Annotated in this window: 53 protein-coding genes, 3 pseudogenes and 1 riboswitch (1 of these 57 running past the window's edge); of the genes and pseudogenes, 7 read left to right on the forward strand and 49 right to left on the reverse strand. The window is 37.9% G+C overall.

All coding sequences use genetic code 11. The features are described from left to right. Positions 1-47: 47 nt before the first annotated feature. The 4 genes from HMPREF2963_RS09595 to HMPREF2963_RS06245 form a co-directional block, all read right to left on the reverse strand. Entirely contained in the window at positions 48-176 is a 129-nt protein-coding gene (locus HMPREF2963_RS09595) for a hypothetical protein (RefSeq protein WP_006269833.1), read from the reverse strand. Positions 177-282: 106 nt separating this feature from the next. Next, positions 283-1,041 (reverse strand): TraX family protein, encoded by a 759-nt coding sequence (locus HMPREF2963_RS06235; protein ID WP_070669225.1) that lies wholly within the window; start codon positions 1,039-1,041, stop codon positions 283-285. Between the two features lie 122 nt (positions 1,042-1,163). Beyond that, on the reverse strand, positions 1,164-2,144 hold the full coding sequence (locus HMPREF2963_RS06240; RefSeq protein WP_070669226.1) for a sensor histidine kinase: 981 nt from the start codon (positions 2,142-2,144) through the stop codon (positions 1,164-1,166). Then, the gene (locus tag HMPREF2963_RS06245) at positions 2,128-2,814 is read right to left on the reverse strand and encodes a response regulator transcription factor (RefSeq protein ID WP_039676764.1); all 687 of its coding nucleotides are present in this window, start codon (positions 2,812-2,814) and stop codon (positions 2,128-2,130) included. The genes HMPREF2963_RS06240 and HMPREF2963_RS06245 overlap by 17 nt, the downstream gene beginning before the upstream one ends. A 91-nt stretch (positions 2,815-2,905) precedes the next feature. On the opposite strand from HMPREF2963_RS06245, the gene HMPREF2963_RS06250 reads away from it, so the two are divergent. Further along, entirely contained in the window at positions 2,906-4,087 is a 1,182-nt protein-coding gene (locus HMPREF2963_RS06250; RefSeq protein ID WP_070669227.1) for a DUF2974 domain-containing protein, read from the forward strand. Positions 4,088-4,176: 89 nt separating this feature from the next. Here HMPREF2963_RS06250 and metG read toward each other — a convergent pair whose 3' ends face one another. Continuing rightward, entirely contained in the window at positions 4,177-6,174 is a 1,998-nt protein-coding gene (gene metG / locus HMPREF2963_RS06255; RefSeq protein ID WP_070669228.1) for a methionine--tRNA ligase, read from the reverse strand. 436 nt (positions 6,175-6,610) lie between these two features. Here metG and HMPREF2963_RS06260 point away from each other — a divergent pair, with 436 nt between their 5' ends. Then, a complete protein-coding gene (locus tag HMPREF2963_RS06260; RefSeq protein WP_070669229.1) occupies positions 6,611-7,282 on the forward strand; it encodes a methyltransferase family protein in 672 nt (223 codons plus the stop codon). A gap of 84 nt (positions 7,283-7,366) precedes the next feature. Then, positions 7,367-8,194: an exodeoxyribonuclease III gene (locus HMPREF2963_RS06265; protein WP_070669230.1), complete on the forward strand. Its 828-nt coding sequence runs from the start codon at positions 7,367-7,369 to the stop codon at positions 8,192-8,194. Between the two features lie 25 nt (positions 8,195-8,219). On the opposite strand, the gene nth is transcribed toward HMPREF2963_RS06265, so the two are convergent. The 7 genes from nth to tmk all read right to left on the reverse strand — a co-directional run bounded on the left by nth (position 8,220) and on the right by tmk (position 12,617). Next, the gene (nth, locus tag HMPREF2963_RS06270; RefSeq protein WP_070669231.1) at positions 8,220-8,843 is read right to left on the reverse strand and encodes an endonuclease III; all 624 of its coding nucleotides are present in this window, start codon (positions 8,841-8,843) and stop codon (positions 8,220-8,222) included. Between the two features lie 135 nt (positions 8,844-8,978). Further along, positions 8,979-9,332, reverse strand: a complete 354-nt coding sequence (locus tag HMPREF2963_RS06275; RefSeq protein ID WP_003034329.1) for an arsenate reductase family protein — start codon at positions 9,330-9,332, stop codon at positions 8,979-8,981. Between the two features lie 17 nt (positions 9,333-9,349). Beyond that, positions 9,350-9,859 carry a methylated-DNA--[protein]-cysteine S-methyltransferase gene (locus HMPREF2963_RS06280; RefSeq protein ID WP_006269848.1) on the reverse strand — a complete coding sequence of 170 codons (510 nt, stop codon included), beginning with the start codon at positions 9,857-9,859 and terminating at the stop codon, positions 9,350-9,352. An 11-nt stretch (positions 9,860-9,870) separates the two neighbouring features. After that, positions 9,871-10,734 (reverse strand): 16S rRNA (cytidine(1402)-2'-O)-methyltransferase, encoded by an 864-nt coding sequence (rsmI, locus tag HMPREF2963_RS06285; RefSeq protein ID WP_006269835.1) that lies wholly within the window; start codon positions 10,732-10,734, stop codon positions 9,871-9,873. A gap of 2 nt (positions 10,735-10,736) precedes the next feature. Beyond that, a complete protein-coding gene (gene yabA / locus HMPREF2963_RS06290) occupies positions 10,737-11,054 on the reverse strand; it encodes a DNA replication initiation control protein YabA (protein WP_003025601.1) in 318 nt (105 codons plus the stop codon). A gap of 34 nt (positions 11,055-11,088) precedes the next feature. Next, positions 11,089-11,982 carry a DNA polymerase III subunit delta' gene (locus HMPREF2963_RS06295; RefSeq protein ID WP_006269834.1) on the reverse strand — a complete coding sequence of 298 codons (894 nt, stop codon included), beginning with the start codon at positions 11,980-11,982 and terminating at the stop codon, positions 11,089-11,091. After that, the gene (gene tmk / locus HMPREF2963_RS06300; protein ID WP_006269846.1) at positions 11,979-12,617 is read right to left on the reverse strand and encodes a dTMP kinase; all 639 of its coding nucleotides are present in this window, start codon (positions 12,615-12,617) and stop codon (positions 11,979-11,981) included. The genes HMPREF2963_RS06295 and tmk overlap by 4 nt, the downstream gene beginning before the upstream one ends. Before the next feature lie 152 nt (positions 12,618-12,769). Between tmk and HMPREF2963_RS06305 the strand changes: the two genes are divergently transcribed. Then, complete coding sequence (locus HMPREF2963_RS06305) at positions 12,770-13,633, forward strand: YitT family protein (RefSeq protein ID WP_048800515.1); 864 nt, start codon at positions 12,770-12,772, stop codon at positions 13,631-13,633. Between the two features lie 57 nt (positions 13,634-13,690). On the opposite strand, the gene HMPREF2963_RS06310 is transcribed toward HMPREF2963_RS06305, so the two are convergent. The 13 genes and pseudogenes from HMPREF2963_RS06310 to HMPREF2963_RS06365 form a co-directional block, all read right to left on the reverse strand. Beyond that, entirely contained in the window at positions 13,691-14,347 is a 657-nt protein-coding gene (locus tag HMPREF2963_RS06310; protein ID WP_006269836.1) for a CBS domain-containing protein, read from the reverse strand. A 147-nt stretch (positions 14,348-14,494) separates the two neighbouring features. After that, positions 14,495-15,205 carry an ABC transporter ATP-binding protein gene (locus HMPREF2963_RS06315; protein WP_003070044.1) on the reverse strand — a complete coding sequence of 237 codons (711 nt, stop codon included), beginning with the start codon at positions 15,203-15,205 and terminating at the stop codon, positions 14,495-14,497. Then, positions 15,205-15,969, reverse strand: a complete 765-nt coding sequence (locus tag HMPREF2963_RS06320) for an ABC transporter ATP-binding protein (protein WP_070669232.1) — start codon at positions 15,967-15,969, stop codon at positions 15,205-15,207. The genes HMPREF2963_RS06315 and HMPREF2963_RS06320 overlap by 1 nt, the downstream gene beginning before the upstream one ends. Then, positions 15,969-16,919: a branched-chain amino acid ABC transporter permease gene (locus HMPREF2963_RS06325; protein WP_003078202.1), complete on the reverse strand. Its 951-nt coding sequence runs from the start codon at positions 16,917-16,919 to the stop codon at positions 15,969-15,971. Before HMPREF2963_RS06325 ends, HMPREF2963_RS06320 begins: the two co-directional genes overlap by 1 nt. A 3-nt stretch (positions 16,920-16,922) precedes the next feature. After that, entirely contained in the window at positions 16,923-17,792 is an 870-nt protein-coding gene (locus tag HMPREF2963_RS06330) for a branched-chain amino acid ABC transporter permease (RefSeq protein WP_070669233.1), read from the reverse strand. Between the two features lie 382 nt (positions 17,793-18,174). Then, the gene (locus HMPREF2963_RS06335) at positions 18,175-19,338 is read right to left on the reverse strand and encodes an ABC transporter substrate-binding protein (protein WP_006269829.1); all 1,164 of its coding nucleotides are present in this window, start codon (positions 19,336-19,338) and stop codon (positions 18,175-18,177) included. Between the two features lie 82 nt (positions 19,339-19,420). Continuing rightward, a complete protein-coding gene (locus HMPREF2963_RS06340) occupies positions 19,421-19,690 on the reverse strand; it encodes a DUF2129 domain-containing protein (RefSeq protein WP_037591113.1) in 270 nt (89 codons plus the stop codon). Positions 19,691-19,780: 90 nt separating this feature from the next. Continuing rightward, positions 19,781-20,395, reverse strand: a complete 615-nt coding sequence (locus HMPREF2963_RS06345; protein ID WP_225791046.1) for an ATP-dependent Clp protease proteolytic subunit — start codon at positions 20,393-20,395, stop codon at positions 19,781-19,783. An 88-nt stretch (positions 20,396-20,483) separates the two neighbouring features. Beyond that, positions 20,484-21,113: a uracil phosphoribosyltransferase gene (upp, locus tag HMPREF2963_RS06350; protein ID WP_003025639.1), complete on the reverse strand. Its 630-nt coding sequence runs from the start codon at positions 21,111-21,113 to the stop codon at positions 20,484-20,486. A 97-nt stretch (positions 21,114-21,210) separates the two neighbouring features. Beyond that, the gene (mgtA, locus tag HMPREF2963_RS06355; RefSeq protein WP_070669234.1) at positions 21,211-23,865 is read right to left on the reverse strand and encodes a magnesium-translocating P-type ATPase; all 2,655 of its coding nucleotides are present in this window, start codon (positions 23,863-23,865) and stop codon (positions 21,211-21,213) included. Positions 23,866-24,125: 260 nt separating this feature from the next. After that, a riboswitch (M-box (ykoK) riboswitch) is annotated at positions 24,126-24,278 on the reverse strand. 68 nt (positions 24,279-24,346) lie between these two features. Beyond that, entirely contained in the window at positions 24,347-25,513 is a 1,167-nt protein-coding gene (locus HMPREF2963_RS06360; RefSeq protein WP_070669235.1) for a MalY/PatB family protein, read from the reverse strand. Position 25,514: 1 nt separating this feature from the next. Then, positions 25,515-25,610, reverse strand: a pseudogene (locus HMPREF2963_RS09075) (PLP-dependent transferase); the annotation flags it as partial. Positions 25,611-25,781: 171 nt separating this feature from the next. Next, positions 25,782-27,410: a putative polysaccharide biosynthesis protein gene (locus HMPREF2963_RS06365; RefSeq protein WP_006269843.1), complete on the reverse strand. Its 1,629-nt coding sequence runs from the start codon at positions 27,408-27,410 to the stop codon at positions 25,782-25,784. 85 nt (positions 27,411-27,495) lie between these two features. On the opposite strand from HMPREF2963_RS06365, the gene HMPREF2963_RS06370 reads away from it, so the two are divergent. After that, positions 27,496-28,941 (forward strand): UDP-N-acetylmuramoyl-L-alanyl-D-glutamate--L-lysine ligase, encoded by a 1,446-nt coding sequence (locus tag HMPREF2963_RS06370; protein ID WP_070669236.1) that lies wholly within the window; start codon positions 27,496-27,498, stop codon positions 28,939-28,941. Positions 28,942-29,060: 119 nt separating this feature from the next. Here the strand turns inward: HMPREF2963_RS06370 and HMPREF2963_RS06375 are convergent, their stop codons facing one another. The 9 genes from HMPREF2963_RS06375 to HMPREF2963_RS06415 form a co-directional block, all read right to left on the reverse strand. Continuing rightward, complete coding sequence (locus HMPREF2963_RS06375) at positions 29,061-29,819, reverse strand: CPBP family intramembrane glutamic endopeptidase (RefSeq protein ID WP_070669237.1); 759 nt, start codon at positions 29,817-29,819, stop codon at positions 29,061-29,063. A 396-nt stretch (positions 29,820-30,215) separates the two neighbouring features. Further along, complete coding sequence (locus HMPREF2963_RS06380) at positions 30,216-30,914, reverse strand: DUF1803 domain-containing protein (RefSeq protein ID WP_058670232.1); 699 nt, start codon at positions 30,912-30,914, stop codon at positions 30,216-30,218. Next, positions 30,907-31,419, reverse strand: a complete 513-nt coding sequence (locus tag HMPREF2963_RS06385) for a YiiX/YebB-like N1pC/P60 family cysteine hydrolase (protein ID WP_070669238.1) — start codon at positions 31,417-31,419, stop codon at positions 30,907-30,909. The genes HMPREF2963_RS06380 and HMPREF2963_RS06385 overlap by 8 nt, the downstream gene beginning before the upstream one ends. A gap of 50 nt (positions 31,420-31,469) precedes the next feature. Continuing rightward, on the reverse strand, positions 31,470-32,405 hold the full coding sequence (locus HMPREF2963_RS06390) for a manganese-dependent inorganic pyrophosphatase (RefSeq protein ID WP_037597626.1): 936 nt from the start codon (positions 32,403-32,405) through the stop codon (positions 31,470-31,472). 143 nt (positions 32,406-32,548) lie between these two features. After that, positions 32,549-33,346, reverse strand: coding sequence for a pyruvate formate-lyase-activating protein (gene pflA, locus HMPREF2963_RS06395; RefSeq protein WP_037597629.1), 798 nt, complete (start codon positions 33,344-33,346; stop codon positions 32,549-32,551). A gap of 154 nt (positions 33,347-33,500) precedes the next feature. Next, positions 33,501-34,163 (reverse strand): ABC transporter ATP-binding protein, encoded by a 663-nt coding sequence (locus HMPREF2963_RS06400; protein ID WP_006269884.1) that lies wholly within the window; start codon positions 34,161-34,163, stop codon positions 33,501-33,503. Next, positions 34,150-35,025 carry a hypothetical protein gene (locus tag HMPREF2963_RS06405; RefSeq protein ID WP_006269867.1) on the reverse strand — a complete coding sequence of 292 codons (876 nt, stop codon included), beginning with the start codon at positions 35,023-35,025 and terminating at the stop codon, positions 34,150-34,152. Before HMPREF2963_RS06405 ends, HMPREF2963_RS06400 begins: the two co-directional genes overlap by 14 nt. Further along, positions 35,022-35,423: a hypothetical protein gene (locus tag HMPREF2963_RS06410; protein ID WP_070669239.1), complete on the reverse strand. Its 402-nt coding sequence runs from the start codon at positions 35,421-35,423 to the stop codon at positions 35,022-35,024. Before HMPREF2963_RS06410 ends, HMPREF2963_RS06405 begins: the two co-directional genes overlap by 4 nt. Positions 35,424-35,460: 37 nt before the next feature. Then, positions 35,461-35,796: a hypothetical protein gene (locus HMPREF2963_RS06415; RefSeq protein ID WP_070669240.1), complete on the reverse strand. Its 336-nt coding sequence runs from the start codon at positions 35,794-35,796 to the stop codon at positions 35,461-35,463. 365 nt (positions 35,797-36,161) lie between these two features. Between HMPREF2963_RS06415 and HMPREF2963_RS06420 the strand changes: the two genes are divergently transcribed. Continuing rightward, entirely contained in the window at positions 36,162-37,004 is an 843-nt protein-coding gene (locus HMPREF2963_RS06420) for a helix-turn-helix domain-containing protein (protein ID WP_070669241.1), read from the forward strand. Positions 37,005-37,153: 149 nt separating this feature from the next. Here the strand turns inward: HMPREF2963_RS06420 and HMPREF2963_RS06425 are convergent, their stop codons facing one another. The 3 genes from HMPREF2963_RS06425 to treP form a co-directional block, all read right to left on the reverse strand. Beyond that, positions 37,154-39,352, reverse strand: a complete 2,199-nt coding sequence (locus HMPREF2963_RS06425) for an endonuclease/exonuclease/phosphatase family protein (RefSeq protein WP_070669242.1) — start codon at positions 39,350-39,352, stop codon at positions 37,154-37,156. Between the two features lie 158 nt (positions 39,353-39,510). Next, the gene (treC, locus tag HMPREF2963_RS06430; RefSeq protein WP_070669243.1) at positions 39,511-41,142 is read right to left on the reverse strand and encodes an alpha,alpha-phosphotrehalase; all 1,632 of its coding nucleotides are present in this window, start codon (positions 41,140-41,142) and stop codon (positions 39,511-39,513) included. Positions 41,143-41,322: 180 nt separating this feature from the next. Next, positions 41,323-43,335, reverse strand: a complete 2,013-nt coding sequence (gene treP, locus HMPREF2963_RS06435) for a PTS system trehalose-specific EIIBC component (RefSeq protein WP_070669260.1) — start codon at positions 43,333-43,335, stop codon at positions 41,323-41,325. A gap of 175 nt (positions 43,336-43,510) precedes the next feature. On the opposite strand from treP, the gene treR reads away from it, so the two are divergent. Further along, positions 43,511-44,224, forward strand: coding sequence for a trehalose operon repressor (treR, locus tag HMPREF2963_RS06440; RefSeq protein WP_070669244.1), 714 nt, complete (start codon positions 43,511-43,513; stop codon positions 44,222-44,224). A 54-nt stretch (positions 44,225-44,278) separates the two neighbouring features. Here the strand turns inward: treR and HMPREF2963_RS06445 are convergent, their stop codons facing one another. The 12 genes and pseudogenes from HMPREF2963_RS06445 to ftsA all read right to left on the reverse strand — a co-directional run. Beyond that, complete coding sequence (locus HMPREF2963_RS06445; protein ID WP_070669245.1) at positions 44,279-45,616, reverse strand: hemolysin family protein; 1,338 nt, start codon at positions 45,614-45,616, stop codon at positions 44,279-44,281. A 113-nt stretch (positions 45,617-45,729) separates the two neighbouring features. Next, positions 45,730-47,376: a phosphoenolpyruvate carboxykinase (ATP) gene (locus HMPREF2963_RS06450; RefSeq protein ID WP_070669246.1), complete on the reverse strand. Its 1,647-nt coding sequence runs from the start codon at positions 47,374-47,376 to the stop codon at positions 45,730-45,732. Between the two features lie 246 nt (positions 47,377-47,622). Beyond that, complete coding sequence (locus HMPREF2963_RS06455; RefSeq protein WP_070669247.1) at positions 47,623-48,747, reverse strand: AI-2E family transporter; 1,125 nt, start codon at positions 48,745-48,747, stop codon at positions 47,623-47,625. Between the two features lie 481 nt (positions 48,748-49,228). Continuing rightward, positions 49,229-52,021 carry an isoleucine--tRNA ligase gene (ileS, locus tag HMPREF2963_RS06460; protein ID WP_070669248.1) on the reverse strand — a complete coding sequence of 931 codons (2,793 nt, stop codon included), beginning with the start codon at positions 52,019-52,021 and terminating at the stop codon, positions 49,229-49,231. A gap of 263 nt (positions 52,022-52,284) precedes the next feature. Then, a complete protein-coding gene (locus HMPREF2963_RS06465; RefSeq protein ID WP_070669249.1) occupies positions 52,285-53,070 on the reverse strand; it encodes a DivIVA domain-containing protein in 786 nt (261 codons plus the stop codon). 9 nt (positions 53,071-53,079) lie between these two features. Beyond that, positions 53,080-53,871 (reverse strand): YlmH family RNA-binding protein, encoded by a 792-nt coding sequence (locus tag HMPREF2963_RS06470; protein WP_003070141.1) that lies wholly within the window; start codon positions 53,869-53,871, stop codon positions 53,080-53,082. Positions 53,872-53,875: 4 nt separating this feature from the next. Then, on the reverse strand, positions 53,876-54,139 hold the full coding sequence (locus HMPREF2963_RS06475; protein WP_003070143.1) for a YggT family protein: 264 nt from the start codon (positions 54,137-54,139) through the stop codon (positions 53,876-53,878). A gap of 4 nt (positions 54,140-54,143) precedes the next feature. Further along, a pseudogene (locus tag HMPREF2963_RS06480) lies at positions 54,144-54,509 on the reverse strand (cell division protein SepF); the annotation flags it as partial. Positions 54,510-54,595: 86 nt separating this feature from the next. Then, positions 54,596-54,686, reverse strand: a pseudogene (locus tag HMPREF2963_RS09725) (cell division protein SepF); the annotation flags it as partial. A 9-nt stretch (positions 54,687-54,695) separates the two neighbouring features. Further along, on the reverse strand, positions 54,696-55,367 hold the full coding sequence (locus tag HMPREF2963_RS06485; protein ID WP_003070145.1) for a YggS family pyridoxal phosphate-dependent enzyme: 672 nt from the start codon (positions 55,365-55,367) through the stop codon (positions 54,696-54,698). A gap of 1 nt (position 55,368) precedes the next feature. Further along, positions 55,369-56,643 (reverse strand): cell division protein FtsZ, encoded by a 1,275-nt coding sequence (ftsZ, locus tag HMPREF2963_RS06490; RefSeq protein ID WP_003070147.1) that lies wholly within the window; start codon positions 56,641-56,643, stop codon positions 55,369-55,371. A gap of 18 nt (positions 56,644-56,661) precedes the next feature. Then, on the reverse strand, positions 56,662-57,671 hold the 3' portion of the coding sequence (ftsA, locus tag HMPREF2963_RS06495; RefSeq protein ID WP_003032354.1) for a cell division protein FtsA. The gene runs 376 nt beyond the window's last position; only the last 1,010 of its 1,386 coding nucleotides appear in the window; the start codon falls outside the window, past its right edge — the gene reads right to left on this strand; the stop codon is at positions 56,662-56,664.

The following is a 57,671-nucleotide window of genomic DNA, read 5'->3' on the forward strand; positions in this document are numbered from 1 at the left end:
TAACATGTTGAACATCTAATAATGTCATCGTTTTTCTCCTATCTATTTTAAAATCCTAAGTAGAGAGTTTGAACAGATTGACGAACTGCATAGCCAAATTCTGCTCGTTCAATTTCTTTCAAACTAGGTTGACCTTGTGAAGTTTTGCTTTTGAATTGTTTTTTCAATCGTCTCATCTTCTGCTCCTTCTTCTTTCTGACAAGTTTATTGTAAGATATCTTGTGGTGTTCATCCATAACTTAATCTTTCATTTATTGCTTTTATCTTACATTTTTGTAAGATTCATTTTTGCACTAGATAAGCAATCAGAGCAATCAACCAGAGATGAGCAGGGTAAAATACATAAAAGAAATATTTACTCCACTTAGTCACAGGACCGCGCTCACCATTATAGAGCGAAATGAATGGCAGCACTGTAATAAAGAGCCAATCCGAATTATAAAGCATCATTGAGAGGGTTGTAACCCATGTCGGATAAATCTGAATGCTCATACAAAATAGGGCAAGCGCTAAAATACCATACAGCAGATTTCGTAAGTTTTTCTTTTCTCGACAGATATACGTAATCAGCATAAATGGAATCAAGGGCAGGCCACCTTCCGTTATGAAACTAGCTGCCAGCAAAACAAGAGTCCCCAGAAGAAAACGAATAGGATTTTCTTTCATTCGATAAGTATGATTACTCTTGGAAATGCCGAAAAAAAGATTGAGCACAAGCACGCCACATGCCAAGGTTAAGAAAATATTATTGTTGAGCTGAACGCTTTTTGCCTGGAAAAGAAAATTGATAACTGTATTTCCTATAAACATAATAGCAGCCCAAGAAAAGAGACGGAAATTGTAAAGCAAACGGCTGCGAGTATAGATAAAACCTTCCGCTGCTGCAAAAGCAAACCAAGCCGCAACACAGCGTGTCAAAGCATGAAAAATACCAGCCCATCCCCCCGATAACAAACCTGGTATTTTATCCAGATGATCAAAGACCATGAGAAAAGCCATTAACAATTTTAGCTGAAAAGCATTTAAACCTTTTGTTTTCATTTTAGTTTCTCCTAAATATGAACTTATTTTCTAACTCTATGATACAAAAAAAGAAAGGTTACCACCATAACATAACCTTTCATTTGTATCGGTTTTTCTTACAGTTTTGTAAGATTGTTTGCTTATTCAAACAGCAGTTTCTGCTCTTTAAACGTAACCATGACGGTTGTCCCTTCACCTACAACCGACTGCAAGTGCAGTTCATGTCCTAACTCGTCCGCAATCTTCTTAGACAGGTAAAGACCTAAGCCAGATGATTGTTGAGTCAAACGACCATTGTAGCCAGAAAAACCACGTTCAAACACGCGCAAAATATCACTGTTTTGAATGCCCAGACCTGTATCTTTCAGATAAAGCGTATCATCTTTAAAATAAATCTCAATGCCACCTTGACTGGTATATTTCAGACTATTTGAGAGAATTTGCTCCAAAATCACCACAAACCATTTTTTGTCCGTAATAATCGTTTGTTTCAAATCATGCAAGTCCAAACTTAAGCCTTGCTGAATAAAGAAAATGGCATATTTTTTGACAACTTCCTTGACCATTTCCTCTATGTTTTCTTTCTGGACACTCAAATCATCATGGAAACTCTCCAAGCGCAAATATTGCAATACCAGATTGGTATAAGAATCGATTTTAAAAATTTCTTGCTCCAGCTGCTTTTTCAGTGTTTGCTCACCCAAATCCTGCACCAAAAGCTTACTAGCAGCAATCGGTGTTTTTATCTGATGCACCCAAAGTGTATAATAATCCAGCAAATCATTCTGCCTAACTCGCTCCTGCGCTTTCAGCTCCTTTTTTTCATCCTCTAATTTTTCTATTTTGGAAAATAGCAGAGCTTCTAAAGGTGTATCTGCTTGTCCCTCGCCATATAAAGCAGCTCGTCGAAAGTTTTGATAGTGCTTAACAATATCAAACACAAGACCAATCATGCTAAGCAAACACAGCATCAACATGACATAGTACAATACAGCTCGCGCATCATCATACAGTAGACTAAAAACAAATAATATCATATAAAATATCAGCAGAATAATAAAAGAAAATTGACGCGAACGCAGATAATATCTGAAAAACAACCATTTATTTTGAGAATTCATTCGTCAATCCGTACCCAATTCCTTTCTTGGTTTCAATAAAACTTTTCAGTCCAGCATCTTCTAATTTCTTGCGCAGACGGGCGATATTGACTGATAAGGTATTGTCATCAATAAAGAAATCACTGTTCCACAGTTCTTTCATGAGATCATCACGCGAAACAATACTGCCAGAATGCTCAAATAGCACACGCAGAATTTGAAATTCATTTTTCGTTAACGCAATCACTTCTCCATCATACATCATATCCATGGACTTGAGATTGAGAATAACCCCATGGTATTCCAACAAACTTTGATCTGTCCCAAATTCATACGAACGACGCAAGAGTCCTTGAACCTTAGCCAACAAGACATTATTGTCAAATGGCTTGGTGACAAAATCATCTCCGCCCATGTTAATCGCCATGACAATATCCATCGCCTGATCACGTGAAGATAAAAACATAATAGGCACTTTAGAAATCTTGCGAATTTCTTGGCACCAATGATAACCATTAAACAACGGTAGACCAATATCCATCAGGACTAGATGCGGTTCTTCCTTGACAAAAATCGTCAGCACCTGCATAAAATCCGCTACAGCAATCACCTCAAATCCCCATTGTTCCAGCATTTTTTTGACTTGTTGACGAATGACGGCATCGTCTTCCACTAATAATATCTTGTGCATGCTATCCCTCTCTTCTGTTTTCTTTTTCTATTATAACAAAGACTTGATGAAATATGCTATACTAACAGTAAATCTACGAAAGAGAATGACTATGGGAAATATTTTTAACTATTTAGAAGACATACAATACGATAACATCTATGATCAGCCCTTTACAGAGCTGGATTTTTTGCTCCTAACCGAAATTACTTACTTAAACTACGATACAATCGTCACGGACAGTCTTGAACTACAAAAAGCGATCCGTTTAATTGATGTACCACAATATATGTCTGAAGTAAACTCCCTGATGAATACCAAACATCGCTTAAAGCTTTTGACGCAGGCTGCTATAGTGAAGCGATATAAAAACCTCAAACTCTTTGGGTATGTAAACGATATTGATCTTGAGATGCAAAAGCAATTTGCCGCTATGGTTTATAAAATTAACTTAGACACCTATGTCATTGCTTTTCGCGGAACAGATGATTCCATTATCGGCTGGAAGGAAGATTTCCATATGACTTATATGGAACATGTCCCTGCCCAGCAAACTGCTGTGCACTACGTTCAAAAGGTTATGAAGGCATTTCCAAAAGCCACCTTTATCTTGACCGGACATTCCAAAGGTGGCAATCTAGCGACTTATGCTAGCAGCCAAGTAGAGCCTGCTTTGCAAGATAGAATCAAGCAAATCTACAGTTTTGATGCTCCAGGATTAAACCATACGATTATTGAAACAGAGGGATATCAAAGCATTGCTTCAAAAATCAAACGCTACATTCCGCAGGGCTCTATCGTCGGAATGATGCTGGAAACGCCTAAACAAGCTCACATTGTTAAAAGCGTAGCCATTGGTGGAATTGCCCAGCATGACACTTTCTCTTGGCAGATTGAAAATAAGCACTTTGTTTTACTTAACACGCTCAATCCAGACAGCATTCAGACAGACAAAACTCTAAAAGAATGGGTGGATGCTGTTCCAGATGACGATCTAAAAGATTTCTTTGATGTCTTTTTCGGTCTCATTTTAGACGCTCAAATTACATCTATTGATGAATTTTTCCAGCCCAACAGTATCAAGAAATTACTGACTATTGTCCAAAATGCCCATGCCCTAACAGAACAAGAAAAAGAAATGCTGAACCGCTTAACTCGACTCCTCATTTCAATCCGTTACCAAACTTGGATTGATGATTTTAAAACACCCAATCCAGTCACTTTTATGACCGATATGCGAGGGAATTGGGCTAGTCTGGCGGAGAGGCTTTCATTTTTAAATAAAGATGAATAGTACTTTAACTAATTTAATCAAAAAATGAATGACTAATCACATTTGTAAGACCGTCATTCATTTTTTATTCTAATATTATTCTTTCTAAATCACCCAATCAAACTACCATTTGGTACGCTTGAGTCTACTGTGAGAAGGGTCAATTGGTCCCCATATTCGGCTGAGAGGAGCATACCTTGGCTGATACGTCCCATCATTTTGCGCGGTTTGAGGTTGGCTACGATTTGTACTTTCTTACCGACTAACTCTTGTTCGTTTGGATAGTATTTAGCAATCCCAGAGAGGATTTGACGATCTTCTGTGTCTCCGGCGTCCAAGCGAAATTGGAGTAATTTATCACTCCCTTCCACTTTAGAAACTTCTTTGACTTCTGCGACACGAATTTCCAGCTTATCAAAGTCGTCAAATTTGATTTCTTTACGGTTGAGTGTGAGTTCTATTTCTTCTGGCTTCCATTCCTTCTTAATAGCTGGCTTGCCACTTTCCATCTGCTCTTTGATATAGGCAATTTCTTCGTCCATATCAAGACGTGGGAAGATTGGTGTCCCTTTGGCAACTACTTTAATACCCGTTGGCAGTCCTGCTAAATTTAGATTTTCTAGGTCAAAATCTGCCCCCAAACCAAGCTGTTCCATGATGGCATTTGATGTGGTCATCATAAATGGCTGAATGAGGTGAGCCACCACGCGCAGGCTGGCTGCCAAATGCGCCATAACCGCTGCTAAATCATCACGTTTAGCTTCATCCTTAGCCAATACCCACGGAGCTGTCTCATCAATGTATTTATTGGTACGAGAAATAATATTCCAAACTGCTTCAAGGGCGCGTGGATAATCCACAGCATTCATTTGTTTGTGGTATTGTGCCAAATTATCAGCAACTACTGCTGCCAAATCAGCATCGAAGTCCGTCACATTTTCCACATAAACTGGAACTTCACCTTCAAAATACTTGTTAATCATGGCAACCGTGCGGTTGAGGAGGTTACCGAGGTCATTGGCAAGTTCATAGTTGATACGACCAACATAATCTTCTGGCGTAAAAGTGCCATCAGAACCTACTGGAAGACTACGCATGAGATAATAGCGAAGCGGATCAAGTCCAAAGCGCTCTACCAACATTTCTGGGTAAACGACATTTCCTTTAGACTTAGACATCTTGCCGTCCTTCATGACAAACCAACCATGAGCAATCAGACGTTCTGGTAATTTCAAGTCTAACATCATGAGCATGATTGGCCAATAAATAGAGTGGAAGCGCAGAATGTCTTTCCCAACCATGTGGAAGACTGTACCATTCCAGAACTTATCAAAGTTGGCATGGTCATCTTGAGCATAACCAAGAGCTGTTGCATAGTTGAGAAGGGCATCAATCCATACGTAAACCACATGCTTAGGATTTGAAGGTACTTTAACGCCCCACGTAAATGAGGTACGCGAAACTGCTAAATCTTCCAAACCGGGCTCAATAAAGTTCTTGATAATTTCATTCATACGACCATCTGGCTGGATAAAATCAGGATGAGCATGGAAAAAATCTACCAAACGGTCAGCGTACTTACCCAAACGCAAGAAGTAAGATTCTTCTGACACCCATTCAACTTCGTGACCTGATGGAGCAATTCCTCCGATAACCTTGCCAGTTTCATCACGGAAAACTTCTTCTAACTGACTTTCAGTGAAAAATTCTTCATCAGAAACAGAGTACCAGCCTGAATATTCACCCAAGTAAATATCATCTTGAGCTAAGAGACGTTCAAAGACATCTGCCACAACTTTTTCATGGTAGTCATCAGTTGTGCGGATAAATTGATCATAAGAGATATCCAACAATTCCCAGAGTTCTTTTACTTCTTCTGCCATTCCATCCACATATTTCTGAGGAGTTATGGCCGCTTCTTCTGCTTTTTGTTGAATCTTTTGACCGTGCTCATCAAGCCCTGTTAAATAAAAAACATCATACCCCATGAGACGCTTGTAACGAGCGAGGACATCACAAGCAACGGTCGTATAAGCACTCCCTATATGGAGCTTGCCAGATGGGTAATAAATCGGTGTCGTAATATAAAATGGTTGTTTTTCAGTCATTTTTTAATCCTTTCAAGGCGAATGAAACCTTTTTTGATAACACCTCATTATATCATATTTCACGGGGTTTGCGAAAAGATAGTCACCTATAGTAAACATAAATAAAATGCCGCTTTCTTACTCTGCGATAAAAATATTAGAAATGTCAGGATAACCGCTTTTAGTCAGTCTCTCGACGAACTTTTTGACAATAATTTATGGGAAGTCACGCTTTTCGACGAACTTTTTACCTATAAATCTTTTGAATTATTCCCATTCGACAACTCGTTCACAAGTAAATCTATGGAATTTGTGCCTTTCTAGCTAATTTTTACAAATAAATTTTTGTATTTGATGCTCTTCGAGTGAATTTTTGCAAATAATTTTTAGGAATCGATGCCTTCCGAGTGAATTTTTACACAGATTTTTAGTATAATGGAGCAAAGGAGGGCTAAAAATGAAAACACATCTTATTAGCCAAGTTATTCTAAAATACCTGTCTGGTCTTATGTTTTTGATTTTGCTCATTTTTATACCAGCAGGAAGTTTAGACTTTTGGAAGGGCTGGCTTCTCGTGGGATTGGTCTTTCTACCAATGCTCTTGATTGGAATTCTTCTGTTCCTTTATAAACCTGACCTCCTCAGAAAAAGACTGGAAATGAAAGAGAAAGAAAAGGAACAAAAGCAGATCATTTTTTTGAGTTCTTTACTCTTTCTTGCTACCTTTATCTTAGCTGGTTTAGACTATCGTTTCTCTTGGTTTCAAGTCCCCAGCCTAATCACATGGTGTGCAAGTTTCATTTTTCTAGCATCCTATCTCCTCTATGCTGAAGTTCTGCGAGAAAATAACCATTTATTTAGAATTATTGATGTTCAAGACCAGCAAAACGTCATTTCAACTGGGCTTTACGGAATCGTCAGACATCCTATGTATCTAGCAACCCTTGGCCTGTTTCTGAGCATTCCGCTCATTTTAGGTTCACTTTTAGCTTTCCTTGTCATGCTTCTTTATCTTCCTATTATCAACCAGCGCATAAAAGGAGAAGAGGCTTTCTTAGAAAAGAATCTAGAAGGCTATCAAGAATACAAAAATCAAGTCACTACAAAGATCATTCCATTCCTATGGTAACAAAGAAAATGACAAACCCAAAACTCGCCTGCTTAGCCTTTTTTTGGTAAAATAGAAAAAAATAAGTCTAGAAAAGGTACCCTTATGAAACTCATCTCTTGGAATATTGACTCCCTCAACGCTGCCCTGACCAGTGATTCTGCCCGCGCTCAGCTCTCTCAGGCTGTTCTTCAGACGCTTCAGGCAGAAAAGGCGGATATTATCGCCATTCAGGAAACTAAATTATCTGCTAACGGACCAACTAAAAAACATCTAAAAGTTTTGGATGAATTATTCCCACATTATGAAACTACATGGCGCTCTTCTATAGAACCTGCACGTAAAGGTTATGCTGGAACTATGTTTTTATACAAAGAGAATCTATCTCCAAAAATAACTTTCCCAGAAATCGGTGCACCTTCTACTATGGATGCCGAAGGGCGTATTATTACCCTTGAGTTTGAAAAATTCTTTGTCACACAAGTCTATACTCCCAATGCAGGTGATGGTTTAAAACGTTTAGAAGAACGACAAATCTGGGACAAAAAATATGCTGACTATCTAACAGCTTTAGACATAGAAAAACCTGTCCTTGCAACAGGGGACTACAATGTGGCCCACAATGAGATTGACCTCGCTCATCCTTCTAGCAACCGTCGCTCACCTGGATTTACAGATGAAGAACGATCTGGATTTACCAATCTGTTAAATCGTGGTTTTACTGATACTTTCCGTTACATTCACGGCGATATTCCAAATGTTTATAGCTGGTGGGCACAACGCAGCAAGACCAGCAAAATCAATAACAGTGGCTGGAGAATTGATTACTGGCTGACCAGCAATCGAATTGCAGATAAAGTAACCAAGTCAGAAATGATTGACTCAGGTACAAGGCAAGACCACACACCAATTGTATTGGAAATTGAGTTATAAAAAAAGAGGTTTCTCCTCTTTTTTTTCAATCAAAATGGTACAACTGCGGATATTGATCGCATTTAGGATTTCTAGGATGGCAAATTTCGCGTCCAAAGCAAATCATAGCCTGATGTGCAGGCAACCATTCACTTTTTGGTAAAACTTCCATCACTCGTTGTTCAACGTCTAGCGGGGTAGCTGACTTTTTGACAATATCATGGTGTTTGCAGATTCGCTCCACATGGGTATCCACTGCAAAAGCAGGAATACCAAATCCAACACTCATGACCACATTCGCTGTTTTACGCCCTACACCAGCCAAACTTTCTAATTCTTCCCATGTATGAGGAACTTGACCATCAAAGTCATCGAGCAATTGCTGAGCACACTTTTTCAAAAATTTAGCTTTATTACGATACAGTCCCAGACGAGCGATATAGCTAGCAATTTCGCTTTCTGACGCCGCAGCCATTTCTAATGGAGTCGGATAAGCTTTAAAAAGGGTTGGTGTAACCGTATTAACCGCTGCATCTGTTGTTTGAGCTGACAATATGACCGCTACCAGCAGTTCAAAATGATTTCTAAAATTTAGGCTGGGCTTGGCATCTGGAAATAGGGCAATTATCTCCTCAATCACCTTTCGTGCACGTTTTTTTGATAAAACCATTTTTTCCCTTTCCCTTTGTTTATTAAAAATATTATAACATGAACGCCAATGATACCAAAATGTAGAGCTTAAAAAAGTGGGACAACCGTCATGGTTTCAAAGAAATCCATTTCGTCATCTCACTTCCTTTTTATTCTATAAATCTAATGTCGCATACTCTGTACGGTAGCCTATTTGCAGGATTTTCCCATCTTTTTCTAAGATCGGACGCTTGATGAGCATGCCGTCTGCTGCTAGAAGATCTGCGGCTTCCTCAATTGACAATCCTGATAGTTTGTCTTTCAAACCTAACTCACGGTATTTGAGTCCGCTAGTATTGAAGAAAGATTTAAGGCTCAAATCAGAATTTTCAATCCAAGTTAGAATCTCCTCTTTACTCGGTGTTTCTTTGACAATATCTACTGCTTCAAAGTCCAAACCCAATTGGTTTAATTCAGTTTTAGCTTTGCGACAGGTCGAACATTTTGGATATTCAATAAATCGTAACATATTTTCTCCTCCATTTATCATTTATCTAAAGCTTTCTCGTTAAGCTCAACGCCCTCATGCTCCAAAAGCCACCGTTTCTTGTCCAGCCCCCCAGCATAGCCAGTTAGTTGTCCTTGACTGCCTAGCACCCGATGACAAGGAACGATGATAGAAAAAGGATTTCTACCTACAGCACCGCCAACAGCCTGCGCAGAACGATTACCTAACTTCTTTGCTATCTGACCATAAGTAACTGTTTCTCCGTAAGGAATAGTTTGCAGATAAGCCCAAACTTGTTGTTGAAAATTTGTCCCAACAGAAGCTAAAGGAAGACTCGAAAAATCTGGACAATCTCCGCTAAAATAGTGTTCTAGCAAAAGTTCCGTTTCTTTCAAAACATCATTTTTTTCCAGAAGCAGGTTTCCTTCTTCTAAACCATGTTCAAAATATTTCTGCTGTAAAAACCAAACTCCAACAAGACCTGATTCATTAGCAACAAGAGACATTTCTCCTAAAGGAGAGAGATACATTTGTTTGTAAAAAATCATGATTTTTCTCACTATTTCGCTTGTTCATGGTACCGTGCATAAAGCGAACTTTTATTCAAACCGTATTTTTTTGCCACTTGTTTGATAGCCTGATTTTTCTTTGTCCCCGCTGCTACTAACTGTTCAATCTCTACCAACAAATCCGCTTCTGACTGTTCAACCTCTTCTTCCTTAAAACCTTCTACGATTAACAAGCATTCTCCTTTGAGTGGATTTCCCGAAACAGAATTTATCACTTCGGAAATCCATCCACGCTGGTATTCCTCATAAATCTTAGTTAATTCCCGTACTAGTACTACAGAACGATCCCCATAGATACTGAGCATATTTTCTAAAGTAGCTTTGACCCGATGAGGAGATTCATAAAAAATCTGAGTTTCAGGATAAGATTTCTTACTTTCAAAAAATTCTTTCTGTTGTCCAGCCTTGCGTGGCAAAAATCCATAAAAAACATGAGGTTGCGGAGCTAGACCGCTTGCTATCAATGCTGAAATTCCCGCACTCGGTCCAGGCACAGTTACTACTGCGATTCCCTCAGCAATAGCAGCCTTGACTAAATCATGCCCTGGATCAGAAATACTAGGTAAGCCGGCATCCGAAACCTGAGCAATATCCTGCCCGCTTTTCAGCAAACGAATCAAATCAGGAATTTTTTCTTTGGCATTATGCTCGTGAAAGCTAATCTGCTTCGTCGCAATGTCAAAATGTCTAAGCAAAAGACCAGTGTTTCTAGTATCTTCTGCTGCAATGAAATTGACTTCTTTCAGAGTATTCACCATACGGATACTCATATCATCCATGTTCCCAATCGGAGTAGCCACTAGATAAAGCTTCCCATAAGGCGACTGATCTTTAAAACTTTTTTGAATCTGCATGCTTACTCCCTAAACAGCAACTCGTCACAAAACATGCATTCTGCATCATTTTCACGGCGTTGACCATAAAAATCCGTACAGACATGAAAACCATCTTCATACAACTTGCGCAGATTATCGCGATTTCTTTTTGTTTTTGGTGTTGTTGTATGCTCCACTTGGCCCAATCGCTCTCGTAATTTATCATTTTCCAAACGAAGCGCTACGTTTTCTTCTACTACGCCTTTCAGATTTTTCTTAATTGCCTCTACTTCTGCCAAAGTCACAAGCAGATTTTGAGAAAATTCATCCAGCGCATCAAATAATTCTTTTTTATTCATCCCCACTACCATTTTCCTATGCTAATACAGCACATCAGATTCTTTCTTGTAACACCATATATTCGAGTGCATTTTGAAAACTAACATTTGCTTGCCACATTTTCCTCGCTGTAAATATACCGTCTAAATAATAGCGTCCACACTCTGTTTCCATCTCTTTAGCAAATAAAATTTCCAGCACCTTCAAAGCCTGTCCTTGCTTTTCCTTATCATCAGCCAGACCAGCTAACTTCGCAACCTGCAAATAGGCGATTGCTTTTTGATTCAAGCAAAAAGATACAAAACATTCACATTCATTAACTAGTTCAAAAAATGATGAACTAGCTGCCAAACGCATAGCTTCTTCTTCCGTCTGACTGTAAACCGTCAACAATTCTGCTTGCGTCTTCATCACTCCAGCTTGTTCTAATTTCTCTAGTAAATAAGGACTATTTTTCGGAAAATAAAATCGCTGCGCTCGACTTTTAATGGTCGGCAAAATAAGGTTTTCATCTGCCGTCAGTAAAAAAATATACACTTCACTTTGCGGCTCTTCAATCACTTTCAGCAGTGAATTAGCCGCATTGACATGCATTTTTTCTGCGTCACAAATGATAAAAACTTGCTTGTTGCTCTCAAATCCAGACTGCGAAAAATTGCGTACCAATTCTCTGACTCGCTCTGTCTTTATAATATTATTGATTGGTCGAACAACCGTCACATCTGAAAAATCCTCTGCCTCAATCAAGCAGCAATTTCGACATTCACCACAGGGTAAGACACCATTTTTATTGGTACAAAATAAACTCTGTGCTAAACATTGAGCCATCTCAAAACTACCGAAAGCTCCTGTAAACAGATAAGCATGATTTAGACGATCCTGTCTTAAAATTTCTTCAAAACGCTCAAACAAGACTGGCTGTAACTGAGCTAATTCTTCTATTTTCATTTTAGACTCTCAACATGCTCTGCTAGCACTGCTACCGTATCGGAAATTACTTTTTCAAGTGGCTGACTGGCGTCAATCCTTTTCATACGATTTGGCTCTTTTTCAAGAATAGATAAATATCCTTCACGGACTCGTTTATGCCATTCCACACTTTCTTGATCTAAACGATCTGCTCTCCTATCCTTACTCTTAGCGATGCGGGCTAAGCCTTCTTCTGCTTCAATATCAAAATAAAGAGTCAAATCTGGCTTCAAACCGTCTGTCGCAAAATTATTTAGCCAGTCAATGTCTGCTACCTTAAGCCCGCGACCAAATCCTTGATAAGCAACAGAACTATCAATAAAACGATCTACTAACACAAGCTCACCGCGGTTCAAGGCTGGTACGATGCGCTCTACCAAATGCTGCCTGCGGCTAGCAATATAAAGTAGCAATTCTGTTTTTTCATCGATTTCTGTATGCTTAGGATCTAAAATAATATCACGGATTTTTTCAGCAACCGCTACTCCACCAGGTTCTCGCGTTGTGATAAACGCCTGCCCTTTTGTTTCTAAAATAGGAATCAAAGCTTCTAAAACACTTGATTTCCCTGCACCATCTGGTCCCTCTAAAGAGATGAACATTCCTTTTGACATAGTAACTCATTTCTAATTTTTCTATTCTCTATTTTATCAAAAAAAGAAAGAAAAATCACCGACAAAAAAACTTTAAAAATTAGTTTCAAAATTGTACATAAGCTTTCAAGATTTGATACAATAGAGTGTGCAGAAACTATTAGGAGGTTATCATGTCTAAGTTTAAAAACTATCTGACGATTATTCTAGGAGCTGGAATTTTTGCTTTCGCCATCAATTATCTGATTATTCCAAATCATTTGTATGAAGGGGGCGCGACTGGGGTGACTCTCATCACATACTATTTACTTAAAATTCCCGTTTCACTGATGAATCTCATCATCAACATTCCTCTTTTCATCATTGCCTGGAAAGTCTTTGGCTCACGGCTATTATACTCTAGCATCTTAGGAACCTTTGCAGTCTCTGGTTGGCTGACTATCTTTGAGAAAATTCCTTTCGTGATTAACCTTGAAGGCGATCTCGTAATTGTAGCGCTCCTAACAGGGGTTATTGCTGGCGTTGGACTGGGAATTGTTTTCAATGCTGGTGGCACCACTGGTGGTACGGACATCATTGCTAGAATCGCTAACAAGTATACGAACATCTCCATGGGAAAATTGATGTTTACTGTAGACTTCTGCGTCCTTATTTTCACTGTACTTGTTTTTAAAGATGTTCGCCTAGTGACTTATACCTTGATTTTTGTCTTTATCGCTTCACGAGTGATTGACTTGATTAGTGAAGGCGGTTATGCTGGTAAAGGATTTATGGTGATCACAAATCATCCAGAAGAGTTAGCAAAGAAAATCGATGAAGATTTAAGCCGCGGAGTTACTTTCATCAATGGACAAGGTTACTATAGTGAAAACAACTTAAAACTCATTTACTGTGTCGTTGGACGGAACGAAATGCAAACGATGAAAAATGTGATTCATAGTGTTGATCCACGTGCCTTTATTACGATTACAGATGCTCATGAAATCCTGGGTGAAGGCTTTACTCTAGATGCTAATAAACAACCACTTCAAAGATAATAACTATAAAAAAACGCATGCTACTAGTTTTTACTGATTCCATGCGTTTTTATTTTGTTATAAAGCTTTTGCTGAAGTACGGGTTATATCCTCAACCTGAATGTCTTTATCTTCAAATTTTGCTTTCAAAGCTAGCAAATCAATATCGCCATCGATTTGCACTTCAATAACAACTTTCCCATCTTTTCGTGGAATATTGACAGCATTAGAGATATTAAGATTTTCTTCAACAATTAAATGCACAATTTTTTCCAACACACCGACTTCATCTTCTGTAATGAAGCGGACACGAATGCCTTCTTCTCCATAGCCAGCAATTTCCAGAAAGGCTCTAAAAACATCACGATCTGTAATGACACCATAAACTTGTTGGTTATCCACAACTGGTAAAATTCCAATCTTGTTTTTTAACATTAAATAAGTTGCATCTTCCAAGCTAGCGAATTGCGACACTGTCACCACATCACGAATCATGACATCTTTGATTTTGGTCTTGTTTAACAAATAATTCATCTCATAAATAGACAAACTTGTTGCTTTTGAAGGACTTGCTTCTGCAATCGTTCCTTCAGTCACCAAACCGACCAATTGGTCATTTTCAATCACAGGAAGTCGATGCAATCCCTGCTCACGCATAATATCAGCAGCATGTGCTACCGTCGTGTCTGGACTAATGTACACCACTTTTCGTGTCATAAAATCTTTAACTGCCATGGAAATCTCCTTTATCTCTGATTTTTCAGTTCTATTATACTGTATTTTTCAGCTTATTTCAAACGCTTTCAAAGTCATTGTTCCGCTTTCCAATAATAAATTAGTGAATAAAAAAGAAGCAGAAAACCACTTCTTTTTGTCCTCGTTTCACCCACCAAGATAAGCTTTGCGAACTTCATCAGAAGCGAGCAATTCTTTTCCTGTGCCAGACAAAACAATGTTTCCTGTTTCTAAAACGTAGCCACGGTCAGCAATCGAGAGCGCTTTATTAGCATTTTGCTCAATCAATAAGACAGTTGTGCCTTGCTTTTGAATATCTTGAATAATATCAAAAATTTCTTGGATGAAAAGAGGAGCCAATCCCATTGAGGGCTCATCTAAAAGCAAGAGTTTAGGAGTAGACATGAGAGCCCGTCCCATGGCAAGCATCTGCTGCTCACCTCCAGAAAGAGTTGCAGCATCTTGATTCTTACGCTCTTCCAAACGTGGAAAACGTGAAAAAACTTTCTTTAGATTTGCTTGATTTTCATCACGATTTGTTTTCAGAAAGGCACCCATTTCCAGATTTTCCATAACGGTCAAACCTGAGAATACATGGCGTCCTTCTGGTACTTGAGACAGTCCTGCCGCCACAATTTTCTGAGCAGGAACTTTTTGAATTTCATTTCCTAAAAACTCAATTTTTCCTGAACTTGGACGAACCAGTCCTGAAATTGTCCGAAGAATCGTCGTTTTTCCAGCACCATTTGCACCAATAAGAGAAACAACTTCTCCTTCATTGACTTCAAAACTGACATCTCGGACTGCCTGAATCATGCCATAATGGACAGAAAGATTCTCAACTTTTAGCATAGACATTAGGCTCCACCTCCCAGATAAGCTTCGATAACACGTTTATCATTTTTAATCTCATCAGGAGTCCCATGTGCAATCAACCGACCATATTCTAATACATAGATTCGCTCAGTTACTTCCATGACGAGGCTCATATCGTGCTCAATCAACATAATTGTGATTTGAAATTCATTTTTAATACGACGGATTAACTCTGTCAATTCTGCTGTTTCCTGCGGATTCATTCCCGCAGCAGGCTCATCTAAAAAGAGAATTTTGGGTTCTGTTGCTAGAGCACGCACAATTTCCAACCGCCGCTGCTGTCCGTAAGCTAAATTTTTAGCAAGAGTCTCTGCTTCTCCGTCTAAGTCAAAAATTTTCAGTAATTTGAGAGCTTTCTCACGCAATTCTGCCTCATTTTTATAGAAAGCTGGCAAACGAAAGAAGCTAGCAAAGACATGTGCTTTGTGATGATTTCCAAAAGCAATCAGGACATTATCTAGCACTGTCAAATCCTTAAATAATCGAATATTTTGGAATGTGCGACTAAGCCCTAACGAAGCAATCTTATAAGGAGCTTTACCATTGATCAAATGGCCATCCAAAGTCACACTTCCCTCACTTGGTTCATAAACACCCGTTAACAAGTTGAACAACGTTGTTTTCCCTGCACCGTTTGGACCAATGAGACCAACTAATTCCCCATCATTCAGCTCTAAGGTTACATCACCCACAGCGGTCAGCCCGCCGAAATTTTTTGTTAGATTTTTTACATCAAGAAGCGCCATTAGTTGACCTCCTTATCGTTTTTAAAGAAGCGTGAGAAGTTCAATTCCCAAGTACCAAGAAGTCCACCTGGTCGGAAAATCATCACCAAAATCAAAGCAAGAGAGTAAATAATCATACGAATACTTGCCACATTTTGTAGCACCATGTTTAAGATACCTAAGAGAATTGCTGCAACAATAGTACCTGTCATAGAACCAAGACCACCAAAGACCACGATAATCAAGACATTGATACTATTGATGAAGGTATAATCTTTCGGCACAACAGAACCAATAAATCCCGCCTGAAGTGAGCCTGCAATACTAGCTGTTATAGCTCCGAAGACAAACGCAACCACTTTAATTTTAGTAGTGTTGACTCCTACAGATTCTGCCGCAATTTCATCTTCACGAACTGATAAGGTTGCTCGTCCAATTGGGCTCCGTAAAAAATTGATGGTCAAAATAGTTGTAATAACTACAAAGAAATATACCATTTGCCAATTGGTAAAGGCAGGAATACCCAAGATACCCGCAGCTCCGTTGGTCAAATCACCACCGTTAATGATTAAAATGCGAATGATTTCAGAGACCCCAAGCGTTGCAATCGCTAAATAATCACCTTTCAAGCGAAGAGTAGGAATCCCGACAATCAAAGCTACTGCTCCTGCAATCAACGCTCCTAATACCATAGCTGCAAAAAAGGCCGGATAAGTAGCTGATTTCGAGCCAATAATCGCAGCTGCATAGGCACCAATTGCCATAAATCCAGCATGTCCCAGAGAAAATTGACCTGAAAATCCGACAATCAAATTTAAACCTACTGCCAAAATGATGTTAATACCAATTTGTTGTAAGATTTGTAGATAAAAATCATTCAAAACTCCTGCACTAGCAAGCAAGGTAATCAACCCATACCCAGCAAGAAGGAGAACAAACCATAAAATATTTATTTTTAAATTCTTCTTCATAGCTTACACCTTCTCTTTCACATTCTTACCAAGAATCCCTGCAGGACGAACGAGTAAAATTAAGATTAAAATACCATACACAATCGCATCACGGAAATCTGACATACCAAAAGCTGTTGCAAAGGTTTCTAACAAACCAATGACAAAGCCTCCTAATGCTGCTCCAGGGATAATGCCAATCCCACCAAGAACTGCGGCAACAAACGATTTCAGCCCTGGAGTCATTCCCATCAATGGTTCAAGGGAATTATAATAAAGCGCAATGAGCACACCTGCCGCTCCTGCCAAAGCCGAGCCCAAAGCAAAAGTGAAACTAATCGTACGATTGACATTAATTCCCATTAGTTGCGCCGCATCGCTATCGACCGAAACTGCCCGCATGGCTTTCCCCATTTTTGTTTTTTGAACGATGACTTGTAACAACACCATTAAAATTAGGGAAACAGCCAAAATCATTAATTGGATATTGGTGAGACTAATCGGTCCAAAACTATAACGAACCGTTTCAATCACTTGGGGGAACGAACGAGTATTGGCTCCTACAAAATACACCATCACGTACTCCAAGAAAAACGAAACACCAATTGCAGTAATCAAAGCTGCAATTCGAGTCGAATTTCTCAACGGGCGATAAGCTAAAAATTCGACTAGTACACCTAAAGCCGCTGTCCCAATCATTGCCAAGATTAAGGCAAGGAAAAAATTAAGATGAAGGGAATTTATCAAGAAATACCCTATAAAAGCACCCATCATGTAAATATCTCCATGAGCGAAATTGATGAGTTTGATAATTCCATAAACCATGGTATAGCCGAGAGCAAGCAAAGCATAGACGCTCCCTAAAATTAGACCATTAACAAGTTGTTGGAGCATGGCCACCACACTTTCTAAATATAATATCGATGAAAGGATGATGTGGTGATTCACATCTTTCTTATCCTATCGCAAAAAAGAGTGAGTAAGTCGCGGTTTCAAAGAAATTAGTTCTCCTCACTCTCTATTCCAAGTTTGAGCAAAAGAAGTCGTCAGTTCCTTTTTCTCACCTTATAGCTGATTGATGTTAAACAATTTAAGACAGATCTAGCAGTTAGTCTATCTTACAAATCATAATGAGCTACATTTTTAAAACTAAGATATCTATCCTAACTATTTCTTTTAATCCACATAAAGAGAAGTAACTATCTACGATGTCCACCATAAATAGTTACTCTTCTATACACTATAAAATATATTTTAAGCAGTTCTTTATGAAAGATTATGGCTTAACTGTTTCAGCTGCTGTGACTTTCCCATTATTCATGGTCATCATAAAGGCTGTTTTAACAGTGTTATGATTCTTGTCAAAGCTGGTATCACCTGTTACACCTTCAAAATTCTTTGTCTTGGCAAGATTGTCTTTGATGTCAACAGATGTTTTCGCACCCTTGGCGGCATTGGCAACAAGATAAACAGAATCATATGCTAGCGCTGCAAATGTTGAAGGTTCTTCATTGTTGTATTTAGCCTTGTAAGCTTCTAGGAATTTCTTAGCTTTCGCTGAGACATCAACTGTCGAAGAAAAACCTGAGATGTAGTAGATATTTGAGGCTTTGGCTGGAGTTGCTTGTTGGACAAATTCCTCACCATTAAAGCCATCACCACCAACGATTGGTTTATCAATTCCCATACCACGCGCTTGATTGACAATTTTACCAGCTTCAGTATAGTAACCAGGGATGACAATTGCATCAAAATCTTTCCCTTTCATCTTGGTCAAAGCTGCTTGGAAGTCCGTATCACCAGCGACAAATTTTTCATCTGCAACAATCTTGCCTTTATACGCATTGCGGAAAGCTTTTGCGACACCTTTAGCATAATCACTTGAATTATCCGTATAAAGCACAACTTTTTTCGCTTTTAACGTTTCTGTGACATACTTAGAAATAATCTTCCCTTGGAAACTGTCTTGAAAAGTCCCAATGAATAAATACTCTTGATTTTTTGTCAAGCCATCTTGAGTAGCACTAGGTGAAATCAATGGTACACCTGCTTTTGTCGCATTAGAAACAGCTGCTGCCGTTGCACCAGAAGTCGCAGGTCCTACAACTGCATTTACTTTCGATTGGGTTACTAAGTTGGTCGTGACAGAAGCTGCTTCTGCTGTTTCAGATTTATTATCTTTGTCCACTACTTCTAGTTTTTTTCCGTCAATACCACCTGCTTTATTGATTTCTTCAACTGCAAGCTGAGCGCCTTTTTGCTCGGCTGTACCATAAGCAGCTGTTGCGCCTGTCTCTTCAAAGTTGAATCCAATTTTAATGGTCTTATCGGCAACTTTTGTACCTGTTGCATTAGATCCACCTGACTTCACTTCCCCACAAGCGGCAAGAAGAGCAACGCTTGCAAGAGCAACAAATGATAGCGCAATTCTCTTTTTCATATTCTTAACTCCTTGTTTCAAAATAATATGTTAAGAATATACCGAATTATCTGACAATTGTCAAGTGGTCAACAGATTTTTTTTACATGTTTACGTTTTCCTTCTCTCTAAACAAACTTCCAACGAAGTCTGTATCCAATTCTTGAATATGACAAACCCGTACTTGTTTGACATATTTTTCCTTAGATAGTTTCTCAACAATGCCATCTACTTGCGCAGTATCTACATACAACTGGAGATAACGATGCTTTTTAGAATGATAGATAATATCACCAATGGACGCAATTCTTTTTATGTCACGATTATAATATAAATAGACAATGATACCTGTTCGTTCTTCTTTTTTAAACATGAGTTTTCTTTCTAACATTTTTTCATTTATAAGTATATCAAAAAAATGCCCATCAGAGGACATTTTTTTCAGATAATAGCAAAGAGAGCATTAGTTCAAGTTGTTATTTGCCATGATTTCATCAATGAAACCATAATCTAGTGTTTCTTGAGCACTCATCCAGTAGTCACGTTCAGCATCTTTATGAACTTGCTTAACGGTCTTACCAGAGTTATCTGCAAGAATTTTTTCCAAATTGTTTCGAGTTTTCAGCAAATGTTCAGCAGCAATCGCCATATCGGTTTGTTGCGTACCGCCACCAGTTCCACCCATTGGTTGGTGAATCATGTACTCTGCATTTGGCAACATAAAGCGTTTGCCTTTAGCACCACTTGAAGCGATGATGGTTCCCATGGACGCAGCCATTCCCATGACAATTGTTTGAACATCTGATTTGATGAAGTTCATTGTATCGACAATCGCTAGACCCGCCGATACAGAACCTCCTGGTGTATTGATATAAAGATAAATATCCTTTGTACTATCTTGAGCGTCTAGGAAAAGCAATTGGGCAATAATAGAATTGGCCATGTTGTCTTCAACTGCTCCAGTTAACATAATAATGCGATCTTTTAAAAGACGTGAGTAAATATCGTACGAGCGTTCCCCACGGCTTGTTTGTTCAATAACTACAGGAATCATTGTATTCTCCTTTTCATCTGATATTTTAATCTGACCAACAATTCTTAGTAAGATTTTTCAAATATGAGACTATTATAGCCTTTTGGTCAAAAAAGGTCAAACATAAAACTTATTATTTTGTACCAAAAAGACGATCTCCTGCATCTCCCAATCCTGGAACGATGTAGCCATTTTCATTCAAGTGATCATCAAGGGCTGCCGTAAAGATTTCCACGTCTGGGTGAGCTTCTTGTAAAGCTTTCACGCCTTCTGGAGCCGAAACAAGACAGACAAATTTAATATTGTGTGCTCCACGTTTTTTCAGTGAATCAATAGCTAAAATAGCTGAGCCACCTGTTGCTAACATCGGATCCACTACGAAAATTTGACGTTGGCTAATATCTTCCGGTAATTTCACAAGGTATTCAACTGGTTTCAAAGTTTCTTCATCACGATACATTCCAATATGTCCGACTTTAGCAGCTGGTACAAGACTCAAAAGACCATCTACCATACCAATACCTGCACGTAAGATTGGGACAATAGCTAATTTTTTACCAGCTAGTTGTTTTTGAACTGTCTTTGTAATGGGTGTTTCAATTTCCACATCTTCTAATGGTAAGTCACGTAAAACTTCATAACCCATTAGCATAGCAATTTCATTTACTAACTCACGAAAAGCCTTGGTAGATGTATCTGTACGGCGTAAGATAGACAATTTATGCTGAATGAGCGGATGTGCGATCACTTGAAATTTTTCCATGATTGGTGTTCCTTCTTTCAATTTATTCTTCTTATTATAACAAAAAAACATAAAAAAGGCTTATAATAAACAAGCCTTTTCAAAGATTACCAAGTCCTTATAACCATTCGTGGTATTTTTTTATATATAAATGCTTCACAAATGTAACACTTGTCATATACAATACCATAATGAGGATTAGGAATAAGAAATACATCCCATTTAATGGAGTGACTTTTAAAAGAGCTGCAAAAGGACCGTAGGGCAATAAAGTCACAAAGAAGACTGCCGCTAGAGTGGTCATGACTACGGATAAAGCCGGTCTACTTTGAATAAATGGTAATTTGGGTGAGCGCAACATATAGATAACCATCGTTTGCGTCCACATGGACTCAATAAACCAGCCTGTTTGGAAAATCGTAATGAAATTGCTAGACATACCATGATGATAAACAGACCTTGTTATCATTGGTGCAATAATAAAGAACAAAATTAAAAAGGTTGTACAGTCAAAAATAGAACTAATTGGACCAATCCAGGCCATGAAACGAGTAATGGATTTTGCACTCCAAATGCGAGGCTTTTGCAAAAATTCACGGTCTACATTGTCAAATGGTAAAGCGATACAAGAAATATCATAGACCAAATTCAACACAATCAAATGAATCGGTGCCATAGGCAAAAATGGTAAGAAAATACTTGAGATTAGCAAAGAAAAGATATTTCCGAAGTTGGAACTCACTGTCATCTTGATGTACTTGGTCATATTGGCATAGACTTTGCGACCTTCCACCAAGCCTTTTTCAAGCACCAATAAGTCTTTATCTAACAGAATAACATCAGCTGTTTCTTTCGCAATATCAACAGCTGTATCAACTGAAATACCTACATCAGCTACTTTCATAGAAGGAGCATCATTGATTCCATCACCCATATAACCAACCTTGTGCCCGTTTGCTTTCAGTTGTAAAATGATGCGCGCCTTTTGGTCAGGCGATAATTTAGCAAAAACAGTTGTGGTTTCAACAACTCTGCTCAATTCTTCATCCGACATCGTTTCAATCATAGAGCCTAGCAAGATGTTCTTTGCATCTAAGCCAACCTTCTCACAAACTGCTTCTGTAACTTTTTCATTGTCACCTGTTAAAATTTTGGTAGCTACGCCATACTCGGTTAATGCTTTAATAGCAGGGGCTGCTGACGGTTTTGGTGGATCGAGAAAAGCAAGATAACCTGTCAGAATCATGTCAGACTCATCTTTGACCGTGTATTCATAATCAGCATCCAAGTCCGAACGATAACTGACTCCCAGCACACGCAGACCCTGCTCATTTAACTGTGCGACCTCTGTTAAAATTTCTTGACGGATTTCTTCTGTCAAAGGAAGGATTTTCCCCTTGTCTTCGACATAATTTGAAATGGCCAGCATTTCTTCTAAAGCACCTTTTGTCACCATGCTAACGACATTCTCATCATCTCGAACCAGCACACTCATGCGGCGACGTTCAAAATCAAAAGGTAATTCATCAATTTTCTTAAAAGTTTGGTCTAAATTGCGAACGATTTCGTGTTTTTCAGCTTCTTTTTCTGTCCGATTGATAATAGCACGATCCATCAGGTTTTTTAACCCTGTTTGATAATAAGAATTTAAGTAAGCCCGACGAAGCACTGCCAAATCAAGATCTCCATGAATATCAAGTGGATACTCCAAGACAATCTCATCTTGTGTCAATGTCCCTGTCTTATCCGTACAAAGAATATCAATTGCTCCTAAATCTTGAATGGCATTGAGTTTCTTGATGACAACTTTTTCTTTTGCCATAAGAATTGAACCCTTCGCTAAGCTTGCTGTGATGACCATAGGAAGCATTTCTGGCGTCAAACCGACACCGACACTTAATGCAAATACCCCAGCTTCTAGCCAATCCCCATCTGTCAGACCATTGATAAAAAAGACAATAGGTACGAGTACCAACATAAGGCGAATCAACAACCATGAAATGCTGTTCATTTCTCGTTCAAATGAAGTTGGTTCATCATAAGTATTAAGCGTTTGCTCAATAGCTCCCATTTTTGTGTCGTCACCAACAACAAGCACAAGCGCGCTAGCACGACCAGAGATTACATTGGTTCCCATAAAGGCAAGTGAGTCAGATTCAAGTAAACTCTCTGTATCTTTGATCTCACATTTATCCAATGCCATTTTTTCAACCGCATCACTTTCACCTGTCAAACCTGACTGTTGTACGAAGAAGTCGCGCGAATCCAAAATTAGCACATCTGCTGGCAACATGTCTCCTGCACTCAAGCGGATAATATCTCCCACCACTAATTCTGTAATCGGAATTTCTTGCTCTTTTCCCTCACGAACAACTGTCACTGTATTGACAATCATACGCGAAAGATTACTGGCAGCTTTGTCACTCCGCAATTCTTGCACAAAGCGAATACTCCCAGACAACAAGACAAGGACAACAATAATGATAAACGTTGTCGGATCTTCCTGACCTGGTTTTGCCAGCCAAACATTGGTAACCAAGGACACCAATGCAATGAGTAAAAGAATAACGGTAAATGGGTTGATAATAGACTCATAAATTTTTTTAACAATTGAATCTTCTTGCCCTTTTGTCAATTCATTTTCACCGTATAGATCACGATTTTCTTCTACTTGCTCCTCTGTCAAACCCAATCTAGATGTGTTGAAAAATGTCATCGTATCCACTACAGACATACGAAGAGCATCTGTTAATCTTTCTTTTGCTGTTTTCACTGATTTTCTCCTCTATCTAAGATACATCCGAGTGACAAAATAACTGCATACAGCCTTTTTACTCAGATGTCATTCATTTGCTAGAGTCGATTCCAAGGGAGCGTGAGGAATGCTCAGATATGGTAATCGACTGTTTTCCTGTTGACTCGGGTGATCATCATTCGGCATATTCTCCACCCCTTTCCCTTGCATTTTTTCTTTAAAAAATCAGCTCAAAACGATAAAATCCTACCATGAAAAACATGGCAGGACTGTATGTCTTGTGTTACCGTTCAAGCTTTAACTCCGTAGGGCAGTGAAATGACATTAGTCAAAACCTTAGCGATCTCAACTGCTAACCAGCGCATAGTGTCTCCACTACTTTGCGGTAGTCATCCGTATCCCTATGGTAGCCTCACCTACCGATTTTTCATACTAACTATACTCCTCTTAAGAACGATTGTCAACCAAAAGTGACTGTTTTCGAACATTTCTTTTTATTTTATTTGGGCAAGCAACACACGATTCTCTTACAAATCTCTTCTACCAGTGACTTAGGCGCTGCAATATTCAGCCTTGCATGCAGCTCACCCTCACTTCCATAATCACTTCCCCGATTGAGAATGACTTTTGCTTGGTCATGCAGTAAAGTAAAGAGTGCATCATCTGTCAAACCATAGTCACTGAAATCAAGCCAAATCAGATAGGTCCCTTGTGGTTTCATAACCTTTAAACGCGGAGCCTCTTTGGCAAAATACTCCACTGCAAATTGAATATTTTCTTCTAAAACAGCTTTTAGTGCCACTAACCAAGGTTTGCCATAACGATAGGCCGTTTCTGTCGCAATGTACCCTAAACTTGACACCTCATGGTGGTTATTAACAAGTTGCTGGTGTTTAAATGTTGCACGTAATGAAGGATTTTCAATAATGGCATAGGAATTTTTGGTGCCTGCAATATTAAAAGTCTTGGTAGCACTAGAAAGTACCAGAGCAAAGTCTTTAAAATCCGGTGAAACAGTATTAAAGGAAACATGTTGATGACCAAATAAAGTCAAATCTTGATGAATTTCATCTGATACTAAAATAACATGGTGCTTTTGACAAAGCTGACCTACTCTTTCTAGAACTTCTTTTTCCCAGACACGTCCTCCGGGATTGTGCGGGTTACAAAGAAGATAGAGTTTCACATCATTTTCGACAATATCTTTTTCCAATTGTTCAAAATCAATTTGAAACAGACCATGTTCTTCTTTTAGAGAATTGGATACTAAGTTTCGATTATTTAACTGGACACTACGAGCAAAGGGTGGATAGACAGGAGAATTGATTAGGACCGCTTCTCCTTCTTTGGTAAAGGCTTGAATCGCAATAGAAATGGCTGGCACAACACCTTCCACAAAAACAATAGAATCCTTATCAAACGAATACTGATGTTCGCTTTTTTCCCAATCCAATACCGCTTGGAGCAACTCATCACTCGCATACGTATAGCCATAAACTAACTGTTCTGCATAGTCGTGAATCGCATTTTTCACTTCTGGCATGACTTCAAAGTCCATATCTGCAATCCATGCTGGTAGCAATTGAGGATCAGTCTCTGTTTCTTTCCATTTATAAGTGTGGTGAGACAAGCGATTCGGTGCTGTTTGAAAATTGTATTTGCTCATATTATACCTCCAAAGCAAATGTTAAATCTGTTATCAAATCTTGGCTATCCTCAATCCCAATGGACAATCGGAAAAAATCATCTGTTAAACCATAGCATCTTGATATCTTCGCTAGAATATCCTAGCATTAAATATCCTTTCAAAAAAGCTGCTCTATAATTTTTATTGAAGGATTCATCATTTATAAACTTTTATTGCAAGAATAGCTATTTTTATTATAGCTTAATTTTTATAAATTTTCTACAACATTAAAAAGCCTTACGACCTTTTAATGAATATGAAATTTTTCACGTAAAACTTGAGCTTTTTCACCAATAAATCGGTCTAACAAGCGAACCCTCAAAGCCATTGCTCCATAAATGATAATTCCCAGACCACCAATCATAATTAAATAAAGCATGCTAGAAATGCGTCCATTTGGATAAAAGACAACTCCCAGTACCACTTCCACAATGGCAATTAAAAGAGACATGATAGCAGTTAAAATCCCTATCAATAAACTCCGTTTAACGAGAATTCTTTGATTGAGTCCTGTTACTTGGCGAATGTGTTGGTACATCAAAACAATTGGAACAATCAGTCCGACTGTCGTTGCAAGAAGCGGACCATAAGCTCTGAATAAATAAATAAATGGAATTTGCAAAATAAGCTTAACAAGAACTCCATAGCCAAAATAGATAATAGCTTTGCGATTTTGGAAAAGCGCTTGAATCATTGGCGACAAGACAGTATAAATGCCTAAAATAATTGTCTGTAACATAGCAAAAATGAACAAACCTAAAGCTAAACGATCTGGTCGCCCATAAAAAATTGTGTATAATGGACGCGCCACTAAGACAGAGCCAATTGTTGCTGGTAAGAGAAATAACAGTAACATACTTAAGTTATCTTGAACAAGACGTGCTGCAGACTTCAAATCACCTTTGACATAGTTTTCTGTTAGCAGTGGAATTCCTACACCCCCGATAGAAGTCGCTACCGCAATCAAAATCATCGTAATTTTATTGGGATTAGCGGAGAAATAGCTAAACATAACCACCAGCTGAGAATTAGTATAGTTCGTAAACCATTTCATAACATTGATAAAAGTTACTTGGTCAATAATCTGGAAAAGCTGAATGGCAGAACCAGTGATAATAAACGGAATAGCTTCCCGAATCGTATCCACTAAAAGAGCACGACTGTTAATGTTGGTGCTTGACACTGGCTTATGCAGAATAGATGACAGCAAATTCGCTTTCCAGAGGAAATAAACCAAAACTGCCATACTGGCAAACATGCCAATAAAAGCAGCAAATGTTGATTGTGTAACTGCAGCAGCATAGTCTTTAGAACCCAATTTCATAATAAAGAATGTTGTCAAAAGCATCCAAATAACACGAATCACCTGCTCAGCAATTTGACTGATTGCATATGGTTTTAAATTGTTAAATCCCTGAAAAAAGCCACGGATAACACTCATAGCTGGGAATACCAGTACTGCCCAAGATAGGCTTTGCATGACAGGAATGAGTTCTTTCCCAACGCCTGATACATGCGCAAAGAAAGGTGATAAGAGATACATCACCACTGCAAAAATGGCTCCCAACAAGAGCATAAATTTCAAAAATTCACGAATGAGGGTAAAACTATGATCCTTTTGATCCATTGTGTTGTATTTCGCAACTTGCTTAGCGACCGCAACAGGTACGCCTGCTGTGGAAATCAGAAGAAACCAAGCATAAATATTATAGCCCATCGTAAACAAGCCATTAGCTTCTGCACCATGTTTGCCCATCCAGATATACCAAGGAATGATATAAATCGCCCCTAAAAAACGGCTGATAAAGTTACTTGCTGTCAACCAAGCTGTCCCTAGAAGCATTTGTTTTTGTTGAGTTGTTGTTTGTTGATCCATACATAACCTCTAAAAGTAGTCTTATCTTATTATAAACTTTTCCTTTCCGCTTGTAAAACCTCGCCATTAAGTTTACAATAGAAATATGATAACAATTGAGAACGCATTAAAAATTTTGAAAAATGATCACAATTTCCGCGAAATCATTGATAAAGGTGAATACTATTATAACATTACTGATGTCACATTTGATAACATCAGCTATGACAGCCGCGATGTGACTGCTTCAACTCTTTTCTTTGTCAAAGGTGACAATTTTAAAAAAGAATTTTTGGGAAAAGCGGTTGAATCAGGCTTACGGTTCTATGTCAGTGAGACGGATTTTGAAGTAACTATCCCAGTGATTCTAGTCAATGATGTCAAACAAGCCATGAGTCTTCTTGCCATGGAATTTTATGGAAATCCGCAAGACAAACTCAAACTGCTCGCATTTACAGGAACCAAAGGAAAGACAACTTCGGCTTATTTTGCCTATCACATTCTCCAACAAAGTCATAAGCCTGCTTTGTTGTCTACCATGAACACGACGCTCGACGGAGAGCACTTCTTCAAGTCTACTTTGACAACACCGGAAAGCTTAGATTTGTTCAAAATGATGGCGACAGCGGTTGAAAATGGCCGAACTCATCTGATTATGGAAGTTTCCAGTCAGGCTTATTTAAAAAAGCGAGTTTACGGTTTAACTTTTGACGTTGGTGTTTTCCTCAATATCAGCCCTGATCATATCGGACCAATTGAACATCCGACATTTGAAGATTATTTTTATCATAAGCGACTCCTCATGGAAAATAGCCGAGCTGTTGTCGTTAATAGCGAAATGGATTATTTCCAAGTGGTGGCTGAGCAAGTTGCATCTATAGAACATGATTTCTATGGACAATATTCCGACAATCAAATTCATCATTCGCAAGCATTTTCTTTTGAAACAAGCGGAATCCTCACAGAAAAATTTGACATTCAGCTAATCGGACGTTTTAACCAAGAAAATGCACTTGCTGCTAGCCTTGCCTGTCTACGCTTAGGTGCCACTATTTCTGATATAAAAAAAGGCATTGCTGCTACACGTGTATCTGGGCGCATGGAAGTGCTGACTCAAAACAATGGTGCAAAAGTTTTTGTTGATTATGCGCACAATGGTGTCAGTCTGGCTAATCTCCTATCTGTCGTTCAAGAACACCAAAAAGGCAAAATTGTTTTAGTACTTGGTGCAACCGGAAATAAAGGAGAAAGTCGTCGCAAAGATTTTGGACAACTACTCAATCGCCATCCAGAATTGATAGTTATCTTGACAGCAGATGACCCTAACTACGAAGATCCGATTGCCATTGCAAAAGAAATTGCCAGCTACATTTCTTTTGACGTTTACACGATTGCAGACCGCAAAGAAGCTATCAAAAAAGCTCTTAGCTTAACAAACAAAGAAGGTGATGCTGTTATTCTAGCTGGTAAAGGTGCTGATTGTTACCAAATCATAAATGGAGAAAAAGCAGACTATCTAGGCGATTACGCGATTGCGGAAAGGTATTTATAGAATTGAATAAAGGTCGAGATAACAGTCTTCGACCTTTAATTATTGAAAAAACAACAACTTTATATTAGTAAAGTAAAATAAGCATTATTTTTTAGAAATTAGAATCTTGCCTTATGATTTTACTTTCTCCAACTAATCAAAACATACATTAGACTTGAACCATAGATATCCGCAAGAGCATGCGCGAGGAAGAAAGGTAAAAGATTTTTAACCTTATATTTGTAAAGGCAATAATAGAGAAGTCCAAAACCAACACCGATCGTCAGTGCCCAGAGCATTCCATGATAAGTGTGGAAAGAAACACGAATGATCATCGAATAAAGAAGAACCCACCATTTATATTTTTCTTTTACCGAGGTTAATAAGCCTAAGAAGAAAAATTCTTCATAAAAGCCATTTAGCAAAGCATAGAGAATCATCATCGGTGTCAAATCGGTAAATTTACGGAAAATTTCTAATAGATCAATGTATTTCCATAATTGCGGATTAAAATAGTTGTATTCTCCGCTAAGGGTCGTCACGATATCTGCTAGAATCCCCATCACCGCAAAGATAAAAGGAATCCAAAAGAGTACCGACCACGATAGACGAATCGGCAACTGTCTAAAATCAAACCGACGAAGTATTAAGTAGGCTATCGTCAAAGCTAACATAAGAAGCTGCAACTCTAGGTTGTTAAAGTAAGCCGCTCCGTCATTTGCTGTTTTACTAGTTGCATCTGCTACTGCTGTTGTAGTGGACGGAGACAAGCTAGCAAGATAAAGTTCTGTTGAACGATAGATAAATCGCCCAAATAGCAAGACCGTCACGATGACAATATCAAACCATTTCAGATACTTCAGGGGTTGAGTGGGACAAATTCTTGCTAAAAGATTCACGATATATTCCTTTCATAAAACGAAATAGGAGAGGGACGAAACTCAAAACTAAAAATCTTTAGTTTATAGTCTCACTCCACAAGGTTGCTCAACAGTCTGGGAGCCTGTTGAGGTGGCGAGTGCGGAAAACGAAATTTTCGTCAAAAGTACTCTTCCGAGCTTGAAAAGCGAACAAACCTTGAGGCTTGCTTTAACCCCCTATCCGCCAATTCAAAGCTGTGCTTTTGACACATCTTCATGGAAGGGGGCTTTTCAACCTCCAATAGTCCAGTGGACTATTGGAGCAATCAGCTACTGCATCGTTGATTTATTGCACCGTATCCTTTGAAGCTAGAGACTTTCATCCCAGCCTCATACCAACCATAACCATTATACCTATAAATCTATCAAAAAATCTTAAAATTTTATTATTCTATGATGTTTATTGTAAAAGTCTACAGACTTTTGTACACGAAAGGTTAAGGTTTCTTTATCAAAATCCAGTTTCAACTCATAGTTTCCTGATTCGTTAGGTACGATATAGCCTAAAATCACTAGAGCATCTACAAAAATATCGCGCCGTTTTTGCATCAGCTCAGTTTTACGACCATACTTTAGCAAAAAAGTTGTCATATATTTTAGAGCATACTCCGGATTAACATCTCCTATCAACTTATAAAGCTTTTGTTGCTGATTATTCAATGGATATTGTTGCTTTAGCTTATAAAAATAATTGGAAAGTGTCAGCTGCTCTCTGAGAAAATCTGTTGTTTCCACTAAAATAGCCTGGTTGGTCTGATTGGTCAAGCGTGTCTTAAAGCGCACATTCCGCAATTCTTTATAAAGAGAACTGTCATCTCGTACAAATACTTCCTGATCCAAAGACAAATCCGTCACATTTTGCAGTAGAGGAAGGGTTTGTTGATACCGTTTGTTTGCTCGAACCACATAGCCTGCCTTGATATAGTCCTCTATAGAGCGATCAATATTGGAAAAGTTTGCAAATTCGCACTTTATCTCTCGCAAAGTAACATCATCATGTCGGTCTAAATAATTTATCAATTCATGAAAAAAAGGCTGACGTGTTAAACGACTGGGATTGATTACTTTAATCATCTAATCTTCCTTTATAAACTAATTTTTCGGATTGAGCCAATTGGCTAGGATTGGTTCCTGGCTGATGAAGAGGAACTGCTAAACCTAACTCTTTGTAATACTGCTGCCAAAAAGGAGCTATTTCCTCTTTTTCATCACCGAACTGCATAGGAGTGGTTTCAAAAATGGGGAGGATTTCTGCAATATATTCAGAACAATAAAAGCCTGTCGTATCTGGATAAAAGCTATTATTATAAGGTTTATAAAGGTGTTGCTCTGCTCTTTTCCAGACAGCTTTTACATCTATGTCAGAACAGGCATAAACAGCATAACATTCATCAACCTGTAAAAATTGATCTATCGGTTCTTTAATGACACCGCGCTTACTTGTCGCATGGTAAATCCAACCAGCAAAGAAGATTGCCACATGGTTATACCACCCAGTTGATCGCTGAATGGCCTCTGCTATATCAGATTGACTGGATACAAAAATTAAATCTCCATTTTGTAAATCTTGAATCTTCATAGAACTATTGTATCAAAAAAGGAGCCGAAACTCCTTTTTCTTCCAAATTTTTATCCATTAAAACTTTCAGTCAATTGTGGTACAACTTGTTTTTTACGAGAAACCGCACCAGCAAGGAAAGCATGATTATTTTCAAGTGTGAAATGGAAAGCTGCTTCCACTTTATCCATATTGCCTCCAAGTGCAAGGATTTCTGAGTTAGAATTGATAATATCGGTAATCATCAAAACGAAGTCAGAATAACCATTAGCAGCATTTGTTTTTTCAATAGCTGCTTCCAATTCAGCTTGACGTTCTAAAACTTCTGCAATATCAACTGTGTTGACTTGTGCTACACGAACTTGGTTTCCGTTTAATTCAAATGTTTTAGCATCAATATCAATCAATTCCTCGGCTGTTTTGCTAGCTAAGTTGGTTCCAGCTTTAAGCATAGCCAAACCGTATTCTTCCAAATCAACTCCTGCAAGCTCTGCCAACTCAGGTGCAATCACTTTATCACTCGGATGAGTGGTTGGTGATTTCAGAAGAAGCGTGTCTGAAATCAAACCTGAGAGCATCAAACCTGCGAGTTCTTTTGGTACAGCTACACCAGATTCTTTAAACATGCGATAAACGATAGAAGAAGCTGAACCGACAGGCTCCAAACGCATATAAAGTGGACTAGCTGTTTCAAAATTTGCCACACGATGGTGATCCACAACGCCATAGACTTCTACTTCTGCAATGTCAGAAATAGATTGTTGAAATTCATTATGGTCTGTTAAAATGACTTGCTCAACTCCTTCTGCTTTGGCAGATGTCACCACACGCGGTGCCGTTACTCCAAAATAATCCAAAACAAAAGCTGTTTCTTCATTTGGTTCTCCCAAAGCAACCGCTTCTGTATCCAAGCCATAAGCTTCACGCGCAAGATAAGCAAAGGCCACAGCTGAGCCAATCGCATCTGAATCTGGATTTTGATGACCGAAAACTAAAATTTTAGACATGATCGTACCTCGTAAACTTTTTATATACTTTATTTTAGCACAATTTTAAGATTTTCACAAAGAGAGGAATAGAAAAGCACCCAATCGTTAGTTTTCCTGTCTAACTTTTTGAGTGCTGATCAAAATCTCACTTCCTGCTTTTATTAACTATTATGTATGCGGTTCATATACTCGGTATAAGATTCTGTTTTCATAAGTTCTTTGGCATTTGCTACTCGATCAGCAGTTGGCGGCTTTATACCTTCTAATGGATAAGGAATGCCCAATTCACGCCATTTAAATTCTCCCATTGTATGATAAGGTAGCACTTCAAATTTATCAACTGTTTTTAACGTTTTAACAAACTCACCTAATTCTTTTAAGTCGTCATCACGGTCTGTTAACGTTGGAACCAAAACATGGCGAATCCACATTGGAACACCTTTATCAGACAGATATTTTGCACATTCCAAAATATTCTTATTGGTGTGCCCTGTCACAAATTTATGCTGGGCATCATTGATTTCTTTAATATCCAGCAACACTAAATCTGTCACTTCAAGCAGGCGATCAAAAACTTTGAGATACTCTGGTGTATTGCGGAACGGCATCGCACAAGTATCTAAAGTGCAATGAATTCCCAATTCTTTAGCTTTGGTAAAAAGTGCAGTCACAAAATTAATCTGCAAAAGAGCTTCACCACCACTTACTGTAATCCCACCTTTTTTACCCCAAAAGCCACGATAACGAAGCGCTTCTTGCAAAACGTCTTCAACCGTTCGCTCTCTTGAATTATTGGTTTCCATTGCCCATGTATCTGGATTGTGGCAATATTGGCAACGCATTTTACAACCCTGTAAAAAGACAATGAAACGGATACCAGGCCCATCAACAGCTCCAAAACTTTCAGTCGAATGGACCATACCTGTTACTTTTCCATAATCAATGACTTCTTTTTCCATCGTCTTATCCTCTTGAAAACGTTTTATAATACTATTATAACACTTCTTTTCTAGATAGAGGGACAATTTATCTATTTTTTAGAAAATAATCTGTTTTTCAGTTTCATTTTCAATGTTTTTCAAAAGATAAGAATTGATAGAATAATTTAAAATTTTATTTCTTCCATTCATCTAGTCTATAATTTTTTATATTATAGATATGGTTTGCTATTGATTGTATTCTTTCATCATGAGTGGCAATAATAATAATTTTCCCACTTTCTCTTTCTTTCATAAATAAATCTATTACTAGCTGAAGATTCTCTTTATCCAGATTAGCAGTTGGTTCATCTGCAAGAATAATGTCTGGTTCTATCATAAGACTACGAATAATAGCAACACGTTGCTTTTGTCCACCAGAAAGAGATCGAACCTTTTTGTTAAGAATGGTTGATAATTCAAAATATCTTATCAAAACTTGCATTTTTGTTTCAATTTCTGTTTTAGATAAATCTTTTCGATAAAGACACGGAAGCATTAGGTTTTCTTTGACAGTATAATCTTCTATTAGTGCAAAATCTTGTGGTATATACCCAATATGCAAACTACGAAAGGAGCTCATTTCTTTGTCATCTTTCGTATTAAGCATCTCCCCTTGATAAAAATATCGTCCAGCATCAATAGGTTTTAATCCTGCAATAATATTTAAGAGTGTAGATTTTCCAATACCAGATTTTCCAAAAAGCACAGATATTTCTCCAAAATCTGCATGAAAGTTCAAATCTGTGAAAATTGTTTTTCCTTTAAAGGATTTTGAAACATGTTCAAGACAAATCATAGAGAACTCCTTTCAAACGACGTTTACTGATGATAAAAGCAGCAACAAAAAGTAGAATATTTAAACCTCCAAGATAGATATAATCCGCCCAAATAAACTTTATATTTAAAATACTTACATAAACAAAAAATCCAAGGAAAGCAAAGATAATGGGAGCAATCAACAAATAACTTAAATTTTGACTTATTTGTTCCCCGCTCAAACCAATAAGCCGCAAAACCTTTATTTCTGATTGACAGATTTTTATTGTTACTCCTAACAACCAATAAATTATTATTGAACTAAAGATAAATAGAATGCTTGAGATACTTATTCCAAAAATAAAATTGGTGATATAATAATCATGCTGTGATTGATAAGTTTTAGAAAGAGTACGAAGAGTTATTGGAAAATTAATTTTTTTAAATTCTGCGTTTAACTCTTGGGCTTGTTGTTTTTCTAAACGGCGAATTAAAATATTATCCAATAATAAGCTATCCCAATCATTTGATAAGAGCGATGATTGTAATACAGAATCCGTTAAAGGCTGTAATTTTCCACCTTTTAAGTAATTCAACTTTTGATAGTAAAATGGTGATGTTTCACCTAGTTTCCGAAGATAAGTAGATAACACTTTATACAAGGACCTCCTCTCTTCTTTACTAGCATCTTTTACTAGACCAGAGGAATCTGCAGAAGGATTATAGACTGTTTCATAACTATTTTGTCTACTTTCTTTTTTCAAAATTTGTAGTGCTGGGTATACTCGAATCAATTGACTACTTTCATTCCATAAAAAAAGGTTCATACAAAATCCAATAAAAATCAAAAATCCGAAAAGATACCACCGCTTTTTGAGAATTACTATATAAATGCTTTTCATAAGAACCTCCTTAAAGAAATAAAATAGAGAGGTAGATTGATAAAAAATAATAGAAATCCTATCCCTATTAAATGACATAAAAGAATAAGAGATACTACCCTCTTACATAACTGACAAATAATAACACTAGAAATAAGTGTAGTAACCAATGTTAATCCATGAATACAACTGTAATCATATAAAAAACGAATCCGTGCTTTTCCCAGAAAATGATGAATTGAAAACTCACGACGATATGATCGTAGTGTAAAAATGGTCATCGCACTATTCACAAATATACAAATAACAACTAAAAGCCAATTTTCACGATTACTATAAAAAAGGAGAGATAAGAATGAAATAGTTCCAACATCTAATACAATTATTTTTCTGTAATAATCATTGATTAACTTTTTCATACAACTCTCCTCTATTTAAATAATACACAAGCACTAACTATAATTTATAGTGAAAAGTAGTTTTAGGAGCCCATGGATTCATTGAGTCCCATATCGTTACACTATCATATACCTTTCCATTATCTGTACGCCAGCTATCTTTATAAGCCATCGCCCCACCTAGATATGAACCGTTTCGATAGTATTTAATCCATGTGCTATTACCACGACGATTAGTCCATGCCTCACCAACATAGCGAACCTGAAATTGTTCAGTATTTCTAACACCATTAGAACTATCTCCATAAGTTGCAGCAAATGCAATTCCTCCAGTGTTACTCAATCCTAAGATAGTTAACGATAAAATGATACATTTTTTATAGCCTTTTCTCATTTTGATTTCCTTTCTTAATTATACCCTAAATTGAACAGTATTACTTACTTTCTATCAATACTATGAAAAAAACTATACCAATATGTAACATATTTCTTCACCACTTAAATATAGTTTCCGTTTGTTTTTCTCCTTTCCATAGTGGTAAAAAAATTTACTTTATTATAATTTCCACCAGTGTATCCATCCATCTGACGATAAAAATGAAAAAATAAGTACAGTGAAAAATACCAGTGAAGCAGCTAAGCGTTTCATAAAAATTCCTCCCAAAAAGTTTTTTAAGATTTGTTTTCCCTTTTTCTATATGATATAAATTACATAAACTGTCAACTTTAGGAACATATTTTATATAAGGAGATAAAATTATGAGATGGGATTTTGGTACAATCTTAAAAGAAATTCGACAATCAAAGGGTTTGACACAATTAGACATTTGCAGAGATAACTTATCACGTGCAACACTCTCTAAGATTGAGAATAATAAAGAAATTCCTAATGTAGAAAATTTTGAATATATCTTAAGGCAGTTAGATATGAGCTTTGAAGAGTTTAATTACATTTGTCACACTTATCTCCCCTCAGAACGCTCAAAAATTATTCAACATTTTGAAAATTCTCATACTGTGTATAAAACAGCTAAATATTATGAAAACATTTTAGAAGAAAGTAACCATTATTTAAAAACTCACAACGACCTTCCTATTGAAAATATTGCAAAAATTTCTCACTTATGTCTCTCAATTTGTAAAAATGGAGATAATGAACATTCATATTTTCTTGCACAAGAACTTTGGAAAGAACTTGATAAATGTGATAACTGGTACTTATCTGATCTACATAAATTAAATGCTGCTATGATTCTTTTCCCTATAGAACAGTTGATAGAAAGTATGGATAAAATTTTACTATCTTTAAAAAAATACAAGAATTTTAAAGAAATAAAATCATGGGAGTTTGCTCTTTTAACCAACATGAGTACGATTTTCTTAAATAAAGGAATGATGGAAGAGTGTTTAAAAATTACTAAGATTACTTACCAGATTGCTCAAGAAACTTTGAGGGTTGACCAATTAAGTTTCGCTACTATTCGTCTAGGGATTTGTCAAAAAGATTCAATCTTAGTAGAAACCGGACTACAGCTTTTAAAGTTAGCTAATCTAGAGTCTATGTTACAGGGGTGTACAACAGAAATAGAAAGATATATGTAAAACTAGTCTAATATCAAAAAGAAAATGGCTTAAATACAGCATTTTTTAATGCTAAATCTAAACCATTTTAGAAAATTCTTTTTCTTGCTGAACATTTGTACAAATCTTCGCCTATGCTCTAACACCAAAATTAAAACTCTCTCGTTTATCTATGTCTTTAAATCCGTCACTTTCTTTCGCCAAAGGATGGTTGCGCTTAAGATGACAATCCCTACAACAGCGACTTCAGCGCCTGTTGTTCCTGTAGATGGTAAAATTCTCTTTTTAGTTGGTTTATCATCTTTATTTGGTGGCGTTGTACTATCACCACCGGAAGGAGGAGTTGGTTGTGGCTCATCCTTCTTACTGAAATCAAGCTGTGCAATAACGGGATCGTGATCTGACGCCCGACCGTGCTCCTCCATAAAGGAAGCATTGATATGAACTGGTGAGAATACTGTTTTATCAGCAATATTTTTTGAAACAAAGATATTGTCTAAACTTTGATTGCTACCACGGTAAAAATAAGAATAGCGGTCTGCTGCGTCGTGATTCAGCATCATATTGACTAATTCATTACCAGCCACTGCTTTGGCAGTTTCTGAAAATTCAAAGTCATTAAAGTCACCAGTTAAGACAAACTTCAAATTTGGATTTTGCTTCAAACCTTCTTTTACAAAAGCATTCAACAACTTAGCTTGTTCAATCCGTTGTGCCAATGTATTTTGCACTGCTGGTTGTTTAGAACCATATACTGCATCATCACCGAGTTTGGATTTCAAATGATTGGCAATCACGACAATATGCTCGCCCTTAAATTCAAACTCTGCTGCTAAAGATTTTCGAACTTTCGTAAAGGCTGGATTGGTTGGATCGATCCTTGTAGGATTTTTCACCAAATGCCCATCTTTGAAGGCAGCTGCTTCTGTGCTACTTCCTGCTTCACGCTCAACTAACTTCACTCGTTGAGGATTATACAAGTAAGCCACACGAATATTGGAGCCCGGCTTTCCACCATCTGCTCCATCAACAGGGGCGACTTCGGTATATTTGTATTCTTTGCCACCTAATTGTTTAATTTTAGCAGCCAGTTTTTCACCGCTTCGCACACCGCTGACAGTACCATCATTAACACTTCCATTATTGTCTTGAACTTCTATAAGGGTAATAATATCTGGACTGTGAATTTCGTTGATAAAAGATTTAGCAATTTTTTCCACTTTTGCATCAGGCGTCTCACCTGCTGCATTGTTTGCTGAGAAGTTTTCAATATTATAAGAAGCAATAGTCAATTTATCTTCACTTGGATAAATCTTAGAAACCTCTCTTTGTAGACCGCCATCTTGCAGATCTGGCAACTTCGTTGGCTCCAACTTATAAACCTTGCTGCGATAAGTTACAACACCAGAAACATCTTCATTAAAGTAATCTTTAGCTTTTGCAATATATTTATTCCCAACATAAACGGGGATAGTTGCTGTATTTTGGACATTAGGGCGAAGGTTGACACCACCGATATTATTGAGCGGCAGCGCTTGATAACCATTCGGCAAGAGATAAATATCTCCTCGATATTGTGGGCCAAGCACACGAGGTTTTTTCACTGTTGTCAACATACCCTCCAGACTTTCCCAATAATCCAATGCATCATGTTCTGGATCATAAGTAGTCGGAGTATTATCCACGATATCTTTTGGCATACGATCTGAAATATTGACTGGAGCTGGTAATGTAGCTGTGCCATCTTTCGCTACTTTTGAAGCAAACAATTGTGTTACAGTTAAGCTGTCAGTTGGTTTACGGAAAGTTTGTCCAGGACGAACACTGAGTTCTTCCATATAACCTTCTTTGATTTGACCTTCAATCGTCAACTGATCGCCAACTGCAACCTTTTCTTTTGAGACGACATAAATAGCATCTGAGGTCTTAGCATTGCCATCAGCTTTGAGATCTTGTACATAAAAGCCATACCGATCTGTCTTTGTTACAACAACATTTGAAACCTTGACTTTCTTCCCATTATAAGGTGATTCATGGGCTTCCCCTTGTATTTGACCGATATTTGCCACTGTTGTAAATTCAGAAGTTGTAACATGGGCTTCACTGCTTGCAGCTTCTGTCTTAGGCGTCTCTTCGCTTGTACTACTTGGCTCATTCGTATTGCTCGTTGAACTGTCAGAAATTGCTTCTGATGGCTGTGATTGTGTCGTTGAAGCAACTGAGCTAGATTTCGAAGTCGTTACAGATGATTCTGAGCTCGAAGATGAAGAACTTGTCTCATTCGCCTGAGCAAGAGGACTTAAAACAGTGCTAGCGAGCAAAATAGCTGTCGCAAACAAAACAGGTAATTGTTTTGATGTTTTTTTCATATATTCTCCTTTACATCATAAATTGGAAATCAGCTTTCCTTGAGATGTATTTCTACCGTAACTATTATAAATAAAACGGAAGAATATTGCAAGCGCTTTCTCTCGAGCTTTAAAAATCGGCTGAATGATTCAGTCGATTTTGGAATTTCTTACTGTATCTAGCGCTTATTCACAATAATTGCCAAACTTTCATAAGGTCTCAAGGCCACAACTGCTGCTATTTGAGCTACCTCATAATTAGAAAGGAGGACTTCACCATTCTGGTACTCCGGTAACACGTCTACTGTAATCGGATCTGAGTAGAAGTTATTGAGCACTAACAGTTTTTCATCACCCAATTGACGCTCAAAGGCATATACTTGCTGGCTATCTTCATAAGCTGGTTTGTAGCTGCCCTCCGCTATAAGAGGCAATTTTTTACGAAGAGCAATCAATTTTTGGTAAAAAGTAAAAATTGGACCTTGAATTTCATTATTAACATTGATTTCAGAGTAGGATTTAGCTGCTTTTAACCAAGGTGTTCCACTTGTAAAGCCAGCATTTTCTGAATCATCCCACTGCATAGGAGTTCGGGAATTGTCACGAGACTTAACCTGAATAATCTTAAACGCTTCTTCTGGTGTTTTGCCAGCATTTAATAGCATTTGATAAGCGTTGAAAGATTCGACATCTGCATAATCTTCCATGCTGTCATAGTCGGGGTCAATCATACCGATTTCTTCTCCCATATAGATATAGGGCGTTCCGCGAGACAGATGAATGCTTGCCGCAAGCATGGTCGCTCCTTCATTGCGAAAATTCTTAACATCTACAAAACGATTCAGTGCACGGGGTTGGTCATGATTATTCCAAAACAGAGCACTCCAACCGTTATGGTCGCTCATTTCTTTGCCCCATGTATGGAAAAGGCGCTTTAATTCTTCAAAATCAAAATTCTTCAACGTCCATTTTTGTCCATTTTCATAATCTACTTTTAAATGGTGAAAATTGAAAGCCATAGATAATTCGTGGCGTTCTGGAGCTGTATAAAGAATACAATTTTCAATGTTCGTAGCGCTCATTTCACCAACAGTCATAATAGCCTCATCCGTTCCAAAAGTCTCCTCATTCAACATGTGAAGATACTCGTGTACGATAGGTCTATCAGTATAGGCTGGCTTCCCGTCATTCTCCGGACAATTCTCTAATATTTCATCCTTCCCGATGACATTAATAACATCAAAACGGAACCCCTTCACACCCTTATCTAACCAGAAATGAACAACTTTAAAAAGTTCTTCACGGACACGAGGATTGTGCCAATTGAGATCAGCCTGCGTCACATCGTAAAGATGCAGGTAATACTTACCCGTGTCTCCAAAAGGAGCCCAAGCGCTGCCGCCAAACTTAGACAACCAGTCTGTCGGCTCATCACGTAGGAAAAAGAAATCCTGATAATAGTTATCTCCAGCCAAGGCTTTTTGAAACCACTCATGCTCTGTCGAACAATGGTTGAGCACCATGTCCAACATAAACTCGATACCATATTCTTTTCCAACTTGAATCATTTCTTCAAAGTCGTCCATACTCCCAAAGAGTGGATTTACCGCAGTATAATCAGAAATATCGTATCCATTGTCATGCTGTGGACTAGGATAGAAAGGATTGAGCCAAACCATATCCACCCCCAACTTAGCAAGGTAAGGAATTTTTTCAATGATCCCTTGTAAATCTCCAATACCATTTCCTGTAGTGTCTTTATAAGATTTTGGATAGATCTGATAGACTACTTTTCTTTTATCGAATGTCATTTGTTTTCCTTTTCTATTTTACAAAAGAAAGAGATGGGGCTTACGCTCCCACCCCTGTATAGTTTTATATTGTATCACGAATTTCTTCAAACTTCATACTTATCAGAGAAGAATATTTTATTGCAGACTATACTTTGTTCAGTTATTCATTCACCTAGCTCAGTCTACCTGCGATGAATGTTAGCCAATTCGTGTAGCCGTCATGAGCTTATCACCAAGTTCAATCATCCGTGGAAGTTGACCACGTTCATCTGCTTGAAATTGATCTTGGTTGGTGATAATCACCGGCGTTTCTGTCACATAACCTGCTTCTTTAATTGCTGACATGTCAAAAGAAATCAACTTATCTCCCACACTAACTTTATCTCCTTGAGCCACATGAGCTTCGAAGCCTTTTCCTTCCAAATTCACCGTATCCATACCGATATGCATCAATAACTCGACACCTTCATCAGAAACGATTCCTACAGCATGTTTAGTTGGAAAAAGCACTGATACAACACCATTCACCGGTGTAACAAGTTCACCTTCGCTCGGTTCAATTACTACACCTTGTCCCATGACACCTTGTGCAAAAACAGGATCAGTTGCTTGGCTTAATTCTTTCACTTCTCCAGCAAGTGGGCTAGCAATTTCTGCAAAATCCACTTTTGGAGCTGCTTCTTTTGCTTCGTCAATGGCTTCAATTTGCGGTGATTTGACACTTTCATCTTCTGCTTTTGTAAACACACCTGTCTTACGGAAGAAGAACGTCAAAATCATCGGTACTGCAATAGCCACCAGCATGACAAAGAAGAATGGCAGCATGTATTTCGCTTGAATAGACAAGATACCCGGAATCCCACCGATTCCGATAGCATTTGCTGTAACATTAAATGTTACAGACAAGAGGCCTGCAATAGAAGAACCAATCATCCCTGCCACAAATGGATAAATATATTTCACATTAACTCCAAATAGTGCCGGTTCTGTGACTCCAAGATAGGCAGAAATTGTTGCAGGTAGGGAAATCTGTGCTTCACGTTCACTACGACGATTCATCAGATAATAAGCAAATACAGCTGACCCTTGGGCGATATTTGACAAAGCAATCATTGGCCATAGAGCTGTGCCACCTGTATCGGCAACGAGCTGTGTATCAATAGCATTGGTCATATGATGCAAACCAGTGATAACAAACGGAGCATAGAGAGCACCAAATATCGCACCAAAGAGCCATTTAACGGGACCAGTCAACCCTGCAAGCACTGCTGTTGACAACCATTGCCCAAGTGTCCAACCGATAGGTCCAAGAACTGTATGAGCTAAAATCAATGCCGGAATTAATGATAAGAAAGGCACAAAAATCATGGATACAACTTCTGGAATCCGTTTCCTCCAGAAAATTTCAAGATAGGAAAGAGACAGGCCTGCAAGTAGGGCAGGAATAACTTGTGCTTGGTAACCAATCTTTCTGACGGTAAAGAAGCCAAAATCCCAAACCCATTTTTTGGCAATTTCTGAAGCTGGCGTACCAGCTACTGAGTAAGCATTGAGCAATTGCGGAGATACCAAACAGATTCCCAAGACAATCCCAAGAATCTGACTAGTTCCCATTTTACGAGAGACCGACCAAACAATTCCAACTGGTAAAAAGTGGAAAATCGCTTCACCAGGAAGCCACAAGAAAGAGTTAACACCGCTCCAAAACTGTGAAACATCCACAATCGTATTATAAACTGGTGTACCATCTTTAGCATACTGTGCTACACCATCAACGATCTTTTGCCCCAGAGCTTGAATTTGCACACCTTCCAAAATATTACGGAATCCTAGAATCAGCCCCCCAACGATAATCGCTGGAATGATTGGGGTGAAAATTTCCGCCAACATTGTCATCACACGCTGTACTGGATTTTGATTGCTCTTAGCAGCGGCTTTTGCTGCTTCTTTTGAAACACCTTCAATCCCTGATACAGCTGTGAAGTCATTGTAAAAAATTGGAACATCATTTCCAATAATAATCTGAAACTGCCCTGCATTAGTAAAAGTTCCTTTAACCGCCGGAATGGCTTCGATCGCTTTTACATCTGCTTTCTTCTCATCAGCTAGCACAAAACGCATCCGAGTCGCACAATGGCTAACTGCGGAGATATTCTCTTTGCCACCAATGGCATCTAATAAAATCTTGGCATCTTTCTCAAATTTTCCCATTTTCTGCTTGGCTAGGATCAACCTAACACTCTCCTTCTTTTTTTCATCATTGTACAATTGATGTTTTTATTGTAAACGATAGCAAAGATGTATGCAAGTTGTGTGCAGCATATTCCTCATGTTTTTGATAAAATTAATATAGTTGTATGATAAAAAACAAACAAGTGAGGGAATTATGAAGAAATATGAACAAATTTTTAAATTCATAGAACAAGATATTCTAAATGAAAAATATCAAGTTAATGATTATCTCCCTAGCGAGCATGAACTCGTCCAAACCTACAAAGTCAGCCGTGATACCATTCGCAAGTCACTTGATTTACTTCAAAAAGCTGGTCTTATCCAAAAACTGAAAGGGCAGGGCTCTAAAGTTACTAAACAAGAACAGATTGACTTTCCTGTCTCCAATCTGACTAGTTACCAAGAACTCGTGCAACAGCATGGGATAAATTCTAAAACAAATGTCATTCAGTTAGAAAAAATCACGGTTGATAAAAAGTTATCCAATCTCACAGGCTTTCCTGAATACCGTCTGGTATGGCGAATTGTCCGCCAGAGAGTAGTCGATGACGTCGCTTCCGTCTTAGATATTGATTACCTTGATAAGAGCCTTGTCTCTTCCATGACTCGAGAAATAGCAGAACAATCGATTTATGCTTATCTAGAAGGAAAATTAGGGCTGCACATTGCTTATGCCCAAAAAGAAATCACAATTGATCCAGCTACGAACCGCGATAAAATTTTGATGGACATTGAAAATGATCAACATGTCGTTTCTGTTAAGTCCAAAGTCTATCTTACAGATGGACAGCAATTCCAATTCACAGATAGTCGCCATAAACTGGAAAAATTCCGTTTTATTGACTTTGCTAAGCGACAAAAACGATAACTCCCCCTCAGAAATACCACTTTCACAACTTAAAAAAACTAAAAGAAGCTGAGATTATTTCTCAACTTCTTTTTCTTCTACTATTTCAGAGACTTCTACTTTGAGTTTTGTCACACGTCCATTTTTCACTTTATCATTGGTTAAAATGAGCTTTTTATTCTGACTTTCTACTTCATAACTCAAACGTTCCTTAGCATCCGGTATGGAGCCAACACCCGTCAGATAATAACCAGCAATCGTATCAACATCATCACTTTCCAGTTCCACTTCAAAATACTCATTAAAATCATTCAAACTCATGGTTCCAAGGACAAAGTAAGTATGCTCAGAAACCTGATACACTTCTACTTCAGCCTTATCTGTTTCATCATCTATCTCGCCAACAATCTCTTCCAATAAGTCTTCAAGCGTTACTAAGCCAGACATACCACCATATTCATCTAGCAATATTGCCATTTGATTTTGGGTGTTTCGCAACTCTGTCAACAAGTCATCTACAAAGATGGTTTCTGGCACAAAGAGTGGCTCTTGCAAAATCTTTCGCAAGACAATATTATCAAAACCATTGGTAAAAGCCTCATTTAATAGACGCTTGGTGTGAATCAGTCCAATAACATTGTCTTTATCATCATCATAGACTGGAATTCGTGAAAAGTTCTGCTTCAAAATGCTTTCAATAATCTCCTTGGTATCATCATTGATGTCCACCATAAAAGCATCTGTACGAGGAACCATCACTTCACGCGCCATCATCTCATCTAGTGAAAAAATTCCTTGTAACATTTCAATCTCATCAGCATCCAGGGTTTCTTCACTATTCGTTAGCATATATTCAATCTCATCACGAGTCATTTTCTCATCAGCATCGTCAAAGGTCATCGGCGTTATCCGACTAAGCAGATTAGTGGAGGCTGATAAAAGCCAAACAAAGGGACCAACAATTTTCCCTAAGAAAATGATAACTGGTGCTGTACGAACTGCTAGAGCATCTTTGAGATTCAAAGCAATTCTCTTTGGATATAATTCCCCAAAAACAATAGAAACATAAGTCAAAATAGCAACAGATAAGAAGCTTGCAATCGCTCTTGCTGTCTCAGAATTTCCCATCCAAGAAGCAATTTCCCGACCGAGTGTATTAGCCAAACTAGCTCCTGATAAAATTGTAATCAAAGTAATTCCAACTTGAATGGTGGATAAAAAGTGATTAGGTTTTTCCAAGACTTTCAATAAGCGAATATATTTTGCATCGCCTTCTTCAGCCTTTTGCTCCACACGAGCGCGGTTTAAAGACACCATAGCCATTTCGGCTGCTGAAAAAAAGGCGTTCAATAGCGTTAAAATCAGTAATAATAAAGCTTGCAGTAACAAGGTCTGACTGCTAGGGTCTTCCATGAATGTTCTCTCCTCATATATAAGTAATCTTAATTATAGCATACTTTTTGACTTCTTGCACAAGGAGTATTAAAAAGAAAAATTTGGAAGGAAATTACAAAGAAAATTATTTATTAAGATTCTAAATTTTGCAAAACGGTTTCCAGGCGTGAGATTGCATCAACAGGAAGCGCCGTTTTCGGGTATTTTTGGTTGAAAGCAAGCAAGAAATTTAACCGTACCTGCATTCTTTCTCTGATTAATTGTTTATAGCGAGAATCAAAACTTGGAACAGGATAGCCCTCACATTCCATATATTCAAAACCTTCCAACGAGCCAAATGGTTTAAAAATTGCCTCTTCATCAACAATTTTTTCAATAATACTCAGACTAATCTCTTTTGAAATTCCTTTTCCCATATAAAATCCAGTATTGATAATATAACAGTCGACACCAGATTCAAAAAGGCTGCGAAATTTCCGATAGTCTTCTACCAACGGATACACTCTAAATGGATTAGCATAAGGTTCAATCACCAAATCATCATGCTTACCAGTCACATTTTCAGCGTTAGAACGCTTGGTCATCAATGTACACCCCATCGTAGAAGCCATCAGCGGATCATTGATTTTAACTAAAGGCGGGAGAGAATCGTCTTTCATAATCCAGAAAATAGCTTGGATAGACTCATCAATTCGATCGACCCGATTTGGCGTTGCAAAACGAGACTTGACTGTCCGACCATTTCCGTTTCGAATATCTTCTGTCACTAATTTTTTTAATCCATTGTCATCTAGTGTTACACCACAATTCTGAACGGTCACAAAGAAATCTTGTTCCTTATGTCCAATTGGATAATCATTCGTTTTATCAAAGTAGGATGGTTCCAAAGCAATGGACGAGCCATCTTTTATAGAAATAATAAAGGCGTCATCATGCAAAACCTTAATATCATATTTTCCATTGTGTTTGGCATGTGTCAGTGTGGATTTCCCTGAACCAGATAACCCAAAGAAAGAAGCTACATAATCTTGTTTATCCGCTTCTTGTTTAAAAATTTTCAAGCCGCCATGACACGCCACATAACCATTTCTGGCAGCTGTTGCCCAAGCTAAGGTTAAAGTCGCTTTTTTCAACTCACCAAAGTAATTTAAACCCAAAATAATGACACAATTGTGCTGAGTATCAAAATATACCAATCCTTCAGGATAATCTGGATGCTTCCATTTGGGATCGAAAAAAACAAATATGTCATTTTCATCGTACTTTTTAGAAACTCTCAAACGATTTTTAAATTCTTCATCTAAAATTTGGAAATTTAAAAGCCATGAATACAAATTATTGATTTCATCCTCGGGAACCATGAGATGAGCACAAGCCATAAAAGCCTCATCAAGCCCCACAACTGCATCTGCCTTATAAAATCTCCGATGATGAGCCTGGTAGATTGCACTACGTACAATTGAAAGCAGCCTTTCATCTTCCTCACTGTCTCTACCAAAAATCCGTCGAGCCTCAGCCGTTCGACCCACTACAGCTCCAGAATTTGTTAATAAAACGCGTGCATAAGAAGGCAAGCCTAGTTCCTTTGTATGAATCACAGGCATATCTAGGACAACTGTTCCAGCAGCTGTAGAAGCTAATTGATAGGCTTCTTCCACTGTTTTTATTGCAACAACCTGATTTTCATAAAAAGCTGTTTCAATTATTGCCTTCAAAGGAGAGAAATAAGAAGAATCTTTTCTTATTTCCTGCGGAGAATATTTACGACGTGTTACCATAAGTGCACCTCCTCTATCTTATTAGTTCTATTTTAGCATAAAAATACATTTTTAGTTTTAATAAAACGCATTATAAAAAAGAAGTCTTTTCCAGCTCGGAACGTAATTCAGATAACTTTAAAACAAAAAGTCTGGGATACAAATTTCCCAAACTCTTACAAGATATTGTTTTTATAACGAAGCGCAGTAGTTGAGAGTGGGCTGACAAAATCAATTGCTTTCGCAATACCGATTTTGTTTCCCTTCTTACTTGTTGATAATCCCATACTCTTCGTTTTTCTTTTGTTCCTGTGTTGATCGGTGATTATCATATAAATTTGCTAGGAACTTCGCAATTTCTTTCAGAATGGAATAAGTTGGAATCGCTACAATCATCCCAACAATCCCATAGATATTACTCGACAAAAGTAAGAGAACCATAATGGTAATCGGATGCACCTTCATCACACCACCTACAATTCGTGGGTAGAGAATATTACCATCAATTTGTTGCACAATGAGCATATAAAGAACAGCAATGACCATTTTTTGAGGGTCCATAATCAAATAGGTAATAATCATTGGAATTAAACCAATACTTGGCCCAATATAGGGAATTAAATTTGCAATAGCAGAAAAAATAGCAAATACCAAAGCATACTTCAAACCAATGACGCTATAACCAATGAAAGCCAACGTTCCTATAATAAAAGCATCAATCGAAATCCCACTAATATATCGTGCAATCGTTGCATTTAGATTGATCAACAGCTTACTGATATTCAGCTTATCTCGCTTCAGAACAGTTCTTTCCAACATCGGAAGCAATTTGTCTCCATCAATTAAGAAATAAACCAAGAAAATCGGTGTCATAATCAAGATTAAAAGCGTGTTTAAAACAGCTGACACAACACTTCCCAAGCTATTAGTTACACCATTTAGGATATTTTGTAAAATATCCACATAAGATAAATTTAACTGCCGCAAGATTGATTGAATATTAAAGTTTTTAAATAATTCATTCTGAGAAAGTTGATTAATCCACTTTTGTAACCCTTCATAAACATCCTGAGTAGAATTGATCAAACTGGTCAACTGCGTAATTAAAATAGGCAAGAGATAAATGATACCCAAGGTAATAAGCCCAAACAAAAGCACCAAGGTAATTAAAACACCAAAAATCCGCTTAACTTTCAGTTCTTTCTCCAAAAATTTCACCAATGGATTGGTTACATAATATAAAAAGCCTGCGATAAGAAAAGGAATTAAAACCGTATTTAAAACACTCACAAAGGGGGAAATCAGACCTTCCATTTGTCGCCAGATAAAAAAGATAATTGTCAGTAGTAAGACTTCGGTGGTCCAAAAAAATAACTTACTTTTATGAAACATACAGTTCCTCCTAACAGCTATTCTATCATATTTTCCAGGAAAAATGAGTGCTTTTTTAAAAATGAATCAAATTATTTTTTAAGAAGATGTACTTCTATCTCACAATTCCAAAAGCTAGTTCATTTTTCTCGCTTGCTTATAAATCATGATAACATAGACTCGTGATTCTAGAATAAAGGGTTCGCTAATAGATTTAAATGCAAATTTTTCATACAAACCAACAACCTACTCTTGCTCCTCTATCCGAATCTCTCTTTCAAGCCATTTTTCAGCACAAGTCTCCGGATCAACTTGCACCCAAGTCCTTGACTGCGAGCAAATGTCGCCGTTAGAACACAACCAAAGTAAATAGTTTCTCCCTTTCAAATATTCTCGTTATACAAAAAACTAAGCCCAAGTTAGTAAAAACGTTGAGCTTAATCTTTTCTGTTATTGTTCATTCCTTTATGTTGACCAGAGACTAAGTGTGTGTTCTATCTCTTTATTTCGTTTCAAAACCTTCTGCAAGCACTTGCGCAAAATGTTCTTCAACAATTTCTGCACAGTGATCACAAACAATTGCATGATAGCTACGTTCTGTGACTGTTTCATCTACTCGACGGCAACGTTCACAAACTTGACCTACTGCATGCTCTACTGTAAAAGCTACATCCTCGAAAGCAACCGCATTTTCAGGAACTAGTTCATCTGCGATTGTTAATTTAGACACAATGAGAAGTTGTGCAACATCGCTATTAACTGCTTCAAGTAGTGTTCTCACTACTTCATTTGGATAAACCGTTAAGTGAGCTTCCAAGGATTTTCCAATAACCTTTTCATTACGTGCTTCTTCCAAAGCTTTTTGAGCTTGACTGCGGAAGTTCATAAAGGCTGTCCAAGTATCCAACAGTTCTTCCTCATTAGGGAAAGTCTGCGCATCTGGCAATTCCGCTAACTGAACAAACTCTTCAGGTTCATGCTCTAAGTAAGACCAGATTTCCTCTGCTGTATGTGGAATAATAGGAGTCAACAATTTTGTAACGTTTACTAGAATATCATAAAAGACGGTTTGCATTTGACGACGTTCTAATGATTTAGCAGCTTCAATGTAAACAACATCTTTTGCAAAATCAAGATAGAAAGCTGATAAATCAACTGTCACAAAGTTTACAATTGCTTTATAAATATCTAAAAATTCAAAGTCCGCATAAGCTTTACGAATGGTCTTAATAAGTTGATTAAAACGAACAGTCATATATTTATCAACGGAGCGAAGATCATCGTAAGCAACAGTATCTTCTTTCGGATTGAAATCAGATGTATTGGCAATCAAGAAACGGAGGGTATTCCGAATCTTACGGTAAGTTTCAGAAACTTGGCTCAAAATATCCATAGAGATACGAACGTCGTTACTGGAGTCTACACTCGTTACCCAGAGCCGCAAGATTTCCGCACCAAATTGTTTTTCAACATCACTTGGAGCAATCGTGTTGCCGAGAGACTTCGACATTTTCTCGCCTTTACCGTCCAAAGCAAATCCTTGTGAAAGAATTTGTTTGTAAGGGGATACACCATGATTGGCAACCGATGTGATAAGTGATGAGTTGAACCAACCACGATACTGGTCTGAACCTTCAAGATACAGGTCAGCAGGATAAGTCAATTCTGGGCGATTCACAACTACGCCATTCCAGGAAGAACCTGAATCAAACCACACATCCATAATATCTGTTTCTTTAGTGAATATACCATTCGGTGATCCTGGATGAGTAAATCCTTCTGGAAGTAAGTCTTTCGCTTCCCGTTGCCACCAAACAATCGAACCATGAACAGCGAAAAGTTCTGCCACATGCTCAATCGTTTCTTCTGTCATAATCGGTGTCCCATCCTCTGCATAGAAGATTGGAAGTGGCACTCCCCAAGCACGTTGACGAGAGATAACCCAGTCGCCACGGTCACGAATCATATTGTAGAGACGCACTTTTCCCCATTCTGAGTGGAATTTAACCTTTTCAATCTCATCCAAGATTTCTTGACGGAATTTTGATACAGATGCAAACCACTGTGGTACGGCACGCCAGATGATTGGTTTTTTCGTACGCCAGTCAAATGGGTAAGAGTGAGAGATTTCTTCTTGAGCAAGGAGCAAGTCACCAAGTTTCTCAATAACAGTTGGTGCAACCTTGTCATAGAATTGGCCTTCAAAGTCAGGACCAGCATTTTCCATCATGATACCGCGTTCGTTAACAGTGACAAACACTTCCAAGCCGTTGGCAACACCGACATTATAGTCGTCCTCACCAAAGCCTGGTGCTGTATGGACAATACCAGTACCAGAATCTGTTGTAACATGGTCACCAAGGATGACAAGTTCTTCTATTTCAATATCCCACGGATGTTCCGTCACGATGTGGTTCAACTCTTGACCACGGTAAGTAGCCAACACTTGAACATCAATCCAGCCAAATTTCTCAGATAAGTTATTTAACAATTCAGACGCTACAATAAACTTGCGAGTTTCACCTGCTGGCTGTACCAAAACATAATCAATATCTGCACCCACTGTCAACCCACGAGAAGCTGTGACGGTGAATGGAGTTGTTGTCCATACGACAATGTAAGTATCTGTATCTAGAACGCCTTTTCCATCTTTGACTTTGTTGGCGTAGTAAAGTGAAGTTGAAACCAAGTCATGGTATTCAATCTCTGCTTCAGCAAGGGCTGATTCAGATGACCAAGACCAGTAAACTGGTTTCGCACCACGATAGATATAGCCTTTTTTCGCCATTTCTCCAAAAACACGAATTTGAGCAGCTTCATAGTCTGGAGTCAAAGTCACATATGGATGTTCCCAGTCACCTGAGACACCTAGGCGTTTGAAATCTTCACGTTGTTTATCCACTTGACTCAGTGCATAATCACGACAAAGCTTTAAATATTCTGCCAAATCCATTTCTTTTCGTTTCACACCTTGTTTTGCTAGGACTTGCTCAATTGGAAGGCCATGCGTATCCCACCCTGGAATGTAAGGTGCATAATAGCCAGACATTGATTTTGAACGCACAATAATATCTTTTGAGATCTTATTCATAGCATGACCAACATGGATATTTCCATTGGCATATGGAGGTCCATCATGAAGTGTGAAATGCGGTTTTCCTTCATTCAATTCTTGACGGCGTTGATACAATTTTGCATCTTCCCATTCTTTTTGCCAAAGAGGTTCTTTATTCGGCAAACCAGCACGCATTGGAAAAGCTGTTTTTCCAAGATTAAGAGTTTCCTTTAATTTCATAAGTTCTCCTTTTTCATATTAGTAACATATTAAAATAAAAAAACCACAAATTCATCCAAAGGACGAAAATTCGTGGTACCACCTTCATTTAGACAAGAATAATATTCCTATCCCTCTTACTCGTAACGTGAGTTAGGCGCTAAATCTTACTGTTTTTCAGATCTAAGTTTGTAAAATGATAATCCTAACAAAAGGGATTACAGGTCTCTCACCGTCACCTGCTCGCTGCGAATATTTTGTTAGCATCTTGTTTTTACATTTTCTTATAAAATATCTACTGATTCTGTTGAAGTAGCTTCTGAGTTTTCTGTTGAGTTCTCATCATTTGTTAAATGCAAACCCAAAACAGACTCGTCTAAAGTTTCAAATGCTTGTGTTTCTGCTAATTCACGATTTGCTTCTTCAATGCGTTGCTGTAGTTCTTCTATTTCTTCCGGAGAAAATTGACGTGTCAGATCAATTTCATCTTCTTCTGCTGTCTCAACAACTTCCCCTAGAGCTGATTGAACAACTTCTTTAAAAGCTTCATCGCTTGTTTGCAAGTAAGTAGCTGTTGGACGAAGAATATCTTCCCATTCTGAAGAATTCACAATGCTTAATTGACTTTCAATTGTTGATTTTAAACGTTGGTGGAAGACACGCGTTTTATTTTTCAACTCTTCTGTTTCAACAGCCACTTTCTTAGCATTATCTGTCGCTTGACGAAGAATTTCATTAGCCTTGTATTTTGCCTCATCCAACAAATGTTGGGCTTCTTGCTCAGCTTTATGAACAATGTTTTCAGAACGGTCATTTGCCGCTTGTTTCACACGTTCTGCTGTATCTTGTGCAATCAATACAGACTGGCTAAGGGAATCCTTCATCTCGTCAAAGTAAGTCAAACGTTCTTCCAGATTTTTAATTTTTGACTCTTGCTCATGATTCACACGAACCAAATCTTCATAATCTTGGACAATGATGTCAAGAAATTCATCTACTTCGTCAACATCATATCCTCTAAATTTGTGAGCAAAAGCTTTATCTTTAATTTCTAATGATGTAATAGCCATATTTTCTCCTTACTTACTAGACAATAATTCAACAGTTAATTTGTACTTTCCATTTTTTGAAAAGCCATTTTCTCTTAAAACTTTTACTCTTCCATATCCTCGTACACTAATCAAGTCATTTAATAACAAATGATGACTAGGATTATCCAACATAGAATAATTTACCCTAACTTGCTTTGTTGCTATCAACTTAGTCGCAACACTTCGTGACAAACGAAATGAAGCAGCTAAGACTTTATCCAAACGCATACTAGAAACAAGCACATCTCTTAGCTTTGAATCTGCTTGAACAGCTATCAGTTGTGAAAAATCCACTTGTTTCAATTTTACAGATGTCTTTGCTATCCTTGAGATATGATCGATGAAAAATTGAGTAAATTTTCTATCTACCATAATTTGTGCTCTACCAGAAGCAACAAGAATATCACCAAAAACTTTGCGCTCAATTCCTAATTGATTCAGCACTGTTCCCATTATTTGCGAATGGGTTAAGTGGTGAAATTTATTCGCATAGCTGATTTCTAACAGATCTATTTCAAAATCACTTACTTGCAACTCATAGTAGAGAGGAGCAATAATGACTTTAGCCAATTCACTCGTATAATAATCCGAACTTGAAAATATTTGCAATTGCAAATGATTTCCAAGATTTCGTAAAATTTCAACTTGGTGTGGATTCACAAACGAAGTTACTTCAAAAGAATAAGAATCCTCAACTCGCTGCATCTTTTCTAAGCTTTTATCAACAAATTCACGATCTTCTTCTGTAAAATGTTGGTATAAATGTTTAATATTCCTCATGAATTTAAGCTAAAAGCAAAAGAGCATTCAAAATGATGCTAGAAATCAAATTCAAAAGAAAGATAACGATAAGAATCGTCCAATCAAGACCAGCAAATTGTAAATTGAAACGTTGAAATGGTTTCAAAACAGGCTCTACTATCCGTAAAATCAACTGACCAAGTGATGTTTGATAGGCACCCGGAAACCAAGATAAGAGAGCATACACCACTAAAATAAATGAATACACTCTTACCAAATTATAAAGTATATTTACAATCCAAACCATGTTTTTATCTACGTTTCATATCAAAATCAAATTCGCCACTTTGTAAATCCTCAGGTAATTTCAAATCCTCAACATTTACAACAACATTGATTGGTGTTAAAAGGTACATTGTACTTGCAACTTTTTTTATATTTCCTGCAAGCACATAACGAGCACCATCCAAATAATCCAAACAACGACGAGCTTGCACTTCTGTCATATATTGAAAATCAATCAAAATGCTTTCATTAACAATTAACAAATCAACAATTTCAGTTGTTTCTTCATATTTTCTTGGATAACGAACATTGATTGTCACTTTGTCATCTGAAATTGTCCGATGTTGTGCCAATTCTTGCTGACGTGCATGCAGACGAGTAATGTTCTCATTTGCTCCCGACTTTGTAGAAGATTGTGAAGAGCTACTCGCTGTATGTACTAGTCTTTCTTTGGTAGGTGTAGATTGATTACTCACACGCGGTGGTAACTCTGGCGTTTGAACGCTTGCGTCTTCACCATCTTCTGTAAAGTAATCAATGAATTTATCAAATCTATCTTTAAGAGACATAATACTTTCCTATTTAAAAAATGCGGTACCAATTCTGACAAAAGTCGAACCATTTGCAATGGCTATTGCATAATCGCGGCTCATTCCCATACTTAAATCAGTAAAAGGCATGTTGGGTAACTGTTTACGTTGTAATCTTTTTTGTAATTGATTAGCTTGTTGGAAAATAGCATTTAATTCAGCCTCATTCGCTTCAAATGGTGCCATTGTCATCAAACCAACAATCTGAATCTTTTCAAGTTTTTCTAGCTCAGGTAAAATAGTATCAATTTCCTCTACAGTGAAACCATGTTTACTGGCTTCTTTGGAAATATTGACTTGTAAAAAGCATTTAATGATATGCTCTGCTCTTTTGTTGATTTCTTGAGCTAATTTTACTGAATCCAAGGCATGGAAATAGTCTACATAGTTAATGACATCTTTCACTTTTCGCCTTTGAAGCGTACCAATTAAGTGCCAAATCACATGTTCATCTTGTAGAGCCTGATATTTATCTAGAAACTTATCTACTCGATTTTCACCGATATGATGAATCCCTGCTTTAATCAGTTCTTTAGCAGTAGAGCTGTCAACATATTTGGTGACAGCTATTACTTCTACTGATTTTTCTGAGCGATTAACTTGTTGTGTAGCCTGTGCTACATTCTCCAAAACTTGAGATGTATTCTTTTCTAAATCCATTTTAGCGGTTTTTAAAGAATGGTGGTGTTTCTAATTCATCGTCATCAGAACTAGTATCTTCATAACGTTCTACAGCTGGTGTAGTATTCGTTTCTGTTGAACGAACAATATTTTCACGACGCAAATCCCAGTCACCAAATGCTGAAACTTTTGGGCTTTCTGCTCGTTGATGGCTTGGCTTTGGTACTTCAAGATTTTCAGTCAAGTCAAAGTTACGATCGTAGCCTTGAGTTCCTCGAGAATTACGATTTCCACGAACTGCAGTTGAATAAGAATTTTGTTGAGAAACTGGGCGAACACCACTTACTCGATCAATTTTTTCTTGACGAACACCTGTTGCAACAACTGTCACACGAATTTCATCTTTCATACTATCATCAATAGATGTTCCTAGCCAGATATTCACACCATGACCAGCTGCCTGATTGACAATTTCTGATGCTTCTTCTGCTTCAATCAAAGTCATATCAAGCCCACCTGTAACATTTATGATAACATCTTCAGCTCCATCAATCGTTGTTTCAAGAAGTGGTGAATAGATAGCCTTACGCGCAGCTTCAATAACACGTTCTTCACCACTACCAATACCAATTCCCATAAGAGCATCGCCTTTATTTGCCATAACTGTTTTCACATCAGCAAAGTCAAGGTTGATAAGTCCTGGGCTTGTAATCAAGTCTGTAATTCCTTGCACACCTTGTCGAAGGACATTGTCTGCCTCGCTCAAAGCTTCAAGCAGAGGGGTTTTCTTATCAACGATTTCAAGCAAATTATTGTTTGAAATGATGAGAAGCGTATCTACATGCTCACGAAGTTCATTGATGCCTTCAATTGCAAAGTTCCCGCGCTTACTTCCTTCAAAGCCAAATGGACGAGTGACAACTGCAACTGTTAAAGCTCCCAGTCCTTTTGCAATACGAGCAATAACCGGTGCAGCACCTGTACCAGAGCCACCGCCCATACCAGCTGTAATAAAAACCATATCAGCTCCTGTAAGAGCTTCTGTCAATGTTTCTTCGCTTTCTTCAGCCGCTTTACGACCGATTTCAGGCTGTCCTCCAGCCCCAAGACCACGCGTCAACTTTGGACCAAGCTGAATGACTGTTTCTGCTTTTGAACCACTAAGAGCTTGAACATCTGTATTGGCAGCGATAAATTCAACGCCTGATACTCCTTCATCAATCATGCGGTTAATGGCATTGCCACCACCACCACCGATACCAATAACTTTAATTACTGCTCCTTGTGTCGCAGCTGTATCAAATGAAAATGTCATAATGTATTACCTTCTCCTTTAATCAAACATATTACCAAGCAGATTTCGAACACGATCTGTCAATTTTTCTTTTGGCTGTTGAGATTGTGTTGGAAGTGGTTCTGGACGTTCAACTTCTTCTACTGCTTCATCAACCAAAGCCGCAGTTGGCTGTTGTGGTTGAGTAAAGCGTTGCAACGGATTGAACGACTGACTTTGCTGTGTTGAACGAGAGAATTCAACTGGCTGATGCCGTAAAAGTTCATCACCATGAACAGCAGCTTGTGCTAGAACATCCACTTCAGATAAGTTTCCTGCATACTCTGATAAACTAATAACATGGGCAAACGCTGGATTACGAATACCGATTTGATTTGGAACATATAATTTAACGGGAACACCGAAAACTTCTTGTGCCAATTCAACCACGCCCGGCAAAATCGCACCGCCTCCAATAATAACAATACCACCTGGAAGCTCTAATAAATGTCTTCTCTCTAAATCTTGCTTGATTTGTTCAAAGATATGTTTAACACGCGCTGAAATAATTTCTGCTAAATAACGCTCTGTCACTTCAACTGGTTCCACTTCACCAATTACTTCCACTTGGAAAGACTCATTGCTAGCGGCAGGTACGTATGCTTCTCCATAGTTAAACTTCAAGCTCTCTGCCAACTTCTTAGATGTTTTTAAAACCTTAGAGATGTCTTTTGTAACATATTCGCCACCTTCTTGATAGATATTGGTAAATTGTAATTCTTGATTGCGAACAGAAGCTGCAGTTGTTTGGCCGCCCCCCATATCAATGACAGTTGCACCAAACTCACGCTCTCCTTCATTCAGAACGGATTTTGTCATAGCGAGCGGAGAAATGATAATGTTTTCAACTTGAACTCCTGCACGCTCAACCGTTTTTCTCAAATTATGAAGAATAGTACGTGGACCTGTATATAGAAGACCACGCATTTCTAAACGAATTCCCATCATTCCGCGAGGATCACGAATTCCTTGGAAACCATCTACGATGAATTCCTCTGGAATAAAGGTAA

Source organism: Streptococcus sp. HMSC067A03 (genome assembly GCF_001814295.1).
GTDB lineage: Bacteria > Bacillota > Bacilli > Lactobacillales > Streptococcaceae > Streptococcus > Streptococcus constellatus.

Coding starts and splice junctions, on each gene's coding strand:
- HMPREF2963_RS09595 (WP_006269833.1), bottom strand. CDS start 176: ATGAGACGATTGAAAAAACAATTCAAAAGCAAAACTTCACAAGGTCAA.
- HMPREF2963_RS06235 (WP_070669225.1), bottom strand. CDS start 1,041: ATGAAAACAAAAGGTTTAAATGCTTTTCAGCTAAAATTGTTAATGGCT.
- HMPREF2963_RS06240 (WP_070669226.1), bottom strand. CDS start 2,144: ATGAATTCTCAAAATAAATGGTTGTTTTTCAGATATTATCTGCGTTCG.
- HMPREF2963_RS06245 (WP_039676764.1), bottom strand. CDS start 2,814: ATGCACAAGATATTATTAGTGGAAGACGATGCCGTCATTCGTCAACAA.
- HMPREF2963_RS06250 (WP_070669227.1), top strand. CDS start 2,906: ATGGGAAATATTTTTAACTATTTAGAAGACATACAATACGATAACATC.
- metG (WP_070669228.1), bottom strand. CDS start 6,174: ATGACTGAAAAACAACCATTTTATATTACGACACCGATTTATTACCCA.
- HMPREF2963_RS06260 (WP_070669229.1), top strand. CDS start 6,611: ATGAAAACACATCTTATTAGCCAAGTTATTCTAAAATACCTGTCTGGT.
- HMPREF2963_RS06265 (WP_070669230.1), top strand. CDS start 7,367: ATGAAACTCATCTCTTGGAATATTGACTCCCTCAACGCTGCCCTGACC.
- nth (WP_070669231.1), bottom strand. CDS start 8,843: ATGGTTTTATCAAAAAAACGTGCACGAAAGGTGATTGAGGAGATAATT.
- HMPREF2963_RS06275 (WP_003034329.1), bottom strand. CDS start 9,332: ATGTTACGATTTATTGAATATCCAAAATGTTCGACCTGTCGCAAAGCT.
- HMPREF2963_RS06280 (WP_006269848.1), bottom strand. CDS start 9,859: ATGATTTTTTACAAACAAATGTATCTCTCTCCTTTAGGAGAAATGTCT.
- rsmI (WP_006269835.1), bottom strand. CDS start 10,734: ATGCAGATTCAAAAAAGTTTTAAAGATCAGTCGCCTTATGGGAAGCTT.
- yabA (WP_003025601.1), bottom strand. CDS start 11,054: ATGAATAAAAAAGAATTATTTGATGCGCTGGATGAATTTTCTCAAAAT.
- HMPREF2963_RS06295 (WP_006269834.1), bottom strand. CDS start 11,982: ATGAAAATAGAAGAATTAGCTCAGTTACAGCCAGTCTTGTTTGAGCGT.
- tmk (WP_006269846.1), bottom strand. CDS start 12,617: ATGTCAAAAGGAATGTTCATCTCTTTAGAGGGACCAGATGGTGCAGGG.
- HMPREF2963_RS06305 (WP_048800515.1), top strand. CDS start 12,770: ATGTCTAAGTTTAAAAACTATCTGACGATTATTCTAGGAGCTGGAATT.
- HMPREF2963_RS06310 (WP_006269836.1), bottom strand. CDS start 14,347: ATGGCAGTTAAAGATTTTATGACACGAAAAGTGGTGTACATTAGTCCA.
- HMPREF2963_RS06315 (WP_003070044.1), bottom strand. CDS start 15,205: ATGTCTATGCTAAAAGTTGAGAATCTTTCTGTCCATTATGGCATGATT.
- HMPREF2963_RS06320 (WP_070669232.1), bottom strand. CDS start 15,969: ATGGCGCTTCTTGATGTAAAAAATCTAACAAAAAATTTCGGCGGGCTG.
- HMPREF2963_RS06325 (WP_003078202.1), bottom strand. CDS start 16,919: ATGAAGAAGAATTTAAAAATAAATATTTTATGGTTTGTTCTCCTTCTT.
- HMPREF2963_RS06330 (WP_070669233.1), bottom strand. CDS start 17,792: ATGCTCCAACAACTTGTTAATGGTCTAATTTTAGGGAGCGTCTATGCT.
- HMPREF2963_RS06335 (WP_006269829.1), bottom strand. CDS start 19,338: ATGAAAAAGAGAATTGCGCTATCATTTGTTGCTCTTGCAAGCGTTGCT.
- HMPREF2963_RS06340 (WP_037591113.1), bottom strand. CDS start 19,690: ATGTTTAAAAAAGAAGAACGAACAGGTATCATTGTCTATTTATATTAT.
- upp (WP_003025639.1), bottom strand. CDS start 21,113: ATGGAAAAATTTCAAGTGATCGCACATCCGCTCATTCAGCATAAATTG.
- HMPREF2963_RS06360 (WP_070669235.1), bottom strand. CDS start 25,513: ATGAGCAAATACAATTTTCAAACAGCACCGAATCGCTTGTCTCACCAC.
- HMPREF2963_RS06365 (WP_006269843.1), bottom strand. CDS start 27,410: ATGGATCAACAAACAACAACTCAACAAAAACAAATGCTTCTAGGGACA.
- HMPREF2963_RS06370 (WP_070669236.1), top strand. CDS start 27,496: ATGATAACAATTGAGAACGCATTAAAAATTTTGAAAAATGATCACAAT.
- HMPREF2963_RS06380 (WP_058670232.1), bottom strand. CDS start 30,914: ATGATTAAAGTAATCAATCCCAGTCGTTTAACACGTCAGCCTTTTTTT.
- HMPREF2963_RS06385 (WP_070669238.1), bottom strand. CDS start 31,419: ATGAAGATTCAAGATTTACAAAATGGAGATTTAATTTTTGTATCCAGT.
- HMPREF2963_RS06390 (WP_037597626.1), bottom strand. CDS start 32,405: ATGTCTAAAATTTTAGTTTTCGGTCATCAAAATCCAGATTCAGATGCG.
- pflA (WP_037597629.1), bottom strand. CDS start 33,346: ATGGAAAAAGAAGTCATTGATTATGGAAAAGTAACAGGTATGGTCCAT.
- HMPREF2963_RS06400 (WP_006269884.1), bottom strand. CDS start 34,163: ATGATTTGTCTTGAACATGTTTCAAAATCCTTTAAAGGAAAAACAATT.
- HMPREF2963_RS06405 (WP_006269867.1), bottom strand. CDS start 35,025: ATGAAAAGCATTTATATAGTAATTCTCAAAAAGCGGTGGTATCTTTTC.
- HMPREF2963_RS06410 (WP_070669239.1), bottom strand. CDS start 35,423: ATGAAAAAGTTAATCAATGATTATTACAGAAAAATAATTGTATTAGAT.
- HMPREF2963_RS06415 (WP_070669240.1), bottom strand. CDS start 35,796: ATGAGAAAAGGCTATAAAAAATGTATCATTTTATCGTTAACTATCTTA.
- HMPREF2963_RS06420 (WP_070669241.1), top strand. CDS start 36,162: ATGAGATGGGATTTTGGTACAATCTTAAAAGAAATTCGACAATCAAAG.
- HMPREF2963_RS06425 (WP_070669242.1), bottom strand. CDS start 39,352: ATGAAAAAAACATCAAAACAATTACCTGTTTTGTTTGCGACAGCTATT.
- treC (WP_070669243.1), bottom strand. CDS start 41,142: ATGACATTCGATAAAAGAAAAGTAGTCTATCAGATCTATCCAAAATCT.
- treP (WP_070669260.1), bottom strand. CDS start 43,335: ATGGGAAAATTTGAGAAAGATGCCAAGATTTTATTAGATGCCATTGGT.
- treR (WP_070669244.1), top strand. CDS start 43,511: ATGAAGAAATATGAACAAATTTTTAAATTCATAGAACAAGATATTCTA.
- HMPREF2963_RS06445 (WP_070669245.1), bottom strand. CDS start 45,616: ATGGAAGACCCTAGCAGTCAGACCTTGTTACTGCAAGCTTTATTATTA.
- HMPREF2963_RS06450 (WP_070669246.1), bottom strand. CDS start 47,376: ATGGTAACACGTCGTAAATATTCTCCGCAGGAAATAAGAAAAGATTCT.
- HMPREF2963_RS06455 (WP_070669247.1), bottom strand. CDS start 48,747: ATGTTTCATAAAAGTAAGTTATTTTTTTGGACCACCGAAGTCTTACTA.
- ileS (WP_070669248.1), bottom strand. CDS start 52,021: ATGAAATTAAAGGAAACTCTTAATCTTGGAAAAACAGCTTTTCCAATG.
- HMPREF2963_RS06465 (WP_070669249.1), bottom strand. CDS start 53,070: ATGGCTATTACATCATTAGAAATTAAAGATAAAGCTTTTGCTCACAAA.
- HMPREF2963_RS06470 (WP_003070141.1), bottom strand. CDS start 53,871: ATGAGGAATATTAAACATTTATACCAACATTTTACAGAAGAAGATCGT.
- HMPREF2963_RS06475 (WP_003070143.1), bottom strand. CDS start 54,139: ATGGTTTGGATTGTAAATATACTTTATAATTTGGTAAGAGTGTATTCA.
- HMPREF2963_RS06485 (WP_003070145.1), bottom strand. CDS start 55,367: ATGGATTTAGAAAAGAATACATCTCAAGTTTTGGAGAATGTAGCACAG.
- ftsZ (WP_003070147.1), bottom strand. CDS start 56,643: ATGACATTTTCATTTGATACAGCTGCGACACAAGGAGCAGTAATTAAA.